General features: G+C 52.2%; 58 protein-coding genes and 2 tRNA genes (1 of these 60 running past the window's edge). 46 read left to right on the top strand and 14 right to left on the bottom strand.

The genetic code is table 11. The annotated features are described in order from the left end of the window. The 6 genes from mlaE to murA all read left to right on the top strand — a co-directional run. A protein-coding gene (mlaE, locus tag V1566_RS00300; protein WP_023333605.1) for a lipid asymmetry maintenance ABC transporter permease subunit MlaE crosses the window boundary here: on the top strand, positions 1–422 show its 3' portion. Its footprint begins 361 nt before the window's first position; 422 of the gene's 783 nt are visible here — the last part of the coding sequence; the start codon falls outside the window, past its left edge; the stop codon is at positions 420–422. A gap of 4 nt (positions 423–426) precedes the next feature. Then, positions 427–975 carry an outer membrane lipid asymmetry maintenance protein MlaD gene (mlaD, locus tag V1566_RS00295; protein ID WP_395304777.1) on the top strand — a complete coding sequence of 183 codons (549 nt, stop codon included), beginning with the start codon at positions 427–429 and terminating at the stop codon, positions 973–975. An 18-nt stretch (positions 976–993) separates the two neighbouring features. Next, entirely contained in the window at positions 994–1,629 is a 636-nt protein-coding gene (mlaC, locus tag V1566_RS00290) for a phospholipid-binding protein MlaC (protein WP_063143581.1), read from the top strand. Further along, positions 1,629–1,922, top strand: a complete 294-nt coding sequence (gene mlaB / locus V1566_RS00285) for a lipid asymmetry maintenance protein MlaB (protein ID WP_395304776.1) — start codon at positions 1,629–1,631, stop codon at positions 1,920–1,922. Before mlaC ends, mlaB begins: the two co-directional genes overlap by 1 nt. Positions 1,923–2,048: 126 nt before the next feature. Further along, positions 2,049–2,303 carry a BolA family iron metabolism protein IbaG gene (ibaG, locus tag V1566_RS00280; RefSeq protein ID WP_023333602.1) on the top strand — a complete coding sequence of 85 codons (255 nt, stop codon included), beginning with the start codon at positions 2,049–2,051 and terminating at the stop codon, positions 2,301–2,303. 50 nt (positions 2,304–2,353) lie between these two features. After that, entirely contained in the window at positions 2,354–3,613 is a 1,260-nt protein-coding gene (gene murA, locus V1566_RS00275; protein ID WP_395304775.1) for a UDP-N-acetylglucosamine 1-carboxyvinyltransferase, read from the top strand. Between the two features lie 60 nt (positions 3,614–3,673). On the opposite strand, the gene sfsB is transcribed toward murA, so the two are convergent. Both sfsB and ispB read right to left on the bottom strand, forming a co-directional pair. Continuing rightward, entirely contained in the window at positions 3,674–3,961 is a 288-nt protein-coding gene (sfsB, locus tag V1566_RS00270) for a DNA-binding transcriptional regulator SfsB (protein ID WP_023333600.1), read from the bottom strand. Between the two features lie 230 nt (positions 3,962–4,191). Beyond that, a complete protein-coding gene (gene ispB, locus V1566_RS00265; protein ID WP_395304774.1) occupies positions 4,192–5,163 on the bottom strand; it encodes an octaprenyl diphosphate synthase in 972 nt (323 codons plus the stop codon). Between the two features lie 257 nt (positions 5,164–5,420). On the opposite strand from ispB, the gene rplU reads away from it, so the two are divergent. The 4 genes from rplU (at position 5,421) to cgtA (ending at position 8,262) form a co-directional block, all read left to right on the top strand. Then, positions 5,421–5,732, top strand: coding sequence for a 50S ribosomal protein L21 (gene rplU / locus V1566_RS00260; protein WP_003025032.1), 312 nt, complete (start codon positions 5,421–5,423; stop codon positions 5,730–5,732). Positions 5,733–5,751: 19 nt separating this feature from the next. After that, the gene (gene rpmA, locus V1566_RS00255) at positions 5,752–6,009 is read left to right on the top strand and encodes a 50S ribosomal protein L27 (RefSeq protein ID WP_004385076.1); all 258 of its coding nucleotides are present in this window, start codon (positions 5,752–5,754) and stop codon (positions 6,007–6,009) included. Positions 6,010–6,105: 96 nt separating this feature from the next. Further along, positions 6,106–7,071: a DMT family transporter gene (locus tag V1566_RS00250; RefSeq protein ID WP_395304773.1), complete on the top strand. Its 966-nt coding sequence runs from the start codon at positions 6,106–6,108 to the stop codon at positions 7,069–7,071. Positions 7,072–7,086: 15 nt separating this feature from the next. Then, positions 7,087–8,262, top strand: coding sequence for an Obg family GTPase CgtA (cgtA, locus tag V1566_RS00245; RefSeq protein WP_010436018.1), 1,176 nt, complete (start codon positions 7,087–7,089; stop codon positions 8,260–8,262). 34 nt (positions 8,263–8,296) lie between these two features. Here cgtA and pmrB read toward each other — a convergent pair whose 3' ends face one another. After that, positions 8,297–9,340: a two-component system sensor histidine kinase PmrB gene (pmrB, locus tag V1566_RS00240; RefSeq protein ID WP_395304772.1), complete on the bottom strand. Its 1,044-nt coding sequence runs from the start codon at positions 9,338–9,340 to the stop codon at positions 8,297–8,299. Beyond that, positions 9,337–9,999 carry a two-component system response regulator PmrA gene (pmrA, locus tag V1566_RS00235; protein WP_024906362.1) on the bottom strand — a complete coding sequence of 221 codons (663 nt, stop codon included), beginning with the start codon at positions 9,997–9,999 and terminating at the stop codon, positions 9,337–9,339. Before pmrA ends, pmrB begins: the two co-directional genes overlap by 4 nt. A 206-nt stretch (positions 10,000–10,205) precedes the next feature. Between pmrA and opgB the strand changes: the two genes are divergently transcribed. Beyond that, positions 10,206–12,548 (top strand): phosphatidylglycerol--membrane-oligosaccharide glycerophosphotransferase, encoded by a 2,343-nt coding sequence (gene opgB / locus V1566_RS00230; protein WP_395304771.1) that lies wholly within the window; start codon positions 10,206–10,208, stop codon positions 12,546–12,548. A gap of 37 nt (positions 12,549–12,585) precedes the next feature. Here the strand turns inward: opgB and dacB are convergent, their stop codons facing one another. Further along, positions 12,586–14,019: a serine-type D-Ala-D-Ala carboxypeptidase gene (gene dacB / locus V1566_RS00225; protein ID WP_032659718.1), complete on the bottom strand. Its 1,434-nt coding sequence runs from the start codon at positions 14,017–14,019 to the stop codon at positions 12,586–12,588. A 228-nt stretch (positions 14,020–14,247) separates the two neighbouring features. On the opposite strand from dacB, the gene greA reads away from it, so the two are divergent. Further along, positions 14,248–14,724, top strand: coding sequence for a transcription elongation factor GreA (gene greA, locus V1566_RS00220; RefSeq protein WP_014171793.1), 477 nt, complete (start codon positions 14,248–14,250; stop codon positions 14,722–14,724). A 151-nt stretch (positions 14,725–14,875) separates the two neighbouring features. Here greA and yhbY read toward each other — a convergent pair whose 3' ends face one another. Further along, positions 14,876–15,169, bottom strand: a complete 294-nt coding sequence (yhbY, locus tag V1566_RS00215) for a ribosome assembly RNA-binding protein YhbY (RefSeq protein WP_003861814.1) — start codon at positions 15,167–15,169, stop codon at positions 14,876–14,878. 127 nt (positions 15,170–15,296) lie between these two features. Here yhbY and rlmE point away from each other — a divergent pair, with 127 nt between their 5' ends. The 17 genes from rlmE (at position 15,297) to V1566_RS00130 (ending at position 33,066) form a co-directional block, all read left to right on the top strand. Next, entirely contained in the window at positions 15,297–15,923 is a 627-nt protein-coding gene (gene rlmE / locus V1566_RS00210) for a 23S rRNA (uridine(2552)-2'-O)-methyltransferase RlmE (protein ID WP_010436004.1), read from the top strand. 102 nt (positions 15,924–16,025) lie between these two features. Next, positions 16,026–17,960 carry an ATP-dependent zinc metalloprotease FtsH gene (ftsH, locus tag V1566_RS00205; RefSeq protein WP_010436002.1) on the top strand — a complete coding sequence of 645 codons (1,935 nt, stop codon included), beginning with the start codon at positions 16,026–16,028 and terminating at the stop codon, positions 17,958–17,960. A gap of 98 nt (positions 17,961–18,058) precedes the next feature. Next, complete coding sequence (folP, locus tag V1566_RS00200) at positions 18,059–18,907, top strand: dihydropteroate synthase (protein WP_024906364.1); 849 nt, start codon at positions 18,059–18,061, stop codon at positions 18,905–18,907. Beyond that, the gene (gene glmM, locus V1566_RS00195) at positions 18,900–20,237 is read left to right on the top strand and encodes a phosphoglucosamine mutase (RefSeq protein WP_395304770.1); all 1,338 of its coding nucleotides are present in this window, start codon (positions 18,900–18,902) and stop codon (positions 20,235–20,237) included. Before folP ends, glmM begins: the two co-directional genes overlap by 8 nt. 395 nt (positions 20,238–20,632) lie before the next feature. Next, a complete protein-coding gene (locus V1566_RS00190) occupies positions 20,633–21,346 on the top strand; it encodes a type IV pilus major pilin (protein ID WP_395304769.1) in 714 nt (237 codons plus the stop codon). A gap of 83 nt (positions 21,347–21,429) precedes the next feature. Then, the gene (locus V1566_RS00185) at positions 21,430–23,442 is read left to right on the top strand and encodes a type II secretion system protein (RefSeq protein WP_395304768.1); all 2,013 of its coding nucleotides are present in this window, start codon (positions 21,430–21,432) and stop codon (positions 23,440–23,442) included. A gap of 27 nt (positions 23,443–23,469) precedes the next feature. Beyond that, positions 23,470–23,937 carry a TcpQ domain-containing protein gene (locus V1566_RS00180; RefSeq protein ID WP_395304767.1) on the top strand — a complete coding sequence of 156 codons (468 nt, stop codon included), beginning with the start codon at positions 23,470–23,472 and terminating at the stop codon, positions 23,935–23,937. A 13-nt stretch (positions 23,938–23,950) separates the two neighbouring features. Beyond that, positions 23,951–25,408, top strand: coding sequence for a type II and III secretion system protein (locus V1566_RS00175; protein ID WP_395304766.1), 1,458 nt, complete (start codon positions 23,951–23,953; stop codon positions 25,406–25,408). Between the two features lie 11 nt (positions 25,409–25,419). After that, positions 25,420–25,962, top strand: coding sequence for a pilus assembly protein (locus V1566_RS00170; RefSeq protein ID WP_395304765.1), 543 nt, complete (start codon positions 25,420–25,422; stop codon positions 25,960–25,962). A 3-nt stretch (positions 25,963–25,965) separates the two neighbouring features. Continuing rightward, positions 25,966–26,880: a hypothetical protein gene (locus V1566_RS00165; RefSeq protein WP_395304764.1), complete on the top strand. Its 915-nt coding sequence runs from the start codon at positions 25,966–25,968 to the stop codon at positions 26,878–26,880. Beyond that, the gene (locus V1566_RS00160; protein WP_395304763.1) at positions 26,868–27,614 is read left to right on the top strand and encodes a hypothetical protein; all 747 of its coding nucleotides are present in this window, start codon (positions 26,868–26,870) and stop codon (positions 27,612–27,614) included. Before V1566_RS00165 ends, V1566_RS00160 begins: the two co-directional genes overlap by 13 nt. Continuing rightward, positions 27,611–29,149 carry an ATPase, T2SS/T4P/T4SS family gene (locus V1566_RS00155; RefSeq protein WP_395304762.1) on the top strand — a complete coding sequence of 513 codons (1,539 nt, stop codon included), beginning with the start codon at positions 27,611–27,613 and terminating at the stop codon, positions 29,147–29,149. Before V1566_RS00160 ends, V1566_RS00155 begins: the two co-directional genes overlap by 4 nt. Then, positions 29,133–30,161, top strand: coding sequence for a type II secretion system F family protein (locus V1566_RS00150; RefSeq protein WP_395304761.1), 1,029 nt, complete (start codon positions 29,133–29,135; stop codon positions 30,159–30,161). The genes V1566_RS00155 and V1566_RS00150 overlap by 17 nt, the downstream gene beginning before the upstream one ends. 149 nt (positions 30,162–30,310) lie before the next feature. Further along, positions 30,311–31,147, top strand: coding sequence for a prepilin peptidase (locus V1566_RS00145; protein ID WP_395304760.1), 837 nt, complete (start codon positions 30,311–30,313; stop codon positions 31,145–31,147). Next, a complete protein-coding gene (locus V1566_RS00140) occupies positions 31,147–32,430 on the top strand; it encodes a M23 family metallopeptidase (RefSeq protein ID WP_395304759.1) in 1,284 nt (427 codons plus the stop codon). Before V1566_RS00145 ends, V1566_RS00140 begins: the two co-directional genes overlap by 1 nt. A 207-nt stretch (positions 32,431–32,637) precedes the next feature. Next, a complete protein-coding gene (gene secG / locus V1566_RS00135; RefSeq protein ID WP_023333590.1) occupies positions 32,638–32,970 on the top strand; it encodes a preprotein translocase subunit SecG in 333 nt (110 codons plus the stop codon). A 9-nt stretch (positions 32,971–32,979) separates the two neighbouring features. Next, positions 32,980–33,066, top strand: a tRNA-Leu gene (locus V1566_RS00130). Positions 33,067–33,218: 152 nt separating this feature from the next. Here V1566_RS00130 and argG read toward each other — a convergent pair. Continuing rightward, positions 33,219–34,565 carry an argininosuccinate synthase gene (gene argG, locus V1566_RS00125; protein ID WP_014833433.1) on the bottom strand — a complete coding sequence of 449 codons (1,347 nt, stop codon included), beginning with the start codon at positions 34,563–34,565 and terminating at the stop codon, positions 33,219–33,221. Positions 34,566–34,852: 287 nt separating this feature from the next. Here argG and V1566_RS00120 point away from each other — a divergent pair. The 12 genes from V1566_RS00120 (at position 34,853) to mtr (ending at position 48,555) form a co-directional block, all read left to right on the top strand. After that, a tRNA-Met gene (locus tag V1566_RS00120) sits at positions 34,853–34,929 on the top strand. A gap of 207 nt (positions 34,930–35,136) precedes the next feature. Continuing rightward, entirely contained in the window at positions 35,137–35,589 is a 453-nt protein-coding gene (gene rimP / locus V1566_RS00115; protein ID WP_032639709.1) for a ribosome maturation factor RimP, read from the top strand. Positions 35,590–35,617: 28 nt separating this feature from the next. After that, positions 35,618–37,120 carry a transcription termination factor NusA gene (gene nusA, locus V1566_RS00110; RefSeq protein ID WP_029739628.1) on the top strand — a complete coding sequence of 501 codons (1,503 nt, stop codon included), beginning with the start codon at positions 35,618–35,620 and terminating at the stop codon, positions 37,118–37,120. Between the two features lie 24 nt (positions 37,121–37,144). Continuing rightward, positions 37,145–39,832 (top strand): translation initiation factor IF-2, encoded by a 2,688-nt coding sequence (gene infB, locus V1566_RS00105; RefSeq protein ID WP_395304758.1) that lies wholly within the window; start codon positions 37,145–37,147, stop codon positions 39,830–39,832. 106 nt (positions 39,833–39,938) lie between these two features. After that, positions 39,939–40,343 (top strand): 30S ribosome-binding factor RbfA, encoded by a 405-nt coding sequence (gene rbfA / locus V1566_RS00100; protein WP_003024988.1) that lies wholly within the window; start codon positions 39,939–39,941, stop codon positions 40,341–40,343. Continuing rightward, entirely contained in the window at positions 40,343–41,293 is a 951-nt protein-coding gene (gene truB / locus V1566_RS00095) for a tRNA pseudouridine(55) synthase TruB (RefSeq protein ID WP_121424760.1), read from the top strand. Before rbfA ends, truB begins: the two co-directional genes overlap by 1 nt. A gap of 154 nt (positions 41,294–41,447) precedes the next feature. After that, positions 41,448–41,717: a 30S ribosomal protein S15 gene (gene rpsO, locus V1566_RS00090; RefSeq protein ID WP_003861789.1), complete on the top strand. Its 270-nt coding sequence runs from the start codon at positions 41,448–41,450 to the stop codon at positions 41,715–41,717. A gap of 242 nt (positions 41,718–41,959) precedes the next feature. After that, positions 41,960–44,098 (top strand): polyribonucleotide nucleotidyltransferase, encoded by a 2,139-nt coding sequence (gene pnp, locus V1566_RS00085; RefSeq protein WP_023309332.1) that lies wholly within the window; start codon positions 41,960–41,962, stop codon positions 44,096–44,098. A 108-nt stretch (positions 44,099–44,206) separates the two neighbouring features. Then, positions 44,207–45,091, top strand: a complete 885-nt coding sequence (gene nlpI / locus V1566_RS00080) for a lipoprotein NlpI (protein ID WP_023309331.1) — start codon at positions 44,207–44,209, stop codon at positions 45,089–45,091. 108 nt (positions 45,092–45,199) lie between these two features. Further along, a complete protein-coding gene (gene yrbN, locus V1566_RS00075; RefSeq protein ID WP_097397692.1) occupies positions 45,200–45,280 on the top strand; it encodes a protein YrbN in 81 nt (26 codons plus the stop codon). Next, entirely contained in the window at positions 45,273–47,168 is a 1,896-nt protein-coding gene (locus tag V1566_RS00070) for a DEAD/DEAH family ATP-dependent RNA helicase (protein WP_395304757.1), read from the top strand. Before yrbN ends, V1566_RS00070 begins: the two co-directional genes overlap by 8 nt. A gap of 142 nt (positions 47,169–47,310) precedes the next feature. Beyond that, the gene (mtr, locus tag V1566_RS00065) at positions 47,311–48,555 is read left to right on the top strand and encodes a tryptophan permease (RefSeq protein ID WP_395304756.1); all 1,245 of its coding nucleotides are present in this window, start codon (positions 47,311–47,313) and stop codon (positions 48,553–48,555) included. An 89-nt stretch (positions 48,556–48,644) separates the two neighbouring features. On the opposite strand, the gene V1566_RS00060 is transcribed toward mtr, so the two are convergent. The 3 genes from V1566_RS00060 to V1566_RS00050 form a co-directional block, all read right to left on the bottom strand. Beyond that, complete coding sequence (locus V1566_RS00060; RefSeq protein ID WP_193941448.1) at positions 48,645–49,652, bottom strand: luciferase-like monooxygenase; 1,008 nt, start codon at positions 49,650–49,652, stop codon at positions 48,645–48,647. 78 nt (positions 49,653–49,730) lie between these two features. Further along, positions 49,731–50,609, bottom strand: a complete 879-nt coding sequence (locus V1566_RS00055; protein WP_395304755.1) for a U32 family peptidase — start codon at positions 50,607–50,609, stop codon at positions 49,731–49,733. A 7-nt stretch (positions 50,610–50,616) separates the two neighbouring features. Beyond that, positions 50,617–51,612 (bottom strand): peptidase U32 family protein, encoded by a 996-nt coding sequence (locus tag V1566_RS00050; protein ID WP_023309326.1) that lies wholly within the window; start codon positions 51,610–51,612, stop codon positions 50,617–50,619. Between the two features lie 211 nt (positions 51,613–51,823). On the opposite strand from V1566_RS00050, the gene V1566_RS00045 reads away from it, so the two are divergent. Together V1566_RS00045 and V1566_RS00040 are read left to right on the top strand one after the other, a co-directional pair. Continuing rightward, complete coding sequence (locus tag V1566_RS00045; protein WP_023333580.1) at positions 51,824–52,348, top strand: SCP2 domain-containing protein; 525 nt, start codon at positions 51,824–51,826, stop codon at positions 52,346–52,348. Then, complete coding sequence (locus tag V1566_RS00040; protein WP_023309324.1) at positions 52,342–52,845, top strand: GNAT family N-acetyltransferase; 504 nt, start codon at positions 52,342–52,344, stop codon at positions 52,843–52,845. The genes V1566_RS00045 and V1566_RS00040 overlap by 7 nt, the downstream gene beginning before the upstream one ends. Here V1566_RS00040 and V1566_RS00035 read toward each other — a convergent pair. Further along, positions 52,832–53,161, bottom strand: coding sequence for a GIY-YIG nuclease family protein (locus tag V1566_RS00035; protein WP_045260079.1), 330 nt, complete (start codon positions 53,159–53,161; stop codon positions 52,832–52,834). The two genes, V1566_RS00040 and V1566_RS00035, sit on opposite strands and share 14 nt — an antisense overlap. A 14-nt stretch (positions 53,162–53,175) precedes the next feature. Between V1566_RS00035 and V1566_RS00030 the strand changes: the two genes are divergently transcribed. Then, entirely contained in the window at positions 53,176–53,610 is a 435-nt protein-coding gene (locus V1566_RS00030) for a YhbP family protein (protein WP_032659732.1), read from the top strand. On the opposite strand, the gene V1566_RS00025 is transcribed toward V1566_RS00030, so the two are convergent. After that, positions 53,590–54,108, bottom strand: coding sequence for a type 1 glutamine amidotransferase domain-containing protein (locus V1566_RS00025; protein WP_023333577.1), 519 nt, complete (start codon positions 54,106–54,108; stop codon positions 53,590–53,592). The genes V1566_RS00030 and V1566_RS00025 overlap by 21 nt on opposite strands. A gap of 128 nt (positions 54,109–54,236) precedes the next feature. Here V1566_RS00025 and V1566_RS00020 point away from each other — a divergent pair, with 128 nt between their 5' ends. Next, complete coding sequence (locus V1566_RS00020; RefSeq protein WP_395304754.1) at positions 54,237–54,881, top strand: NAD(P)H-binding protein; 645 nt, start codon at positions 54,237–54,239, stop codon at positions 54,879–54,881. A 40-nt stretch (positions 54,882–54,921) separates the two neighbouring features. Beyond that, positions 54,922–55,959 carry a permease gene (locus V1566_RS00015; protein ID WP_395304753.1) on the top strand — a complete coding sequence of 346 codons (1,038 nt, stop codon included), beginning with the start codon at positions 54,922–54,924 and terminating at the stop codon, positions 55,957–55,959. A 50-nt stretch (positions 55,960–56,009) separates the two neighbouring features. Here V1566_RS00015 and dolP read toward each other — a convergent pair whose 3' ends face one another. After that, positions 56,010–56,585, bottom strand: a complete 576-nt coding sequence (gene dolP, locus V1566_RS00010; protein ID WP_024906379.1) for a division/outer membrane stress-associated lipid-binding lipoprotein — start codon at positions 56,583–56,585, stop codon at positions 56,010–56,012. 9 nt (positions 56,586–56,594) lie between these two features. Continuing rightward, a complete protein-coding gene (diaA, locus tag V1566_RS00005; RefSeq protein ID WP_003861754.1) occupies positions 56,595–57,185 on the bottom strand; it encodes a DnaA initiator-associating protein DiaA in 591 nt (196 codons plus the stop codon).

Genomic DNA, 57,185 nt, shown 5'->3' with positions numbered 1-57,185 from the left:
GCCTGATGCGTGCGACCGAGCAGCTCTCCAGCATGGAGATGATGGCGGTCGATCCGCTGCGTCGCGTGATCTCACCGCGTTTCTGGGCTGGGGTGATCTCTTTACCGCTGCTGACGATTCTGTTTGTCGCCGTGGGTATCTGGGGCGGTTCGCTGGTCGGCGTGCACTGGAAAGGCATTGATGCCGGTTTCTTCTGGTCCGCGATGCAGGACGCCATTGACCTGCGAATGGATCTGGTTAACTGCCTGATTAAAAGCGTGGTATTTGCCATTACGGTCACCTGGATTGCATTGTTCAATGGTTACGATGCCATCCCGACGTCGGCGGGCATTAGCCGTGCAACTACACGTACAGTCGTACATTCGTCGCTGGCCGTACTGGGTCTGGATTTTGTGCTCACCGCACTGATGTTTGGGAATTGAGTTCATGCAAACGAGAAAAAATGAAATTTGGGTCGGTGTATTCCTGCTGCTGGCGCTGCTGGCCGCGCTGTTTATCTGCCTGAGAGCGGCGGATATCACGTCTGTGCGCACCGAGCCGACGTATCGCATCTATGCCACCTTCGATAACATCGGCGGGCTGAAGGCGCGTTCACCGGTCCGTATCGGCGGCGTGGTGATCGGACGCGTATCTGACATTACGCTTGATGAGAAAACCTATCTGCCGCGCGTCGCGATGGATATCGAAGAGCGTTACAACCATATCCCGGACACCAGTTCCCTTTCTATTCGCACTTCCGGCCTGCTGGGCGAACAATATCTGGCGCTTAACGTCGGCTTTGAAGACCCCGAGCTGGGAACGACTATCCTTAAAGACGGTAGCGTCATTCAGGATACGAAATCCGCGATGGTGCTGGAGGATATGATTGGTCAGTTCCTTTACAGCAGTAAAGGGGATGAGAAAAAATCCGACGCTGCCCCAGCGCAGAGCCAGGATCATACCGACGTCGCACCGACGCCAGGTGCTGCGAATTAATATCAGGAGAAGTCATTCATGTTTAAACGACTGTTAATGGTTGCCATGCTGGTCATCGCCCCTCTTACCGCCGCGCACGCTGCGGATCAGAGTAACCCGTACAAACTGATGGACGAAGCGGCGAAGAAGACCTTCGACCGTCTTAAAAACGAACAGCCTAAAATTCGTGCTAATCCTGATTATCTGCGTGACGTCGTTGACCAGGAACTGCTGCCGTATGTGCAGATTAAATATGCGGGTGCGCTGGTGCTGGGACGTTATTACAAAGACGCGACCCCTGCGCAGCGTGATGCCTACTTTGCCGCGTTCCGTGAATACCTGAAACAGGCTTATGGCCAGGCGCTGGCGATGTACCACGGCCAGACCTATCAGATTGCGCCTGAGCAGCCGCTGGGCGATGCGACCATCGTCCCTATCCGTGTAACAATCAACGATCCTAACGGTCGTCCGCCGGTTCGTCTGGATTTCCAGTGGCGTAAAAACAGCCAGACCGGTCACTGGCAGGCGTATGACATGATTGCCGAAGGGGTAAGCATGATCACTACTAAACAGAATGAATGGAGCGACCTGCTGCGCACCAAAGGCATCGATGGCCTGACCGCACAGCTGCAGTCTATCTCTCGTCAGAAAATTAGCCTGGATGAGAAGAAGTAATGTCACAGCAACTCAGCTGGTCGCGTGAAGGCGAAAGATTAAAGTTGTCCGGTGAGCTGGATCAGGATCTGCTGAACCCACTGTGGGACAAACGCCATGAAGCGATGCAGGGCGTGACGCTCATCGACTTAACCGACGTCACGCGGGTGGATACGGCGGGTGTTGCGCTGCTGGCCCATCTGGTTGCGGTAGGTAAAAAGCATGGGGCTAGCGTCACGCTTCACGGCGCGAGCGATAATGTCGTGACCCTTGCGCAGCTCTACAACCTCCCTCAGGACGTACTGCCTCGTTAATATTTTCAGTGCGTTACTTCCGAAAGCCCTGACAGTTTCATCGTCGGGGCTTTTTGCTTGTTTAAGACAACGCCACTTTGCTCTAAGATGTTGGGCTTGTTTTCACTATCAGATGATTAAGAGCCCATGGAAAATCATGAGATCCAGACAGTGCTGATGAATGCACTCTCCCTTCAGGAAGCCCACGTCTCTGGCGATGGCAGTCACTTCCAGGTTATTGCTGTGGGTGAGATGTTCGACGGTATGAGCCGTGTGAAGAAACAGCAGGCTGTGTACGCGCCGCTGATGGAATATATTGCGGATAACCGCATCCACGCCCTGTCGATTAAAGCGTTCACCCCGCAAGAGTGGGCACGCGATCGCAAACTAAACGGTTTTTGAGCTGAGGGCGACAGGCCCGCAGCACGGTTGAATTTATAAGAGAGCACACAATGGATAAATTTCGTGTACAGGGGCCAACGCGTCTCCAGGGCGAAGTCACAATTTCTGGCGCCAAAAACGCCGCGCTGCCAATCCTCTTTGCTGCGCTGCTCGCGGAAGAGCCGGTAGAAATTCAGAACGTACCGAAGCTGAAAGATATCGACACCACCATGAAGTTGCTCACCCAGTTGGGCACGAAAGTCGAGCGTAACGGTTCCGTCTGGATCGATGCCAGCAAGGTGAATAACTTCTCAGCCCCATACGATCTGGTGAAAACCATGCGTGCATCCATCTGGGCGCTTGGCCCGCTGGTGGCACGTTTTGGTCAGGGTCAGGTCTCCCTGCCGGGCGGTTGCGCCATCGGTGCGCGTCCTGTCGACCTGCACATCTTTGGTCTGGAGAAACTGGGCGCAGAGATCAAGCTGGAAGAAGGTTACGTTAAAGCCTCCGTCAATGGTCGTCTGAAAGGCGCGCACATTGTCATGGACAAAGTGAGCGTGGGCGCAACGGTCACCATTATGTCTGCGGCGACGCTAGCAGAAGGGACCACTATCATTGAAAACGCCGCGCGCGAACCGGAAATTGTGGATACCGCCAACTTCCTCGTGGCGCTGGGTGCGAAGATCTCCGGTCAGGGTACCGACCGTATCACCATCGAAGGCGTTGAGCGTCTGGGCGGTGGAGTCTATCGCGTACTGCCAGACCGTATCGAAACCGGTACCTTCCTGGTCGCTGCGGCGATCTCTGGCGGTAAGATTGTGTGCCGCAACGCGCAGCCTGATACCCTGGATGCGGTGCTGGCGAAACTGCGCGATGCGGGTGCGGATATCGAAATCGGTGAAGACTGGATCAGCCTTGATATGCACGGCCAGCGTCCAAAAGCGGTCAATGTGCGTACGGCGCCGCATCCGGCGTTCCCAACGGACATGCAGGCCCAGTTCACCCTGTTGAACCTGGTCGCCGAAGGTACTGGCTTCATCACAGAAACCATTTTCGAGAACCGCTTCATGCACGTACCGGAGCTGATCCGTATGGGTGCGCATGCTGAGATCGAAAGTAATACCGTGATTTGCCATGGCGTTGAGAAACTGTCTGGTGCTCAGGTGATGGCAACCGATCTGCGTGCGTCTGCAAGCCTGGTGCTGGCGGGTTGTATCGCGGAAGGCACAACGGTGGTGGATCGTATTTATCACATCGATCGTGGCTATGAGCGTATCGAAGATAAACTGCGCGCGCTGGGTGCCAATATCGAGCGTGTGAAGGGCGAGTAATCGTTCCGGCAGCCCCCTGCCAGCAATGACCGGGGGGTTGCTATTCCCGTCAAAAAAACGTTATTCCTTCGGTTCTTTCTTTGCCTTTCTCTGGCGAATCATGCGCGTTCTGTCGATAAACTCATGGGTAATAGGATCGTGATAGCGAGAAGGCCAAATCACCCAAGGATGCGTATCTAGCGCCGTCGCGATAATTAATTCTCCTTTGGGCCAGGGGCGGGTGAGGGCATTTGCCAGTGTTGAAGAGCTCAGTCCATGGCGGCGTGACTCTGCTGCCAGTGAAGTGCCTCTTTTGCGCAGCGCGGCAATAATATCAGCCGTGTGCCAGTCGATAAATTTCGTATCCATAACGCTGTCCTTAAGTTCGGATTCACCTACGCCGTTTCCTCTGAAACGACGAGGTTACTATACCCATTTCAAACTCTTGTTCTAAAAAGTTCGCGTTACTTGAAGGGATATTCAGAATAAGACACGCCTTTATTCATGCGGTCTCTAAACCGATGAATTTACATGAACGCGGAATTTACTGGCGTGTACTGGAGTCTCCCCGCTATGGTCGCGGGGAGAGACAAGGAGGATTAACGGTCGCGCTGAACGGCGATGTGGGCAAGACCAATCAGCGCCTCGCGCCACGGACTGTCGGGAATGACCTGGAGAGCTTCGATGGCTTTGTCGGCTTCTTCTTCTGCTCGCTGACGCGTCCATTCCAGCGATCCGCAGATAGCCATGGCTTCCAGCACTGGTTCCAGAAGATGACGGCCATTTCCCTGCTCAATCGCTTCACGGATCAGTTTCGCCTGGTCGGCCGTTCCGTTACGCATAGCATGGAGCAGCGGCAGGGTCGGTTTGCCTTCATTCAGGTCATCGCCAACGTTTTTGCCGAGCGTCTCGCCGTCCGCACTGTAGTCCAGCAAATCATCAATCAGCTGGAATGCCGTACCCAGATAGCGGCCATAGTCCTGCAGGCCTTTTTCCTGCGCTTCGGTACAGTCAGCCAGAATGCCGGAACACTGGGCAGCCGCTTCAAACAGGCGCGCCGTCTTGCTGTAGATCACGCGCATGTAGTTTTCTTCGGTGATGTCAGGGTCGTTGACGTTCATCAGCTGCAGCACCTCGCCTTCAGCAATGACGTTTACGGCTTCGGACATCACTTCCAGCACTTTCAGGGAGCCCAGACTGGTCATCATCTGGAAGGCGCGGGTATAGATAAAATCCCCCACCAGTACGCTGGCTGCGTTCCCGAAAGCGGCGTTTGCCGTGGCTTTGCCACGACGCATATCCGATTCATCCACCACATCGTCATGCAGAAGCGTCGCCGTGTGAATAAATTCGATGAGCGCTGCAATAGTGATGTGAGCATTTCCCTGATAACCAACGGCTCTGGCAGCCAGAATGGCGATCATCGGACGAATGCGTTTACCGCCGCCGCTGACGATGTAATAGCCCAGCTGATTGATCAGCTGAACGTCAGAGTTGAGTTGCTCCAGGATTGCTGCATTCACACCCGCCATATCTTGCGCGGTTAACTCGTTGATTTTTTCTAAATTCATCGCAAAAGCCGGGCTTTTTATCCTGTTGATCCCATCTTCAATGGGGTAACGAAGGGTTTCGGTTTATCAATAGTAGTGCTGATTGTACTGAAAAAACGGCACAGATAAACGTTACCGTACGTGTTGTGTTTTTTTTCTTCATGTATTGACGGTAGCACTTGTCAAAGGCTCGCGTTTTGCGTAATATTCGCGCCCTATTGTGAATATTTATAGCGCACTCTGAATCATACGAGGATGTGCGCGGAAGCGGAGTTTATATGTACGCGGTTTTCCAAAGTGGTGGTAAACAACACCGAGTAAGCGAAGGTCAGACCGTTCGCCTGGAAAAGCTGGACATCGCAACTGGCGAATCTGTTGAATTCGCAGAAGTTCTGATGATCGCAAACGGTGAAGAAGTCAAAATCGGCGTTCCTTTCGTTGATGGCGGCGTTATCAAAGCTGAAGTTGTTGCACACGGTCGTGGCGAGAAAGTTAAAATCGTTAAGTTTCGTCGTCGTAAGCACTACCGTAAGCAGCAGGGCCACCGTCAGTGGTTCACTGATGTGAAAATTACTGGCATCAGCGCCTAAGACCTGAGGAGAGATTTAAATGGCACATAAAAAGGCTGGCGGCTCCACACGTAACGGTCGCGATTCAGAAGCTAAACGCCTGGGCGTTAAGCGTTTCGGTGGCGAATCCGTTCTGGCGGGTAGCATCATCGTTCGTCAACGTGGTACCAAATTCCACGCTGGCAACAACGTAGGTTGCGGTCGTGACCACACTCTGTTTGCTAAAGCAGACGGTAAAGTGAAATTTGAAGTTAAAGGCCCGAACAACCGTAAATATATCAGCATCGTTGCTGAATAAGGTTTTCTCGGTCCGGTAACGGATTAAAGCCCCGCAACCTGTTGCGGGGCTTTTTACATTGGAAACCCGGTAATATTTTCTGTAGGGAAAACGGGCATGAAGCAGCAGGCCGGCATGGGTATTCTTTTGGCGCTCACCACCGCAATGTGCTGGGGTGCGTTGCCAATTGCAATGAAGCAGGTACTGGAAGTGATGGAGCCGCCTACGGTGGTCTTTTATCGCTTTCTGATGGCAAGCATCGGCCTCGGGGCCATTCTGGCTATCAAAGGTAAGCTTCCATCCCTGCGACTCTTCCGCAAACCGCGCTGGCTGGTGTTGCTGGCTATCGCGACGGGTGGTCTGTTCGGTAACTTCATTCTGTTCAGCTCTTCCCTGCAATATCTCAGCCCCACGGCGTCGCAGGTGATAGGTCAGCTTTCACCGGTGGGCATGATGGTCGCCAGCGTCTTTATCCTCAAGGAGAAGATGCGCGGTACGCAGATCATCGGGGCGAGCATGCTGTTGTGCGGTCTGGTGATGTTCTTCAACACCAGTCTGATAGAGATTTTTACCCGCCTGACGGATTACACATGGGGTGTAATTTTCGGTGTGGGGGCAGCAATGGTCTGGGTGAGCTATGGCGTCGCACAAAAGGTGTTATTGCGTCGACTTGCCTCACAGCAGATCCTCTTTTTGCTGTACACTTTGTGTACAATAGCATTGCTGCCATTAGCAAAGCCGGGCGTGATTACCCAGCTTAGCGACTGGCAACTGGCGTGCCTCATTTTTTGTGGGCTGAACACGCTGGTCGGTTATGGCGCGCTGGCCGAAGCGATGGCGCGCTGGCAGGCAGCGCAGGTGAGCGCGTTAATTACGCTTACTCCGCTGTTTACGCTGTTATTTTCAGATTTGTTATCAATGGCCTGGCCCGATGTCTTCGTCAGACCGATGCTCAACCTGTTGGGCTATCTCGGTGCGTTTGTCGTGGTTGCGGGCGCGATGTATTCCGCCATTGGTCATCGTCTTTGGGGACGTTGGCGCAAAAATGAAGCGGTTGTAGTAGTCCCCCGCTCAGGCGAATGAGTTACGGAGAGTAAAATGAAGTTTGTTGATGAAGCGACGATCCTGGTCGTGGCTGGTGATGGCGGCAATGGTTGCGTGAGCTTCCGCCGTGAAAAGTATATCCCACGTGGCGGTCCTGATGGCGGCGACGGTGGGGATGGTGGTGACGTGTGGCTGGAGGCGGATGAAAACCTCAACACGCTGATCGACTACCGTTTCGAAAAATCTTTCCGTGCCGAGCGCGGCCAGAACGGCCAGAGCCGTGATTGTACGGGTAAACGTGGTAAAGACGTCAACATCAAGGTTCCGGTCGGTACGCGTGTGATTGACCAGGGCACCGGTGAAACCATGGGTGATATGACCAAACACGGTCAGCGCCTGCTGGTTGCAAAAGGTGGCTGGCATGGCCTCGGTAACAGCCGTTTTAAATCATCGGTTAACCGTGCTCCGCGTCAGAAAACCATGGGGACGCCGGGCGATACGCGCGAGCTGCAGCTGGAACTGATGCTGCTGGCTGACGTCGGTATGCTGGGTATGCCTAACGCCGGTAAATCGACGTTTATCCGTGCTGTATCAGCCGCGAAGCCAAAAGTGGCGGATTATCCGTTTACGACGCTGGTGCCAAGCCTGGGCGTTGTTCGTATGGACCACGAAAAGAGCTTTGTTGTCGCTGATATCCCTGGTTTGATCGAGGGCGCAGCAGAAGGCGCAGGACTGGGTATTCGCTTCCTGAAACACCTTGAGCGCTGCCGCGTATTGCTGCACATCGTTGATATTAATCCAATCGATGAGTCCGATCCGGTCGAAAACGCCCGTATCATCATCGGTGAACTTGAAAAATACAGTGAAAAACTCGCAGGTAAGCCACGCTGGCTGGTCTTCAACAAGATTGACCTGATGGACAAAGCCGAAGCGGAAGCAAAAGCTAAAGCGATTGCCGAAGCGATGGGTTGGGAAGATAAATACTACCTGATCTCTGCGGCAAGCCAGGTTGGTGTGAAAGATCTGTGCTGGGATGTGATGACCTTCATCATCGAGAACCCAATCGTTCAGGCGGAAGAAGCGAAACAGCCTGAAAAAGTCGAATTCATGTGGGATGACTACCACCGCCAGCAGCTCGAAGAGCTGGAAGCTGAAGAGGATGATGAAGACTGGGACGATGACTGGGATGAAGACGACGAAGAAGGCGTCGAGTTCATCTACAAGCACTAATCTCTGTCCGAAGCCCCCATCATGGGGGCTTTTTTTATTCCATCGTTGAGGGCAGCCAGCAGCTGGCGATTAAGCCGCCTTCAGCGCCATTCTCTAGCATTAACCTGCCGTGGTGAAGCTGCACAATGCGCTGCACGATACTCAGACCCAGACCGCTGCCACCGTAGCGCTGGTCAAGACGGCGGAAAGGCTCGGTAATGGACTGTCGGTGCGCTTCATCAATCCCTGGACCCTGATCGATAACGCTGATCTGCGTTCCCCCATCGACCTCGGTTAATGTCACTGTAATCGTCGTCCCTGCCGGGCTGTAGCGCCCGGCGTTCTCCAGCAGATTGCGCAGCATCAGGCGCAGGAGCACGGCGTCTCCCTGAACCGTGAGCGCGCTTTTAGCGGGCCATATCACCGTATGGTTTTTGGCTTCATGCTCCAGGCCAAGCGGGGCGATGATGTTGTCCGTCCAGTTAACCGTTTCGTAGTGGCCGCTGGCCATTGCCTGCCCGGCACGGGCCAGCATCAGCAACTGCTCAACGGTATGCATGAGCTGATCGATACGGCTAATTAACGTCGCGGCCTGCGGCGCGCCTGACTGCGCCATGAGCTCCAGATGGAGCCGGATACCGGCAAGGGGCGTTCGAAGCTCGTGTGCGGCATCTGCGGTGAAGAGACGCTCCTGCTGAATGGTATTGTCCAGCCGGGCGAGCAGCTGGTTCAGGGAGGTTGTCACCGCGCCGATTTCTTCCATGTCGGAATACATTGGAAGTGGAGTTAAGTTATCCGCTGAACGGTTAGCCAGGCTGGCACGCAGTTTATTCAGCGGTCGGGTAATCCAGGTAACTGCCCAGAATGAAAACAGCAGCGTGAAACCGACCATCACCAGAGAAGGGACCAGAAGAGAAGCAATCGCCTCGCGGATCTCTTTCTCGACATGGTTATTACGGGCTTTCGCCGACAGCGTTTCATTAACGAGAAAACCAATCTGCTCACGGCTTTCATGCCACAGCCAGATGACGCTTATCAGCTGGAAAAATAACAGAATGACTGCCAGCAGCACCATCAAACGCCGACGCATGCTGTTCATTTCTGGCTCTCCAGGCGATAGCCAACGCCACGGACGGTTTTGATTCTGTCCTTGCCGAGCTTGCGACGCAGGTTGTGAATGTGAACTTCAAGGGTGTTTGACCCCGGATCGTCTTGCCAGGAGTAGATATCCTGCTGGAGAGTTTCTCTGTGTACCGTTTGCCCGCTGCGCATGATTAGACGCGTAAGCAAGGCGAACTCTTTTGGCGTCACCTCTACCGCCTGATCCTGGCGCAGTACCTGCTGGGTTTGCAGATTCAGCGTAATATCGCCGTCGGTCAGTAAGTTATCACTATGGCCCTGATAGCGGCGAATCAACGCTCGCACCCGTGCCTGCAGCTCCGCAAGCGCAAAAGGCTTCACCAGGTAATCATCTGCGCCTGCATCGAGGCCGGTGATACGATCCTCAATGGCATCGCGTGCCGTCAGGATCAATACCGGGTTGGCGATGCCGCGGCGTCGCCACTGGCTGAGCAGCGTGGCGCCGTCTTTATCAGGCAAGCCCAAATCGAGGATCACCAGACTGTATTCGCCGCTCTGAATCAAGGCATCCGCCTCTGCCGCAGTGCCGGCACAGTCGAGGGCATAGCCTTCATTAGCCAGCCCCAGAGCGAGCCCTTCTTGCAATAACAGATCATCTTCAACGATAAGAAGTTTCATCTCTGTTTTTTGGTCCTGTATCCTTATGATGTCAGGATTATGGCAGAAAGTGGTGCACAAGTGCACACACGTTTTAGCATCATTAATCTTAATAAAATCCTAATTAAATTTAATTGAATAGTGGGTGCATAAGCCTCCAGATATAATACCAGACTTTTTCTGGCACGGTTGTTGTCGTTGACGTACTGAGATAAACGGGTAAAAGAATGGAATCTCTTTATTTATTAATGCTTTCAATGATTTTAATTATTGTTGCAATACTTATTTATCGGTATAAAAGCCAACAAAATGCTTACATTTCAGTACTCATTTTTGTATCGATTGTTGGGGCTGTTTTTCTTGATGGCTTTTGGACTGTTTGCCAGTATTTTACCGGTGATGGGGTAAATGAGTCGGTTCTTTACACGCTAACGACAACGATGGAAGGCGGAGAAATAAATGATTACATATGGACATCAGTATTAGCAATCTTACTCTGTGCGACGATCGTTATTATTATTCATAGGGTTTTATTCAGTGGGGGAGCATTTAAGAAGCAAAGTTGGATTTATGCAATTTTGTCCAGCTTTTGTGGTGTCCTGGCGTTGCTTGTTTCTCCTGCTTTTTCGCAACTTAGCGGAACTATGATGTTATCAGAAAAAGTGGATGGTTCAGATTTTAATGAATATTATATTAATCAACCGAGTAAAATTGAACAGCCTAAGTTAAACTTGGTATATATATATGCTGAAAGTCTTGAGCGCACCTATTTCGATGAGGCTGTTTTCCCAGGGTTGTTACCGGATTTAAATAAATTAAGAGAAAGAAGCGTCGATTTTTCTAATACTTTCCAAATGCCAGCAACTGATTTCACCATCGCGGGTATTGTTGCTTCACAGTGTGGGTTACCATTATTCAAACCCACAACGTTTGATGGTGAAAATACCGTAGGTACATTCTACCCCGGGAGTCACTGTCTGGGGGATATACTGAGTGCCTCAGGCTACGACACCTATTTTTATCAAGGTGCAAACCTTCATTTTGCCGATAAAGATGCTTTTTTAAAAGTGCATGGCATAAAGCATACATGGGGGTTAACGGAATCTGGTCTACAGGAAAATTTTGATCTACAAAATAACTGGGGACTCTATGATAATGTGGTATTGGACAAAGCTTGGGAGAAATTTACTGAGCTTTCCGCTTCCGGAAAACGTTTTGCCCTGTTTACACTGACGGTCGATACACATCCACCGAAGGGGTATATCTCACCCGGTTGTCGTCAGAAAAATTACACCATTGATGGTCGTTCTGTTGAAGCATTAAGCGCTGTGCTTTGCAGTCAGGAAGATATCTCGCGGTTTGTACAAAAGATTCTGTCATCCCCCTGGGCCGCAAATACACTCGTTGTTCTCTCATCGGATCACCTGGCCATGCCCAGTACAGCGGTTGCTGTTGATTATCTCAATAAACTGGAACGTCGGGATCTGTTTTTCATCCTCGGGCCGCAGGTGAAGTCTGGCCTGAAATCGCAGCCAAGAAGTACTCTTGATAATGGTGCAACCGTTCTGGATCTGCTGGGTGGCGTAACGAAAATAGGTCTGGGGCGGAGTTCAGTCAGCGAAAAATCGCTCTCGGAAAGTATACCTGATTTTAAAAACAAACTTTATGCATGGGCTGAAAGCATACGTGGAATTTGGGGAATGCCAGACCACATCGACGATTTCACGATCAATACACAAAAAAAAGAGATTTCGTTTAGCGGCCATACTTTTAGCTTGCCAATCCTGGTCGACATTAAATCTGATCAAGTTCTTCCCGTCATTGATGATGGCAGCAAAAAAATCTCGTTAAAGCAATCACTGGCATTTTTACCCGAAGGTGAGCATTTTGTCTGGGTCGATAAATGTTATCGACCGGCAACTATCTGGCGAAACGAGTTTGTGCTCTCTGAAGCCTGGTGCATCACACAGGGTAAGGCCGGAGGAAAGATTACGGTCAATAAAGTGGACAGTGATGTCTATGAAGGCAAGGTAAACATTGATGATGGCCCAACAGTTACTGCGCGCTATCAACGTGATCAGGGGCAATTGAAAATGAGTCCAGATGACGTTCGTTATGTCTCGGATACATTCAAATTTGCCTTAGACGGGATACCCATGTTTATCGAAAACATGATGGGGGTCGGTCGCCAGGAATCCTGGGGGCGTTGGTCAGATGCGATGACCTCCCCTTCAGTCATGTTGCTGTATAAGTCACCGTTCCCTCGCGAATTTAATGTTGAGATTGAAGCGAAAGCCTATGGCAAAAATATTAATGCACCCGTTGCCATAACAATAGGTGAACAGACGCAGTATGCGCGTTTTGGTGAGAAGGCAACCAGGGTTACTCTTCATTACACAGGGGATCTCTATTCGCGCTTGCTGATCATTACCCCACCTGAACCCACGCTGAGCCGAGAGGGCAGCATATTAGGGCAAAACTATACTTCACCTGTGAGAAAGATAGGTATCGGGCTGAGTGAAGTGAAGATTATACCAGTGGTTCAAGCCACTGACAGGAAGTCAATATAAGGGGCGGCCTGCAATCCAATGCAGGCCATCACGAACATTAGTTATTCTGGTAGATGTCCTTATAAAGCCTGCTTTCGAAGCGAACAAGCGGAATACGACGATTGCGCTGGTCGGTCGGTTCGACGGCATAGCCGGAAAGATACTGCACGAATGCCATGCGTTGTCCGCTGGCGGTAGTGATGAAGCCTGCAAGGTTGTAAACCCCCTGCAGTGAGCCTGTTTTCGCGGATACTTTGCCATCCACACCGGCAGCGTGAAGCCCGGCGCGGTACTGCAGTGAACCGTCATGCCCGGCCAGCGGCAGCATTGAAATAAAGTTTAGCTCAGTGTCGTGCTGTGCAATGTACTGAAGCACCTGCATCATCGTGGCCGGGGAAATCAAGTTATGACGCGATAATCCGGAGCCATCAACCGCGATAGTATTACCCAGCTCGATCCCGGCCTGCTGGCGCAGGATCTGACGAACGGCGTCTGAACCCGCACGCCAGGTGCCCGGCACGCCGAAACGCGCGTGACCAATCATGCGAAATACGGTGTCGGCAATCATGTTGTCAGACTTTTTCAACATGATTCTCAGTAAATCGTGCAACGGCGGAGACTGTTTGCTGGCAATAACCGTGCCGGGCTGGTTGACCTGCGTCTGACGAAGCAGCGTGCCGGTGTAGGTTATTCCCGCTTGTTTCAGTTCATCTTTCAGAATAGCGCCCGCATAGCTTGCACCATCCTGTATCGCAAAGGCCAGCGGCAGCGGATCGGCGCGCTGCGTCAGGCAGCCGGTAAGCGTGAAGCGGTTAAGATCGCCTGGCACGACGTCCAGCTCACAATATTGCGCATCCGGGGAGCCTTTCGCCAGCGTGCGGACCTGGCTAAACATCGTGACCGGGTAGTAGGACGCGATGCGGATAAACGCTAAATCATCTGGCTTCGGCGCGCTGTAAAGCGAAACCGAGAAGCAGTTACGGTCGACAATCGCAGCGGCGGGCGGGGCGCTAAAGCACTGGGTCATGTCGTTCCACGGCCAGCCAGGGGCTTTATCGTGGCTGGCAAAGATGGAGGTATCGATCAGCACATTGCCATCAATTTTCTGCACGCCAGATTTTTTCAGTACCGCGACCATATTGCGGATATCCTGACGCTTGAAGGTCGGATCGCCGCCAAAACGGGCGATAAGATCGCCTTTCAGTTCACCGCCTTCGACATTACCCTTGGTTTCAAGGGTGGTCGTAAAACGGAAGTCAGGCCCGAGCTGGAGCAGGGCGGCGAGGGCAGTGATCACCTTTTGGGTACTGGCAGGCAGGGCCATCTGTTGACTGTGATAGTCAATCTCAGGAGCCTGTGCGCCAACCTTCTGCACCATCAGGGCAAGGTTCGCGCCTGCGGGGAGCTGATTAATGTACTCATCAACATTCGCGGCCTGGGCGGTGAACGTTATACTGGTAGTCAATCCGATGATAAATCTGGAAAATCGCATAATCTCGCGCTAACAACCCGAAAACAAACCGTCATACTACGGTGCATGGCACTGCAAAGTAAACGATGACCCATAGTGAACTTCGCGGTAAAATGCATATCAAATTGAAAAATTGCTGCTGACCTGGGGCATTGCTCCCGGGTCGGTTTTCTTTTTGCTTCTTGCCCGCTTAGGGGGGCAGGAGCAGGGAACACTGCTCCCAACAGGAATGTTTAAGAGGTATAACAAATGCAAGCTATTCCGATGACCTTACGTGGTGCCGAAAAACTGCGCGAAGAGCTGGATTTTCTGAAATCTGTGCGTCGCCCTGAAATCATCGCCGCTATCGCGGATGCGCGCGAGCATGGCGACCTGAAAGAGAACGCTGAATACCACGCCGCGCGTGAGCAGCAGGGCTTCTGTGAAGGGCGTATTAAAGATATCGAAGCAAAACTGTCCAATGCACAGGTTATCGATATCACCAAAATGCCTAACAATGGGCGTGTGATCTTTGGTTCTACCGTGACCGTGTTGAACCTGGATAACGACGAAGAGCAGACCTATCGCATCGTGGGTGATGATGAAGCAGACTTCAAACAGAACCTGATTTCAGTGAACTCCCCGATTGCTCGCGGCCTGATTGGTAAAGAGCAGGACGATGTTGTCACCATCCGCACCCCTGGCGGTGAAGTGGAATACGAAATTATTAAGGTTGAATACCTGTAATTCGCTTCTCTACTAAGATGTTGATACATTGTAAAGAAAAGAAAAAGGCCGCATAGCGGCCTTTTATCAACTCAAGGAGCATGGCATTTTGCTCGCCTGCTGACAGAAATCCCTCGTTTCACACAGAAAATGTGTTTGATTCAGGATATCCTTAGCGTGGCAGCGAGATTTTGCGCTCTTTAGATGGGCGGTAGAGCACCAGCGTTTTACCGATGACCTGTACATTACAGGCGCCGGTTTCGCGCACGATGGCTTCCACGATCAGGTTTTTAGTGTCTCTGTCTTCAGAGGCGATTTTCACCTTGATCAGCTCGTGGTGTTCCAGCGCTTGTTCAATCTCGGCAAGCACCCCTTCGGTCAAACCATTGTTGCCAAGCATGACTACAGGCTTGAGCGGATGTGCCAGACCTTTAAGGTGCTGTTTTTGTTTAGTACTCAGATTCATCGTATATTTTTGCTTACGTTGGGATTGAAAACGGTTCATTCTACCGCCATCTCCCTAATATCGCCAAATAGCAGCGTAGAAATTTACGCCAAAGGTAAGCAACGATGAACCCGGACGGAAATGTTAAATGACAGGTAAAAAGCGTTCTGCCAGTTCCAGCCGCTGGCTTCAGGAACACTTTAGCGATAAATATGTTCTGCAGGCGCAGAAAAAGGGGTTACGTTCCCGCGCCTGGTTTAAACTTGATGAAATACAGCAAAGTGACAAACTTTTTAAGCCGGGGATGACGGTTGTCGACCTCGGCGCTGCCCCTGGCGGATGGTCCCAGTATGCGGTCACGCAGATCGGCGGAGCGGGTCGAATCATCGCATGCGATCTTTTACCAATGGATCCCATCGTCGGTGTCGACTTCCTTCAGGGCGATTTTCGTGATGAATTAGTGCTGAAAGCGTTACTTGAACGTGTGGGTGACAGTAAGGTTCAGGTTGTCATGTCTGATATGGCACCAAATATGTGTGGAACACCGGCGGTGGATATCCCCCGCGGCATGTATCTGGTGGAGCTAGCGTTAGAAATGTGTCGTGATGTTCTGGCGCCTGGTGGTAGTTTTGTTGTGAAGGTGTTTCAGGGCGAAGGTTTCGAGGAGTATCTTAAGGAAATTCGCTCCCTGTTTGCGAAGGTTAAAGTTCGTAAGCCGGACTCTTCCCGGGCGCGTTCCCGAGAAGTGTATATTGTAGCGACCGGGCGAAAATGATAACCGGTAGATTTCAGGCGAAAGTTTGAATGAAACTGGATATAGAGTATCCTGACGCTGTTTTTAACACAGTTGTAATGTGAGGTTAATCCCTTGAGTGACATGGCGAAAAACCTAATTCTCTGGCTGGTCATTGCCGTCGTGCTGATGTCAGTATTCCAGAGCTTTGGGCCCAGCGAGTCGAATGGCCGCAAGGTGGATTATTCTACCTTCCTGCAGGAGGTCAATCAGGACCAGGTTCGCGAAGCGCGTATCAACGGACGTGAGATCAACGTTACCAAGAAAGATAGTAACCGTTACACGACTTACATCCCGGTGAACGATCCTAAGCTGCTTGATAACCTTCTGACCAAAAACGTCAAGGTAGTAGGCGAGCCGCCAGAAGAACCAAGCCTGCTGGCTTCTATCTTCATTTCCTGGTTCCCGATGCTGCTTCTTATCGGCGTCTGGATCTTCTTTATGCGTCAGATGCAGGGCGGCGGTGGCAAAGGTGCCATGTCGTTCGGTAAGAGCAAGGCGCGTATGCTGACGGAAGACCAGATCAAGACCACGTTCGCTGATGTCGCCGGTTGTGACGAAGCGAAAGAAGAGGTAGGTGAACTGGTTGAGTACCTGCGTGAACCGAGCCGTTTCCAGAAGCTGGGCGGTAAGATCCCGAAAGGCGTGCTGATGGTTGGCCCTCCGGGTACCGGTAAAACCCTGCTGGCGAAAGCCATCGCGGGTGAAGCGAAGGTGCCGTTCTTTACTATTTCAGGTTCTGATTTCGTTGAAATGTTCGTGGGTGTCGGTGCATCTCGTGTGCGTGACATGTTTGAGCAGGCCAAGAAAGCAGCACCGTGCATTATCTTCATCGATGAAATCGACGCCGTAGGCCGCCAGCGTGGCGCAGGTCTGGGCGGTGGTCACGATGAACGTGAACAGACGCTGAACCAGATGCTGGTTGAGATGGATGGCTTCGAAGGTAACGAAGGTATCATCGTTATCGCGGCGACTAACCGTCCGGACGTACTTGACCCTGCGCTGCTGCGTCCAGGCCGTTTCGACCGTCAGGTTGTGGTCGGTCTGCCAGACGTTCGTGGTCGTGAACAGATTCTGAAAGTTCACATGCGTCGCGTACCGCTGGCGCCGGATATTGATGCGGCAATCATTGCGCGCGGTACCCCGGGCTTCTCCGGTGCGGACCTGGCCAACCTGGTCAACGAAGCCGCTCTGTTTGCCGCTCGCGGTAACAAGCGCGTCGTATCGATGGTGGAGTTCGAGAAAGCGAAAGACAAAATCATGATGGGTGCGGAACGTCGCTCCATGGTGATGACGGAAGCGCAGAAAGAGTCCACGGCATACCACGAAGCGGGTCACGCGATTATTGGTCGCCTCGTGCCGGAACATGATCCGGTGCATAAAGTGACTATTATTCCGCGCGGTCGTGCGCTGGGTGTGACCTTCTTCCTGCCTGAGGGCGACGCGATCAGCGCCAGCCGTCAGAAACTGGAAAGCCAGATTTCTACCCTGTACGGTGGTCGCCTGGCAGAAGAGATTATCTACGGTGTGGAACATGTTTCTACCGGTGCGTCCAACGACATCAAAGTCGCGACAAACCTGGCGCGTAACATGGTGACGCAGTGGGGCTTCTCCGACAAACTCGGTCCGCTGCTGTATGCAGAGGAAGAGGGTGAAGTATTCCTGGGCCGTTCTGTGGCCAAAGCGAAACATATGTCCGATGAGACGGCTCGTATCATCGACCAGGAAGTAAAATCTCTGGTAGAGCGTAACTATGCGCGTGCTCGCCAGATCCTGAACGACAATATGGACATCCTGCATTCGATGAAAGATGCGCTCATGAAATATGAGACCATCGATGCACCGCAGATTGACGACCTGATGGCGCGCCGTGAAGTGCGTCCGCCAGCAGGCTGGGAAGACCCAGGCGCTTCCAATAATTCTGACAACAATGGCACCCCGCGTGCGCCGCGTCCGGTTGATGAACCGCGTACGCCAAACCCGGGCAACACCATGTCAGAACAGTTGGGCGATAAGTAAGTCACTGCTGTTGACGCGTTTGTCTGTACCTCAAACCCTGGAGCTTGCTCCGGGGTTTTTCATTTCTGTTTAACGATATAGATATCAGGGATTTCGCCATGAAATTATTCGCTCAGGACTCGCATCTCGATCTTTCACATCCCCATGTGATGGGGATCCTGAATGTTACCCCTGACTCCTTCTCTGACGGCGGCACGCATAACACGCTTATCGAGGCGGTTAAGCACGCCAATTTAATGATTAATGCGGGTGCCACCATCATTGACGTTGGCGGCGAATCGACGCGCCCTGGTGCGGCGGACGTGTCTGTGGAAGAAGAGCTGGCGCGCGTGGTGCCGGTGGTTGAAGCGATTGCCCAGCGGTTTGAAGTGTGGATCTCCGTTGATACCTCCAAACCGGAAGTGATTCGTGAAGTGGCGAGAGTGGGCGCTCACATTATTAATGATATTCGCTCACTCACAGAGCCTGGCGCACTTGAAGCCGCGGCAGAGACGGGGTTACCGGTATGCCTGATGCATATGCAGGGTCAGCCGAAAACCATGCAGGAAGCACCGAAGTACGACGATGTCTTTGCCGACGTGAATCGCTTCTTTATTGAGCATATCGCGCGCTGTGAACGTGCAGGTATCCCAAAAGAGAAATTGCTGCTCGACCCGGGGTTCGGTTTCGGTAAAAATCTCTCACACAATTATGCGTTGCTTGCGCGCCTGTCGGAATTCCATCACTTTGGTCTGCCGCTGCTGGTGGGTATGTCGAGAAAGTCGATGATTGGGCAGTTGCTGAACGTGGGGCCGAGCGAACGCCTGAGCGGCAGCCTGGCCTGCGCGGTGATTGCGGCGATGCAGGGCGCGCACATCATTCGTGTCCATGACGTCAAAGAAACAGTAGAAGCCATGCGTGTGGTGGAAGCCACACTGGCAGCGAAGGAAAACAAACGCTATGAGTAATCGTAAATATTTTGGTACCGATGGTATCCGTGGGCGTGTCGGCGATGCTCCCATCACCCCTGATTTTGTCCTGAAGCTCGGCTGGGCTGCTGGCAAAGTACTGGCGCGTCATGGTTCCCGTAAGATCATTATCGGTAAAGACACCCGCATTTCGGGCTATATGCTGGAATCAGCGCTGGAAGCGGGTCTGGCGGCGGCAGGACTTTCTGCCTCCTTTACGGGCCCAATGCCAACGCCTGCAGTCGCGTATCTGACGCGCACCTTCCGTGCGGAAGCGGGGATTGTCATCTCGGCTTCTCACAATCCGTTCTACGACAACGGCATAAAATTCTTCTCCATTGACGGCACCAAGCTCCCGGATGAGGTGGAAGAAGCCATTGAAGCGGAAATGGAAAAAGAGATCACCTGTGTAGATTCCGCAGAGCTGGGTAAAGCGAACCGTATCGTTGATGCGGCGGGTCGTTATATCGAATTCTGTAAAGGCACCTTTCCGAATGAGCTGAGCCTCGCTCACCTCAAAATTGTGGTGGACTGTGCAAACGGCGCGACCTATCACATCGCCCCAAATGTCTTCCGCGAGCTGGGTGCGAAAGTGATCACCATTGGCTGCGAGCCGGATGGTCTGAACATTAACGAGCAGGTGGGTGCAACTGACGTTCGTGCCCTGCAGGCGCGTGTTCTGGCGGAGAAAGCCGATCTCGGTATTGCGCTGGACGGCGACGGTGACCGCGTGATCATGGTTGACCACGAAGGTAACAAGGTAGATGGCGATCAGATCCTCTACATCATTGCACGTGAAGGTCTGCGTCAGGGCCAGCTGCGCGGTGGTGCGGTGGGTACGCTGATGAGTAACATGGGTCTGGAACTGGCGCTGAAACAGCTCGGTATTCCGTTTGTCCGCGCGAAAGTGGGTGACCGCTATGTGCTGGAAAAACTGCAGGAGAAGGGCTGGCGCATCGGTGCAGAAAACTCGGGTCACGTGATCCTGCTCGACAAAACCACCACCGGTGACGGTATCGTGGCCGCGCTGCAGGTGGTTGCCGCCATGGCGCGCAACCATATGAGCCTGCACGATCTGTGCAGCGGGATGAAAATGTTCCCACAGATCCTGGTAAACGTACGCTTCACTGCCGGTAAAGGCGATCCACTGGAAAATGAGAACGTCAAAGCGGTGATGGCTGACGTTGAAGCGGCTCTGGGCAATCGTGGACGCGTGCTACTGCGTAAGTCCGGTACCGAACCGCTGATCCGCGTGATGGTGGAAGGTGAAGACGAAGCGCAGGTAATCGAATTCGCACACCGTATTGCGGATGCTGTAAAAGTGGCATAAGTATACCACTCTGCTTTATATTTCAGGGCGATGAATATCGCCTTTTTATTGTTATGGTGAATGTAAATATTCATATTGCGTCGTTTCAGCTCTTAGCATATAAATATTGAAAAATTTATAAAATAGTGTAACCAAAAAAAATCATACATATTCAATGATATATATGTGGATTTTACCCCCCCCTTTTTTCTTATTTTAATCTCTCTTAAAGCAATATTAAGAGGATTTTATTTGACTATTATTAATAAATAATGCTTCCATTTGCACTAAATATAGAGATCTAAATTTATTCCTATAGTGGCTGTGTGGGGCTATAAAGTTATGATGCTCATTCTTATAATCCGCTGCGTTCTCAGGAACGGTCTTGGGAATTTTAATATTTTAAGGGAAATAGAATGAATACCATGGTTTGGAAACTCAAAGGAAAAATGAATCGCAAGGCAGCGAAATTACAGGAGATGCGTAAACAGCGCGGTGTAACCCTGCTGGAAATCATCATTGTACTGGGCATTATCGGTGTTATCGCGGCTGGCGTTGTTATTCTGGCCCAGCGTGCATTTACTACACAAGATCTGTCTGATATTCAGAACAATGCGAACAGCATCCGTACCTCTATGACTGAAGCGTTTAAAGATGAAGGCAGCTACCCAGCTGATAACGGTGGTATTGTTGGCCTGACTAAATCTAATATTTCTGCGTCTACACTGGATACGCCAATTGTTACTCTGGTAAAACTGGGTAAAATTTCTCCTGACGAATCCTTCAACGGCATTTCCAACGATGCATTCCAGATCAGTAATGCACGACTGGATAACACCAGTTCTCAGAACAAAGCATTCGTGTTTGTTGTAAACGGCCTGGAAACTGAAGAGTGTCGTAACTTGATCTCTGAAATGGGTAACCAGTGGGATTACGTCGAAGCTCTGAACACAGGTGCAAATGCTGGTTCTACCGTTGCGAGCATTGACGGTCGTAACCTGAGCGTTGCTAAATCTGGCGCAATTCTGAAGACTCTGACTTCTGGCGAAATTGCTGCTACAGACATCACTGCTTCTGGCGTTTGTGATGGCGAAGGTGCGGCTAACGGCGTGATCTTCGGTAGCAAATAATTAAGTACTGATTACTTTGTTGTCTAAGTGAGCCCCCCTGCTGATAGGGGGGCTTTGTTAATTGCCTAAACAGGACTGGAATAATGCGCGTCAGAAAGGATTCAGGCTTCAGTTTGCTGGAAATCATTATTGTTCTGGCTATTGCTGGCGGCGTTATGGTGATGTACACGCACTATGCGCGCAAAAAAGCCGAAAACATTGCTCAGCAGAACGTCGCCGATGCCCTCGCTGAGGAAATGAAGGGGGTGCTGGAATTTATTGACGATGACACCATCGCGCTGGTTGGCCAGAAAAACGAAACTGACAGTCCTCTCTATAGTAATGAAAAGGATGAGTATAATGTATATCATACGCGCATCACGAATGAAATTGATACCACCGATACGGGCAACAAGGATAACTATTACCTGTGGGGTGATAGCAATAATAAATCCAGGCAGCAGCGCTATCTGTTCTTAAGCAGCAACTGTAAATCATCACTGAAATCTGATTTTGCTTTTGAAAAAGAGTATCTGTCATGCTTTATGCGCAACGTGGCAACCAACTCTACTGCAGTAATCGATCGCGTCGGCTTTGCCAGCGGTGATAAAGATTCTGACCGTCAATATGATATCAATCGCATCGATACGATTGTCCGGTTCAAAAAAGAAGAAGCAAACACCGATTATCATTTTGCTGATTTCGCTCCCCATTTTACGGAAGCATTTTCAAAAGCAGGTTTTACGGTTTCGCATTCGATGATTGTACACCGCACTAACAGTACATCGAACTGGCAATTGGTTCTGAATAAGAAAGACAATAAAACACCGATTGAACTGAGCAGCATGGCCAGCAACCTTGATGCACTGGACCAGTATAAGAAAGACGAATTTGGCGTGCGTTTTACGATTGAAACAAACGATAACTCCGGCAACAGCAGCAATGTTGGCGGCAAGGTATGTTGGGCCCGAGGTGATAGCGGCGTAAAACTTTGCTACGACGATAATGTGGGTACAGGTAAACGTGGTGAAGATACCGTTCTTTCTCTGAATATGACCGACCCGAACAATACGCGCGGCGAAAAAACTATGACGGGAACGCTAAAAGCTAACGTCGTTATGGAAAATACGGCCACTCGCGTGAATCTCTTTCAGCGTTCAGCTGGAAGTTTGAAGTTTGATGACGAGGGAAATCCGCAACCTCTTCACCGTAAGGATGCCGATGGAAATCTTTTTACAGTAGAGCTTACCGGGAATGATTCAAATGCCATGTATAATGTAGAAGATGGTGCAGATGGCGGATTTGAGTTAGATGCCCCTGATTATCCTGATGCAACGTTTGATGCTTATGAACTGGTCACCCCTTCAGTGACGTTTTATAGTGAGAAGGGGTTCAATACAAATGATAATACAGGATTAAACCTCGACAGCAGGAAAGATGACGCACAAACATTTAATAATGATGAGAATGATGAAGGCGATCTCGATATTAATATTAATTCCTATTCTGATGACGGTGGTAATGATGACAGGACTCATTCAACAGATCCTGAGGTATTATCGACCACTTCTCAGGGATATTACGATATTAATGGTGGTGGCTATCGTTATGCGGTTCAAACCTGTCCACAAGTTGAACAGGAGATCACTCTTCGTGATCGAAACGGAAAGCCTCTTTTGGATGATGAAGGTAATGTGAGGAGGTATAAATATACAAGACGTTTGTATCCACGTATGACTGCTTCCATCTCATCCGTGGCTGCGTTTAGGCCAAGTTCTACTGCGAAATTATCATTTCAACATTCGGATCAAACCAGGAATACCTTAACAGATAATGAGACGGTGGGATCTTTGGCAGGGCTTGCTGTACAGGTTGAAATTGCTGAGCAAGCTAACAATTATAACTCTTTTATGAACAGTGCTGGCCATCATCTTTATGATAAAACGAAATATATATGGGTAGTCTCCGCGATTATGGGGATGTACGACGGGGCGACAGGTGAAGGGTATAACGTACTTAACCCAGGTACGGTTTCTTACGTTTTCCATACGTGGTGTAGCACCATCCCACAGGACGGTACGCCAGCGGATATATTAGACACTCAGCAGTATCAGTAAGTATTAAAATAATGGAATATAAATAATATGAATATTATTAAACATAATAAATGGACAATCGCAGGTATTTTGCTGTGTAGCGTGGGCTACACTCACGCGTCAATGAATACGTCGCCTGTGGTGGAATTAGCTGCAAACACGACAGTAACTTCAACGCCACGGAATCCTTTTGCGGAAGAGAATACGGTTTCACCAGCCTATTCTTCCTCTACTCCCGGAATGACGTCTTCTGCACCAGGGCTTACGGTGCCGTCACTCGTCATGCAGGAGAATGAATTACTAAGCCAGGCGATCAAACAGTGGGCCGCGAGTAACCATTACAAACTGTTCTGGAACAGTAAAAAAGATTATTTGATCTACAACACGATTACCCTGAGCGGCAAAACCGATGACGATATTCTGCAGTCGTTGGGAGAGCTCTTCTTCTCAGAAAATTATGGTTTAGTCGTCAAGAAGTACGCCAAAAACCACGTTATTGTCGTCGATGAAATGTAAGTGGATGGAACCCATGAAATTAAAAACAGGTGTATTGTTACTGGCCTTTCTTGCGCAAGGATGCGTAAGTGATTTTGAAAAAAAATACGACATTCCGAAAAAAATTGGTGAACAAACTGCGGAAACGACCACGACAGACGAGGCGAAGACTAAGCCCTATGTGAAGTACGATTCCGCGTACCTGGGTAAGAAAGTGCAATACAGTGTGGAACAGCAAAAAGTGATGGGTAAACATGTGAAAATTACGTCATATGAACCCACCACGCTATCGGCTCTGATGGAGGTCGTTTCTGCGCAAACGGGGATCAGTTTCCGTATTAACGCGTCAGCAATGGGTGATAAAAAACCGAATACGGATGACTCATGGGATACGCCTCGCTCCGTACGGTTTGACGGTAACTTCGAAGATTTTATGAAGTATATTGGCTCGCTCTATGACGTTAGCACTCAGCTGGATGCAAGTAACGTGCTTAAAATCAACGTGTTCGAAACCTATGTTATGCGCCTCGACTTCTATGGCGAAAATAATAAAACGGAAACGACCCTTGATCTGTCAGGTAACGAAGCGACATCTGGCGGCGGCTTGACGGGTAAATCCGAAACTAAATTTGAGTCCTCTTTCTGGGACGACGTAGAAGATATGGCGAAAAACTACGTCACGTCAGGTAACTACACCCTGTTTAAGGATTCTTCGATTCTGATGGTGAATTCGCGTCCATCTGAACATGAGGCATTGAGCAAAGCGCTGGATAAATATAAAGCGGATAACAGCCGTCAATTTATTGTGACGTATCGCATTTATTTACTCGATAAAACAAAAGAGAAAAATCTGGGTGGTGGTTTAAATCTCGATTTTGCGGATGCGCATAACACCATCAACATCAGCAGCAGTATCCTGAATAACCTGGGAGGGGGTATCACCGCGGGCTGGAAAAACAGCCATGTTGATATCAGTACGGGCCTGGATGCGTTGTATAAATTAACGGGTAGCGAATCACTGCAGAGTGGTTCATTCATCACGCGTAATAATATGGCGATTCCTGTCAACATGACGCAGTCCCAGTACTATGTATCCGGAAGAACACGTACAACGGATGATACCGGTGAAGTTAACGTAGAAGTTGATACTGATGAAATTGTCACCGGGACCAGCTTTATCATCACCCCTCGCGTGTTGTCGGATGGCCGCATCGAAGTGGTCAGCGGCTTCACGAAGCGTTTCCTCAACTCCATTGACGAGTATGACGACGTACAGCTGCCAAACGTCAGCACTACCGAGTCGTTTAACTCTTCAATCATCAAGCCGGGAGACCTGCTGGTTGTAGGAAAATATGAAGTGAAGAGTTCTAAAAATGGGCTTCAGTATGAAGTGTTGGGTGCTAATGACACCAACTCGGACGGTGTTGCAACGGTCCTGATGGTGATCGGGGTCGATTATTATCGCCAGCCGATCACTTCACGCGATGAATAAGTAGCCTCGCTATGAATGATATTTTATTCAAGAATAACATTTTAACCGGCCTCTACTGGGAGCCTGAAAGCCTGGAAAATTTGCAACCCGCGGAACAGGCTTCCTTCCGCGGGATGATGAAAGCCTATCGTAGGTTGGTATACAAGGATGCGGCTGGCGTAATGGCGATCGGTTATAGCACGAAGATTTCAACGCTATATGAACCTTTTGCCCTCTATATAAAAGAACTTTATGGTGATGGGATTTACTTCTCGCATGAAGATAATCAGACAACCTATTTTCTGATTATTAATGGGGGTCGGATCGTCAGCGGTACGGACTGTTTTATTAGCAAAGAACTCTTTGATGAGTTAATGAAACACACGGATGCCTATAGTCATCTGGAAGTAACGCCTCTGGAAGAGATTCAAATAGACGCTGTTGCGGAGCGCTGCTGCGCCCGACAGGCGCGACTGAAGCGCCGCCGGCGTATTATTATCGGTTCAATCTTCTCGAGTGGTATTGCGCTTCTGGCCGTTTTGGCAGTGTTGCTTCATTTTTTTGTGACGGGATAACGTATGCTGGAAGGAATGTATTTCTGGAAAGATAAAAGCGGTACAGTTTCAAAGCTGAAGCTGATTTTGGGGATTTTGCTCATTCTCATTCTGGTCATCGGCTGCGGCGCAGGAGCATGGTATTACTTTGTTATGCTTCCCGAAGCGAAGGCGAAAGAAGAGGTGATTGCGCGTCAGCAGCAGGCAGCCCAGAAACTGCGGGATGATATCGAAAAGGTCAAGGGTTTCTATGCAACCTCCCTGGCCGGAGGCGGTATCGATGAAACGGTATTGTTACTAGATGAAATAAAGAAAAGTGATAAGACGCTCGATATTATTCCGTGGGATAAATATACATTTAACTGTGATACCAAAGCATGCCAATTCAGTTATGCCTTTACAAAAGGCGCCTTATGGGTACTGCCGCAAAAATCGTTCTGGGGGAAATGGTATAAACCCACCGTTATCGCAAAAGATAAAGGGAAATCATCTGCAAAAAATAAAATGGATTTCCAGTTTGATAAGGTTGAGTCACGTCTGAATAAAAATAATTACCTGCAGGCCTATAACCACAAGAAACCGCTTGAGCTAAACGCCTGTAGCGATGTGGTCTCTTATATTATGACCCTCAACTCGCTGGTAAAATCCCAGAGTAAAAATGGTAAAGATCTTGGCCAGATTGTGATTAAAAAAATGCCGGATTCCAGCATTGGTGATATTGAGTCTACACTTTCTGGAAAAGTGAAAGCTTATGGATTGCAGGTTGGTAAATGGGAACTGGAAATTAAAAAAGGTGAAAGTGCTTTATCGTCAGATGATATGACGAACATGCAGTTGTTACTTTATAAGCAGGCGTATCGCGATGCTTTTATTGTTAATAAATTAGAGACGAAAGACAAAGGACTGAAAGTTTCAGGAGGACTGGTATGCAAAAAGTAAAATCATTGGTAGTGGCCGGTGCGTTAACGTTGTTGGTCGGAGGGGCAGAAGCAGCGCCGACAACGGAGTTACCGCAGGTTCCAGCAAAAAAAACGCAGCCTGTTCTTGTGAATAACATCACTGAAGCAGTTAAAAAAGATCTTCACGAGACAAAAGCGAAGCTAGTGTCAGCCCCTGCAGTGCCCGAACAGCAAAAGACGGCGGCTAAATCCGCCCCTGCTGCTGCTAAACTGGCTACGGTGCCGTTATCTGGGGAAAATAAGGAAAAGAGAAAGGCTGAAACAGCTGAAGCGCAAGCAGAAGAGGCTAAGCAGGAGGAGGCAGCCAAACGGGAAACTGCAGCCAATACGGAGTTTGTTCAGGACCGGCTAGCATCGATCGCTGAAGATGATTACGCCTTTGAACAGCAGCGCAGGAAACTGGCTAACGAGGTTGAGCTTGAAAAGCTTCGCAGCCAAATTCGTAAACTCCGCGGCGAAGACAAGATGAAATCTGCGCCGATGATGGCTGCGCAAGCGCCGGCCGCTAAACCGCAGGTGCCACCCGCTGCACCGATTGTTATGCCGCGTGTAGTGTTGGAAGCTGACATCGGTGGCACGAATCGCGTCGCGGTGCTGAGTGGTGAAACCCTTCGCTACGTTCGTGCGGGCGAAACCTTCGATGTGGGAGGCAAAAAGTTTAAGCTCGCGAAAGACAGAAAATCCGTCGTTATGGCAGAGGAAGCGGTGCAGTGAAACTGGATTTGACGCGTATATCAGCCGACGAATTGCTCGCTGGAAAATGGATTTATCAGGAATTCGAAGGGATTGGTTTCACGGCCACGGCCGAGGAGAACGATTACCTGGTGGTGAGTACGCTCAGTATCGACAGTTTATTTGAATATCAAATACAGATGGCGAGACTGACTTCCCAGCACAAGCGTCAGGTCGCGGGCCTGGCGCTTGTTACAGAGGAAGACTATTACCGCATCGTTGAGCACGTGTCCTTAAAGCTGCTTAGTGATGCGAACAAAAACATTGATATTACCGATACCCAGAAGCGGCTGGCTGCGCTCCTTCAGCGTGTGGTCAGCATGGGCGCAAGCGATTTGCACATCACACGTAACGATGTGCTGGCACTCTTTGAAGCATGCGTAAACGGCGTTCTGATGCCGTTTATGCAGCTCAAGTCACAGCTTTGCGATGAGCTGGTTTTCGTTCTCTATAACGTAGAAGCGACGACCCGCGATACCACGTGGAACCGCGCCATTCCGCAAAACGCCAACATCCTTTACAACCTGTCGGGGAAACCGTATCGCTTCCGCTATGCGCACTTCCCGATTTTTGGTGAAACGGCGGATTGCTACCATGCGGTATTACGTATCATCCCGTCAGGTTTGCAGAAGGGGAACATTGGTTCGCTGGATAAAATTGGTATCTCCAATGAGGAAGTTGCGGATCTCAAAAAAATCCTTAGTAACCCTTACGGTGCTTATGTGATCGCCGGTACGACAGGTTCGGGTAAATCCACCACCCTGAAAAATCTGATGGAGTGGCTGCAAATCAACCGCTATGAAGATCGCGGTTGTTTCCTGACGGTAGAAGATCCGGTGGAGTATCAAATTTACGGCGCGAAGCAGAGTTCTGTGGTGGATGTTTCTGGCGGCGGTTTCCATGCCGCAATTAAATCGGCCCTGCGTCGCGACCCTGATGTACTGATGGTGGGGGAAATTCGAGACAACATTTCCGCCAACGCGCTGGCGGGCGCGGTAGAGAGTGGTCACTACTGCTTTACTACCGTGCACGCCGGTAACATCGTTTCTCTACTGCAACGTATGTCGGCCTTAGGCATCGGTAGCGACAAACTTTCTACGCCGGGATTCGTCGCGGGGCTGCAGTGTCAGAAACTGGTTCCTGTGCTGTGTGAAAACTGCAAAACCGTTATGGAAACCAAAACCATTTCCGGTCGGGAGTTCACCCTTTATACCGCCGGTGAAGGGGGGTGTGAGCAGTGTCGTCAGAGCGGTATTAAAGGACGCCAGTTATCTATGGAATACTTCCTGCCAACCTATGAAGAAATGGCTGCAATTTCAAAACAGGAATGGCTGAACGTTTATACGCTGTGGCGTAAAAAACGTTCTACAGCGCCAGGCTTAACGGAAGGTTTCGAAATCCGCGAAAAAGTCATGGCTCATGTGCTTAAAGGCCGCATAGACGCCGCATGGTATGCCATGGAATTTGGCGAAGTCGCTATAGAAGATCTGGAGATGATCGTTGAAAAAATTCGGTAAAAAACAGCGTTTGTACCTTTACCAATTTTGTGCCGATATGATTAGCGCAGGGTTACCGCTATTCGATTCGTTGCAAAAGTTACAAACAGAGGGACGTGCGCTTCTTGGCAAGGGATTCAGTAATAAACTGGGCGAGGTTATCCTGCAAATGAAGCAGGAGGTTTCAGTATCTGCTGTATTTTCAGCCGTTGTCCCTGACTCTGAACTCAGCGTAATTACGGCGGCAGAGAAGAGCGGCAGCCTCGCCGAGGGCTTTTTGACCCTGGTATCAGTTATTAAATACAATGACGAACTGCGCAAAAAAATTGTGGGGGCGTTGATTTTCCCGCTCATCATGATAAGCCTGTCACTGATCGTTATTGCCGGTTATTCGCAAAAGGTATTCCCGGCTTTCGCCTCGGTGGTCCCCGTTAATAAATGGCCTGGCGTAACCCAGAATTTATATAATTTTGGTACAGCTCTCTATCAAGGGCTATGGCTAAAGATTCTGATGGGCTTTATAGCATTCGTTTTCGTCTCTAAATTCGCTATGGCAAATTTGAGCGGTAACATTCGTAATAAATTTTTTGATAAAGTTCTGCCGTTTTCGACTTACAGGCAGCTTGCGTCATCTGTATTTCTGAATAACCTCGCGCTGATGCTAAGTAACAGCATTCCGCTCACTGATTCTTTACACATTGTTCGGCTTAACGCCAACCGTTGGTTGCGTTGGCACGTGGATGTCATGAATGACAAGATGGCACAAGGTATCCACTATAGTAAGGCGTTATCGACGGGCTTACTCGGCAAAGAGGAGCTACTGAACATCAGTCTGTATGCTGAACTACCCTCCTTTAATGAGGTATTACGCTCGGTATCCGATCGCTCTCGCGATCATATTCAGGAATACATTAAAAAACTGGCTGGCTTATTAAAAAACCTGGCGACTGTCATTCTGGGGGGCTGTGTAGTATGGGTCTTCATCGCATTGTTCGCACTGATGGATACGCTCTCTAAAACTGCAGGTGGTTAATTTTTCAATGTCAAATGGTTTTACGGTGAAAAGTAGCCATTTGACATTGTTGATCTCATTGGTGTGCATCGCAGAAAATATGTTCTGCGACACATGCTGTGGCTGCCGTCGTAGTGTTACATTATTTGTAATAAATAAGGATGTTTAAAATGCGCCTGGAAGCGTTTTTCGCCCCTTACTACCCATGGTTGGCGTTGGTATTAGGGCTATTGATTGGCAGTTTTCTTAACGTAGTCATTTACCGTCTGCCGATCATGCTTTTCCGGGAAGCGTCTGACGATGAGACGTTGAAAACATTGCCTGATGTCAATCTGTGGTGGCCTCCATCGCACTGTCCGGTGTGCCAGACGCCCATTAAGCCGTGGGATAATATTCCCGTGTTAAGCTGGCTGCTCTTGTGCGGTAAATGTCGCTGCTGTAAAAGCACGATTCCTTTTCAATATCCCTTGAGTGAAGCGTTAATAGGGGCATGCTATTTCTTACTGGTTATCTGCTATTACCCTCAGCATAGTCTGATCCAAATCGTGTTTGTGTCATTATTTTTAAGCCTGCTTTACACCCTGGCAATGATCGATCTTAGGACCTTTCTCCTGCCAGATAGCCTCGTATATTTGCTGCTCTGGGCTGGGTTGATCGCGTCTGTCAGAAACATTATCCCTGTTTCTCCTCGTGATAGCGTTGTCGGTGCTGCTTTTATTTGGGCTTTTAGCTGGGTAATGGCAAAAGGATTTTCATGGATAACCCAACGGGAAGGATTTGGTAATGGTGACGTTAAACTCTTCGCGGCCTGTGCCGCGTGGATTGGCAGCGACAATATCGGACATTTAATGCTGGGATCGGCGTCGCTGGGGGCCGTGTTCTTTATCATGCGCTGGATTTTTAGCGCACTTTCACAAAATAAAGAGAGCTCAGGAGGGTATATCCCGTTTGGCCCTGCAATTGCTATTACTGCTGTCATCATTATGCACATGGAGGTGCTAAAGTAATGTCTTATTTGCTCTTATCCGGGATACTGTTAACCTCACAGCCTGCTTCAACTATTGGGGCTGAATGTTATTACGAGGTTTCTCAGTATTTGTCGCAGTTACTTAGCTTGAAAACGTATTCTCCTGATTTTCGAACGCTTGAACCGCCAGTGAGGACGACGTGTGATGACGAGCCTGAACGTATTCGCTATCTGACCGTATCTGATACCGTCGCCTGGTTGGCGCCGTATCTACCGCCAGCAAAACATATATTTCACCGTTATCCCAAACACGACGGCCCTGGATACTGTTTTTCGCAATTTTATATCCGCTATCTACTGGGGCGGTGGAATCATGCGACAGAGCTAAATTATTTTGGCTATATCTCATGTGAAAACAGTATTACCCCTGCGCCAAAAGAGCCAGAAGACGAACTCATTGTCGTGCCATTCGATCCTGCTTCGCTGATAGTGAAAGCTGATGAGCAAGTAGCGCCTGATGAATCCTCTGAAGAGGATTTTTTTCCTGTGGACGGGGGAGCGGCAATGAGCAGCGTGTTTTCGGTAATGAACTCCACGATCCCGACCAGTAGCGCACCTGCGCCAGTCTGGAAGCCGTTACTAAGCCAAAAGGCGAGGGGGCAGCAATTTGTCTTCCCGTTACGCTCGGAACCAGTGGTAACCTCTCCGTTTGGTATGCGCTATCATCCCATTGTTCATACTTTTATGCGTCATGAGGGCGTCGATCTCCGTGCGGCGTTGAACAGTGAAGTTCTTTCCATTGCTGACGGTATGGTAGTGGAAACGGGTTATGGACCTGTCACTGGTCTGTACATGACGGTTCGTCATCCCGACGGCTGGAGTAGCAAATACTTGCACCTTAATAAGTTGCTGATGATCAAGAATCAGTATGTGCAGAAAGGAGACGTTATTGCATTGTCGGGCAATACAGGCCGCACAGATGGCCCCCACCTGCATCTTGAGATCATTCATGATGGTAAATTGCTTGATCCGATGACGCTGCTTTTTGAACCCGCTAGTGAAAGACGTGAGCGGACGATGGGGCAGACAGATGCGATACATGAGCCAGTGCCATTATCAGAACCTATTGATATGACGCCAACAATTGCGGTGATTGCGGGAGAAGGTGATTCTTTACAAATTGGTGTGAGAACCGGGCGAAAAATGACCATGTATTCTCCCCGGGAGATCATTGAAACAGATGAAGGTGACTGGCGAATCGTGAAAAAATTTGGAAAGTACAAGCTACAAAAGATGGAGCAAGTCCTTTCCAAAGTAAAATAATAGAATTTTCCTTTTTAGCTCGTTGTTTTATGGTTGTTTTAAAATCACTTTGATGGTTTTTTCCTCACTTGATAAAATGGAACGAAAATGCCCTTGCGAAGGCCATTCGCTTTGGTTAGTATTCACACCCGCTTCAGTGGGAAATAAAAATCCTGCTAATTGGTCGAAGCATTGGTATGCGGCAAATCCGCAAGGAACAGGTTGATTATGTACGAAGCTCTTTTAGTTATTTTCCTTATTGTAGCCATCGCTCTAGTAGCGCTGATTATGCTGCAGCAAGGTAAAGGCGCTGATATGGGAGCCTCCTTCGGAGCAGGCGCTTCCGGTACGCTGTTTGGTTCAAGTGGTTCTGCGAACTTCATGACCCGCACAACGGCGATTCTGGCTACGCTGTTCTTCATCATCAGTCTGGTGCTTGGCAATATCAACAGCAACAAGACCAGCAAAGGAAGCGAGTGGGAAAACCTGAGCGCGCCAGCGAAAACTGAGCAGACTCAGCCAGCTGCACCGGCTAAGCCAACCAGCGATATCCCGCACTAAGTATTCTGTACCGAGGTGGTGGAATTGGTAGACACGCTACCTTGAGGTGGTAGTGCCCTAACGGGCTTGTGGGTTCGAGTCCCATCCTCGGTACCAATATTCCAGAAGAAAGACGTCGAAAGACGTCTTTTTTTTCGTCTGTATATTGTGTGGCGGGCAAAATGGCGGGTGGCGCTGCGCTTACCCGCCCTACAAACACCAAACAAAAAAGGCGCCGGTTGGGCGCCTTTTGTATGACTTGCTGTCGATTACTTCTTATCGCTGTGTTCCAGGTTCTCAACCTGCGGCAGGCCGTTACCGGAACTGGCGGAGAGCAGGCCATTTTCGACATAGTTGAACAGCTTCTCACGGGTATCGGTGATGTCCAGGTTACGCATGGTCAACTGACCAATACGATCGTCCGGCGAGAACACGGATTCACCTTTTTCCATGGTCAGACGCTCTGCTTTATAGGTCAGGTTGTCAGACACGGTGTTCAGGATGGAGTAGTCGTTACCGCGGCGCAGTTCCAGGGTCACTTCACCAGTGATCGCGCTTGCCACCCAACGCTGCAGCGCATCACGCAGCATCAGCGCCTGTGGATCGAACCAGCGGCCCTGATACAGCAGTTTACCCAGCTGACGGCCATGAGAGTGATACTGCTCAATGGTGTCTTCGTTGTGAATGCCGGTCAGCAGACGCTCGTAAGCGATGTGCAGCAGGGCCATTCCCGGGGCTTCATAGATGCCACGGCTTTTCGCTTCGATGATGCGGTTTTCAATCTGATCGCTCATGCCCAGACCGTGGCGACCGCCAATACGGTTAGCTTCCAGCATCAGCTCAACATCATCAGAGAAGGTTTTACCGTTCAGCGCAACCGGATGGCCGCGTTCGAAACGCACGGTCACTTCTTCTGCCGGGATCTTCACGTTCTCGTCCCAGAACTTCACGCCCATAATCGGGTTAACGATCTTCACGCTGGAGTTCAGGAATTCCAGGTCCTTCGCTTCGTGCGTCGCACCCAGCATGTTGGAGTCGGTGGAATAGGCTTTCTCGACTGACATCTTATAGTCAAAACCGCAGGCGATCATAAACTCGGACATCTCATGGCGGCCACCTAACTCGTCGATGAAGTCGGTGTCCAGCCACGGCTTGTAGATCTGCAGTTCGGCGTTGGTCAGCAGGCCATAACGATAGAAACGTTCAATATCGTTACCTTTATAGGTGCTACCGTCACCCCAGATGTTGACGCCGTCTTCTTTCATTGCCGCAACCAGCATGGTACCGGTGACCGCACGGCCCAGCGGGGTGGTGTTGAAATAGGTCAGGCCGCCGGTGGTGTTATGGAACGCACCACACTGAATAGCCGCGATACCTTCAGCGACCAGTTGCTTACGGCAGTCAATCAGGCGCGCGTTCTCTGCACCATACTCTTTAGCGCGACGAGGAATGGCATCATAGTCGTCCTCATCCGGCTGACCCAGGTTCGCAGTATAGGCATACGGAACCGCTCCCTTCTGGCGCATCCACAGCAGTGCAGCGCTGGTATCCAGGCCACCTGAGAAAGCGATGCCAATACGTTGTCCAACTGGAAGATGCTTGAGAATCGTCGTCATAGAATAAAACCCTGCTTGATTGACTGATTAGAGACCGCTTTCGCTCTATTGTGCATTTTTATGCAAAATAAGTGAGTATTCATTTAATCATCTTTTGGCGAAGACCGGAAGAGAGTCGTGCGTTTTTTGTAAAAATTTTGGTCTGATCGATCTGGCGGAAGTCGCCTTGACAGGTGGGGTCAACTATCAATATACTAAACGCCGATTTTACGTCCCGTCTTCGGTACCAAATCCCAGCATTATTTGCAAATTCTGTCCAAAACGCGTAGAATTTGCCACGTTTCAGGCGCGGGGTGGAGCAGCCTGGTAGCTCGTCGGGCTCATAACCCGAAGGTCGTCGGTTCAAATCCGGCCCCCGCAACCACTTTCCCATAAAGTTCTTTTTCAAATATACTGTGAAGACTTAGAGCCTTCGTAGCTGGATTTGAAAAAATTCTTTCGGAAAGTGCTCCAGGCCACAGTTGTGGCTATAGGGTTCAGTTATCTAAAGCCCCGATTTATCGGGGTTTTTTGTTATCTGACTACAGAATAACTGGGCTTTACGCCCTTTTTTTATGTCTTGGGGGTGGGCTTGTCCACATTAGAGCAAAAATTAACAGAGATGATTACTGCACCGGTCGAAGCACTGGGCTACGAACTGGTCGGCATCGAATTCGTTCGCGGCCGTACATCGACGCTGCGCATCTATATTGATAGTGAAGATGGCATCAATGTTGATGATTGTGCTGATGTCAGCCACCAGGTGAGTGCGGTTCTTGATGTTGAAGACCCGATTACCGTTGCGTACAACCTGGAAGTTTCCTCACCTGGCCTCGATCGCCCGATGTTCACGGCCGAGCACTACGTGCGCTTTACCGGTGAAGAAGTGGCTCTCGTTCTGCGTATGGCCGTACAGAACCGCCGTAAATGGCAGGGAATTATCAAAGCCGTTGATGGTGAAATGATCACGGTGACAGTCGACGGCAAAGATGAAGTGTTCGCGCTGAGTAATATCCAGAAGGCGAACCTGGTTCCCCACTTTTAACAGTCTGGATTGAGGTGAAAAGCCCGCGATGAACAAAGAAATTTTGGCTGTTGTTGAAGCCGTCTCCAACGAGAAATCACTGCCGCGTGAGAAGATTTTCGAAGCGCTGGAAAGTGCACTGGCTACAGCAACCAAGAAAAAATACGAACAAGAGATCGATGTTCGCGTAGAAATCGATCGTAAAAGCGGTGACTTCGATACATTCCGTCGTTGGGTAATCGTTGAAGAAGTGACCCAGCCGACCAAAGAGATCACGCTGGAAGCCGCCCGTTTTGAAGACGAAAGTCTGAACGTGGGCGAGTACGTTGAAGATCAGATTGAATCTGTCACCTTCGACCGTATCACGACCCAGACCGCTAAACAGGTTATCGTGCAGAAAGTTCGCGAAGCCGAGCGCGCGCTGGTTGTCGATCAGTTCCGCGATCAGGAAGGCGAAATCATCACCGGCGTGGTGAAGAAAGTGAACCGCGACAACATCTCCCTGGAGATCAAATCCGAAGGGTTGCCGGGTAACGCTGAAGCCGTGATCCTGCGTGAAGATATGCTGCCGCGTGAAAACTTCCGTCCAGGCGACCGTATCCGCGGCGTTCTGTACGCCGTTCGCCCTGAAGCGCGTGGTGCACAGTTGTTCGTGACCCGTTCTAAACCAGAAATGCTGGTAGAACTGTTCCGTATCGAAGTACCGGAAATCGGTGAAGAAGTAATCGAGATTAAAGCGGCGGCTCGCGATCCGGGCTCCCGTGCGAAAATTGCGGTGAAAACCAACGACAAGCGTATCGACCCGGTCGGTGCTTGCGTCGGTATGCGCGGTGCGCGTGTCCAGGCAGTTTCTACTGAGCTGGGCGGCGAACGTATTGATATCGTTCTGTGGGATGACAACCCGGCGCAGTTCGTGATCAACGCAATGGCTCCAGCTGATGTGGCGTCTATCGTTGTTGACGAAGACAAACACACCATGGATATCGCTGTTGAAGCGGGCAACCTGGCGCAGGCAATCGGCCGTAACGGTCAGAACGTACGCCTGGCGTCACAGCTGAGCGGCTGGGAACTCAACGTAATGACCGTTGATGACCTGCAGGCTAAGCATCAGGCTGAAGCCCATGCGGCGATCGATACCTTCACTAAATACCTGGATATTGACGAAGACTTCGCCACTGTTCTGGTTGAAGAAGGTTTCTCTACGCTGGAAGAACTGGCCTATGTGCCAATGAAAGAGCTGCTGGAAATTGACGGTCTGGATGAACCAACCGTTGAAGCCCTGCGTGAACGCGCTAAAAACGCACTGACCACCCTGGCGCTGGCTCAGGAAGAAAGCCTTGGCGATAAGAAGCCGGCTGATGACCTGCTGAATCTGGAAGGTCTTGATCGTGCGATTGCGTTCAAGCTGGCTGCCCGTGGTGTTTGTACGCTGGAAGATCTCGCTGAGCAAGGCGTTGATGACCTGGCTGATATCGAAGGTTTAACCGACGAGAAAGCCGGCGAGCTCATCATGGCCGCACGTAATATTTGCTGGTTCGGCGACGAAGCGTAATAAACTGTAGCAGGAAGGAACAGCATGACTGATGTAACTGTAAAATCGCTGGCTGCTGAGATTCAGACCTCCGTGGACCGCCTGGTACAGCAATTTGCTGATGCAGGGATCCCGAAGTCCGCTGATGACTCGGTGACCGCGCAAGAAAAACAAACCTTGTTAACGCACCTGAACCGTGAACACGGTTCAACGCCTGACAAGTTAACGCTGCAGCGCAAAACGCGTAGCACGTTAAACATCCCTGGTACCGGTGGCAAAAGCAAATCGGTACAAATTGAAGTCCGCAAGACGCGCACCTTTGTAAAACGTGATCCGCAAGAGGCAGAACGCCTTGCCGCGGAAGAGCAGGCACAGCGTGAAGCGGAAGAACAAGCTCAGCGTGAGGCGGAAGCAACCGCCAAACGTGAAGCAGAATTAAAAGCTGAACGTGAGGCCGCAGAAAAAGCGAAACGCGACGCAAGTGATAAAGTGAAGCGTGACGCTGCGGAAAAAGACAAAGTGAGCAATCAACAGACCGACGAAATGACAAAAACCGCCCAGGCTGAAAAAGCCCGCCGTGAAAATGAAGCTGCCGAGCTGAAGCGTAAAGCGGAAGAAGAAGCCCGCCGTAAGCTGGAAGAAGAAGCTCGCCGTGTGGCTGAAGAAGCGCGCCGTATGGCAGAAGAAAACGAGAAGAACGGTGTGAATACCGCTGAACCGACTGAAGACACCAGCGATTATCACGTGACCACTTCTCAGCACGCACGCCAGGCTGAAGACGACAACGACCGTGAAGTTGAAGGTGGTCGCGGTCGTACTCGCAGTACTAAAGCTGCGCGTCCGGCGAAAAAAGGCAACAAGCACGCTGAATCCAAAGCGGACCGTGAAGAAGCACGCGCTGCCGTTCGCGGTGGTAAAGGCGGTAAGCGTAAAGGTTCCGCTCTGCAGCAGAGCTTCCAGAAGCCTGCTCAGGCCGTAAACCGTGACGTCGTGATTGGTGAAACCATCACCGTTGGCGATCTGGCGAACAAGATGGCGGTTAAAGGCTCTCAGGTCATCAAAGCGATGATGAAACTGGGCGCCATGGCGACCATCAACCAGGTGATCGATCAGGAAACCGCACAGCTGGTTGCTGAAGAGATGGGCCACAAAGTTATCCTGCGTCGTGAAAACGAGCTGGAAGAAGCAGTAATGAGCGACCGTGATACTGGCGCTGCGGCTGAACCGCGTGCACCGGTTGTGACTATCATGGGTCACGTTGACCACGGTAAAACCTCTCTGCTTGACTACATTCGTTCTACTAAGGTTGCCTCTGGTGAAGCGGGTGGTATTACCCAGCACATCGGTGCTTACCACGTAGAAACCGAAAACGGCATGATCACCTTCCTGGATACCCCAGGCCACGCAGCGTTTACCTCAATGCGTGCTCGTGGTGCTCAGGCAACGGATATCGTTGTCCTGGTTGTTGCCGCAGACGACGGCGTGATGCCACAGACCATCGAAGCTATCCAGCACGCGAAAGCGGCGCAGGTGCCTCTGGTTGTTGCAGTCAACAAAATCGATAAGCCAGAAGCCGATCTGGACCGCGTGAAGAACGAACTGTCTCAGTACGGCGTTATGCCGGAAGAGTGGGGCGGTGAAGCGCAGTTCATCCCAGTATCTGCTAAAGCGGGTACCGGTATTGACGACCTGCTGAACGCGATCCTGCTGCAGGCTGAAGTTCTGGAGCTGAAAGCGATCCGTAATGGTATGGCGAGCGGCGCGGTGATCGAATCCTTCCTGGATAAAGGTCGTGGTCCGGTTGCAACCGTTCTGGTTCGTGAAGGTACGTTGAACAAGGGCGACATCGTTCTGTGTGGCTTCGAATACGGTCGCGTTCGTGCGATGCGTAACGAACTGGGTCAGGAAGTCCTGGAAGCGGGTCCGTCCATTCCAGTGGAAATCCTGGGTCTGTCCGGTGTTCCGGCTGCCGGTGACGAAGTGACCGTTGTGCGTGACGAGAAGAAAGCGCGTGAAGTGGCACTGTACCGTCAGGGCAAATTCCGTGAAGTTAAACTGGCTCGTCAGCAGAAATCTAAACTCGAGAACATGTTTGCCAACATGACCGAGGGCGAAGTTCACGAAGTGAACATCGTTCTGAAAGCTGACGTTCAGGGTTCTGTGGAAGCGATCTCCGACTCCTTGCTGAAACTGTCTACTGACGAAGTGAAAGTGAAGATCATCGGTTCTGGCGTGGGTGGTATCACCGAAACCGACGCTACCCTGGCTGCTGCCTCCAACGCTATCCTGGTTGGCTTCAACGTTCGTGCGGATGCATCTGCGCGTAAAGTGATTGAAGCCGAAAGCCTGGATCTGCGCTACTACTCCGTCATCTATAACCTGATCGACGAAGTGAAAGCAGCGATGAGCGGCATGCTGTCTCCTGAGCTGAAACAGCAGATCATCGGTCTGGCTGAAGTACGTGACGTGTTCAAATCACCGAAATTCGGTGCGATCGCGGGCTGTATGGTTACCGAAGGTAACATTAAGCGCCACAACCCAATCCGCGTACTGCGTGACAACGTGGTTATCTACGAAGGCGAGCTGGAATCCCTGCGCCGCTTCAAAGATGACGTTAACGAAGTCCGTAACGGCATGGAATGTGGTATCGGCGTGAAGAACTACAACGACGTTCGCGTTGGCGATATGATCGAAGTATTCGAGATCATCGAAATTCAGCGTACCATCGCTTAATCTTCGTCGACTGAAGATTGGCTGACGTAGGCCGGGTAAGCGAAGCGCCACCCGGCAATAATTTAAAAAAGGGGCTTTAGCCCCTTTTTTGTCTGGAGAATTTATTATGGCGAAAGAATTTGGTCGCCCTCAGCGCGTAGCGCAGGAAATGCAGAAAGAGATCGCACTCATTCTGCAACGTGAAATTAAAGACCCGCGCGTCGGCATGATGACCACCGTTTCCGGTGTCGAAATGTCCCGCGATCTGGCGTATGCAAAAGTGTTCGTCACCTTCCTGAACGATCAGGACGAAGCAGCAGTGAAAAACGGCATTAAAGCGCTGCAGGAAGCCTCTGGTTTCATCCGCTCCCTGCTTGGCAAAGCGATGCGCCTGCGTATCGTGCCTGAACTGACCTTCTTCTACGACAACTCGCTGGTTGAAGGTATGCGTATGTCCAACCTGGTGACCAGCGTGGTTAAACATGACGACGAGCGTCGTGTTAACCCGGCGGACGACAGCAAGGAGGACTAATGAGTCGTCCTCGTCGTCGCGGTCGCGACGTGCATGGTGTGCTGCTTCTGGATAAACCCCAGGGCGCTTCCAGCAACGACGTGCTGCAAAAAGTTAAGCGTATTTATAACGCCAACCGTGCGGGCCACACCGGCGCGCTCGATCCGCTGGCAACCGGCATGTTGCCGGTCTGCCTGGGAGAGGCGACAAAGTTTTCCCAGTACCTGCTCGACTCCGATAAGCGTTACCGCGTTATCGCTAAACTGGGCCAGCGCACGGATACCTCCGACGCGGATGGCCAGGTGGTGGAAGAGCGCCCGGTGACCTTCAGCGCAGAGCAGCTTGATGCGGCGCTGGAGAGCTTCCGTGGGGACACGATGCAGGTGCCATCGATGTATTCGGCGCTGAAATATCAGGGCAAGAAGCTCTACGAATATGCGCGCCAGGGCATTGACGTCCCGCGTGAAGCTCGTCCGATAACCGTGTATGAGCTGCTGTTTATTCGCCACGAGGGTGATGAACTGGAGCTGGAAGTGCACTGTTCGAAAGGGACCTATATTCGCACTATCATCGACGACCTCGGTGAAAAGCTGGGCTGCGGCGCGCATGTGATTTACCTGCGTCGTCTGGCGGTGAGCAAGTACCCGGTGGAGCGGATGGTGACCCTGGAACATCTGCGCGAGCTGGTAGAACAGGCGGAAGCGCAGGGGATCGCGCCGGCAGATTTGCTGGATCCACTGCTGATGCCGATGGACAGTCCGGCAGCGGACTTCCCGGTTGTTAATCTTCCTTTAACATCGTCCGTTTACTTTAAGAACGGCAACCCGGTTCGTACGGCACAAGCGCCGCTGGAAGGACTGGTACGCGTGACTGAAGGTGACGAAGGGAAATTCATCGGTATGGGCGAAATGGACGGTGAAGGGCGCGTTGCGCCGCGTCGTCTGGTCGTCGAATATCCGGTCGACGCGTGACGGTGATAACGGCTCACCTTGCGATAAGCAGGGGAGACGAGTAGAATATCGCCGCTTAACGCCTGGTAAATTGTTTAACAATCTGCGGGGCGTACATTGGATTGCTGAATTAGAGATCGGCATCCTTACATTCTTTATACTTTGGAGTTTGAAAATGTCTCTAAGCGTTGAAGCTAAAGCTAAAATCGTTTCTGAGTTTGGTCGTGGTACTAACGACAGCGGTTCTACCGAAGTTCAGGTTGCACTGCTGACTGCACAGATTAACCACCTGCAGGGTCACTTTGCAGAGCACAAAAAAGATCACCACAGCCGTCGTGGTCTGCTGCGTATGGTTTCTCAGCGTCGTAAACTGCTCGACTACCTGAAACGTAAAGATGTTGCACGCTACACCGCGCTGATCGAGCGTCTGGGTCTGCGTCGCTAAGTCTTGCGAGTTTCAGAAAAGGGGGCCTGATGGCCCCTTTTTTCAACCAGACGGCAGCAATTCACTGGAAACTATTGTATTGTTGCTATAAATGATCTTCATTGCAGAGGTTCGCGCGGCTAATGAGAGGCTTCACCCATGGGGGTGTTGGTTGTCATTAGTCGCGAGGATGCGAAGAAGGTCGGGTCAAATCGACAGCACACCGGTGGTGTGCTGTCAAACATTTAAGAAAGGACAGAACTTTGCTGAATCCGATCGTTCGTAAATTCCAGTACGGTCAACATACCGTCACGCTGGAAACCGGCATGATGGCACGTCAGGCTACTGCTGCCGTTATGGTAAGCATGGATGACACTGCGGTATTCGTTACCGTTGTTGGCCAGAAAAAAGCTAAACCAGGTCAGGACTTCTTCCCGCTGACCGTTAACTACCAGGAGCGTACCTACGCTGCCGGTAAAATCCCGGGTGGTTTCTTCCGTCGTGAAGGCCGTCCAAGCGAAGGCGAAACCCTGATTGCGCGTCTGATTGACCGCCCGGTTCGTCCGCTGTTCCCGGAAGGCTTCGTTAACGAAGTACAGGTTATCGCGACCGTTGTTTCCGTTAACCCACAGGTTAACCCGGACATCGTTGCCATGATCGGCGCATCCGCTGCCCTGTCGCTGTCTGGTATTCCATTCAATGGTCCAATCGGTGCCGCGCGCGTTGGCTACATCAACGACCAGTACGTGCTGAACCCAACTCAGGAAGAGCTGAAAGAAAGTAAGCTGGACCTGGTTGTTGCGGGTACTGAAGCCGCTGTGCTGATGGTTGAATCCGAAGCTGAACTGCTGAGCGAAGACCAGATGCTGGGCGCTGTGGTATTTGGCCACGACCAGCAGCAGATCGTTATCCAGAACATCAACGATCTGGTGAAAGAAGCCGGTAAACCACGTTGGGACTGGCAGCCAGAAGCGGCAAACGACGCGCTGAACGCACGCGTTGCAGCCCTGGCAGAATCTCGTCTGAGCGATGCATACCGCATCACTGACAAACAGGAGCGTTACGCTCAGGTTGACGTGATCAAGTCTGAAACTATCGCGACCCTGGTTGCTGAAGACGAAGCGCTGGATGCTAACGAACTGAGCGACATCCTGCACGCTATTGAGAAAAACGTTGTTCGTAGCCGCGTACTGGCAGGCGAGCCGCGTATCGATGGCCGCGAAAAAGACATGATCCGTGGTCTGGATGTGCGTACTGGCGTTCTGCCACGTACTCACGGTTCCGCGCTGTTCACCCGTGGCGAAACGCAGGCGCTGGTTACCGCGACCCTGGGTACTGCACGTGACGCACAGATCATCGACGAACTGATGGGCGAGCGCACTGACAGCTTCCTGTTCCACTACAACTTCCCTCCGTACTCCGTAGGCGAAACCGGTATGGTTGGTTCGCCGAAGCGTCGTGAAATTGGTCACGGTCGTCTGGCGAAGCGCGGCGTACTGGCAGTCATGCCAGAAGCAGACAAATTCCCGTACACCGTACGTGTAGTGTCTGAAATCACCGAATCCAACGGTTCCTCTTCCATGGCTTCCGTGTGTGGTGCCTCTCTGGCGCTGATGGATGCAGGCGTGCCAATCAAAGCCGCCGTTGCGGGTATCGCAATGGGTCTGGTGAAAGAAGGTGACAACTTCGTTGTTCTGTCTGACATTCTGGGTGACGAAGACCACCTGGGTGATATGGACTTCAAAGTAGCGGGTTCCCGCGAAGGTATCTCTGCGCTGCAGATGGATATCAAAATTGAAGGTATCACCAAAGAGATCATGCAGGTTGCTCTGAACCAGGCTAAAGGTGCGCGTCTGCACATCCTGGGCGTGATGGAACAGGCGATTAACGCGCCGCGTGGCGACATTTCTCAGTTCGCTCCACGTATCCACACCATCAAGATCAATCCAGACAAGATCAAAGATGTTATCGGTAAGGGCGGTTCCGTAATCCGTGCGCTGACCGAAGAGACTGGCACCACGATCGAAATCGAAGATGACGGTACTGTGAAGATCGCAGCAACCGACGGCGAGAAAGCGAAATTCGCTATCCGTCGCATCGAAGAAATCACTGCAGAGATCGAAGTGGGCCGTGTCTACGCCGGTAAAGTGACCCGTATCGTTGACTTTGGCGCGTTCGTTGCCATCGGTGGCGGTAAAGAAGGTCTGGTTCACATCTCTCAGATCGCTGACAAGCGCGTTGAGAAAGTGACCGATTACCTGCAGATGGGTCAGGAAGTACCGGTGAAAGTTCTGGAAGTTGATCGCCAGGGCCGTATCCGTCTGAGCATTAAAGAAGCAACCGAGCAGTCTCAGCCAGCTGCTGCGCCAGAAGCACAGGCAGCAGAACAGCAAGGCGAGTAAGTTGCCATTTGCCCTCCGCTTTGCGGAGGGCCTATTATCAGGCAGGACGCCTTGTTAAGCCGCCGGGGGACAGGACGTTCATCCAATAGTTGTCTTCGGGAGTGGGAAATGAAGCCTTTTTTGCGCTGGTGTTTCGTTGCGACAGCTTTAACGCTGGCAGGATGCAGCAACTCTGCCTGGCGTAAGAGCGAAGTCCTCGCAGTGCCATTGCAACCGACTTTGCAGCAGGAAGTGATTCTGGCACGCATGGAACAAATTCTTGCCAGTCGGGCTTTAACCGATGAAGAACGCGCACAGCTTTTATATGAGCGCGGAGTGTTGTATGATAGTCTCGGTCTGAGGGCATTGGCGCGAAATGATTTTTCACAAGCGCTGGCTATCCGACCTGATATGCCTGAAGTATTCAATTACTTAGGCATTTATTTAACGCAGGCAGGCAATTTTGATGCTGCCTATGAAGCGTTTGATTCTGTACTTGAGCTTGATCCAACTTACAACTACGCGCACTTGAATCGCGGTATCGCATTGTATTACGGCGGTCGTGATAAGTTAGCGCAAGATGATCTGCTGGCGTTTTATCAAGACGATCCTAATGATCCTTTCCGTAGCCTGTGGCTTTACATCGTTGAGCGGAAGCTCGATGAGAAGCAGGCAAAAGAGGCACTGAAACAGCGCTTCGATAAATCGGACAAGGAACAGTGGGGATGGAACATTGTCGAGTTCTACCTGGGCAACATTAGCGAAGCAACGCTGATGGAACGCCTCAAGGCGGACGCAACGGATAACACCTCGCTCGCTGAGCATCTCAGTGAAACCAACTTCTATTTAGGTAAGTACTACCTAAGTCTGGGGGATATGGACAGCGCTACGGCACTGTTCAAATTAGCGGTTGCTAACAACGTACACAACTTCGTTGAGCACCGTTATGCATTGTTGGAATTATCGCTCTTGGGCCAGGAGCATGACGACCTGGCAGAATCGGACCAGCAATAGCTGACGACATAAACATCAGCCCGTAATCTTTTTGATTGCCATCACCTTAACTGGTGAGGGCGTTGTTGTTCGTCAATACACCTACTTTGAGCCGGTTCACACTTTTCAATGAAAATTGCTAATCATTTTCACGATGAGCTAAGTAGACTGGCCGCCATTAATATCGAGGCACTTGTACTACATGGCTGAATTCGAAACCACTTTTGCAGATCTGGGCCTGAAGGCTCCTATCCTTGAAGCCCTTAACGATCTGGGTTACGAAAAACCATCTCCGATCCAGGCTGAGTGTATCCCACACCTGCTTTCTGGTCGTGACGTGCTGGGCATGGCCCAGACTGGTAGCGGTAAAACTGCAGCATTCTCGCTGCCGCTGCTGAACAACATTGATCCGGACCTGCGTGCACCGCAGATCCTCGTCCTGGCTCCAACCCGTGAACTGGCTGTTCAGGTTGCAGAAGCCATGACGGAATTCTCTAAACATATGCGCGGCGTAAACGTGGTGGCCCTGTACGGCGGCCAGCGTTATGACGTGCAGTTACGCGCCCTGCGCCAGGGCCCACAGATTGTTGTCGGTACGCCGGGCCGTCTGCTGGATCACCTGAAGCGCGGTACTCTGGACCTCTCTAAACTGAGCGGCCTGGTACTGGATGAAGCAGATGAAATGCTGCGTATGGGCTTCATCGAAGACGTCGAAACCATCATGGCGCAGATCCCGGACGGTCATCAGACCGCGCTGTTCTCTGCCACCATGCCAGAAGCGATTCGTCGTATCACCAAGCGCTTCATGAAAGATCCTCAGGAAGTGCGTATTCAGTCCAGCGTAACCACTCGTCCGGACATCAGCCAGAGCTACTGGTCTGTGTACGGCATGCGCAAAAACGAAGCGCTGGTACGTTTCCTGGAAGCGGAAGATTTTGATGCGGCGATTATCTTCGTGCGTACCAAAAATGCGACCCTCGAAGTGGCTGAAGCCCTGGAGCGTAGCGGCTACAACAGCGCAGCGCTGAACGGCGACATGAACCAGGCCCTGCGTGAGCAGACTCTGGAGCGTCTGAAAGACGGTCGTCTGGATATCCTGATTGCAACCGACGTGGCAGCACGTGGTCTGGACGTTGAGCGTATCAGCCTGGTTGTGAACTACGACATCCCGATGGATTCCGAGTCTTACGTTCACCGTATCGGCCGTACCGGTCGTGCGGGTCGTGCTGGCCGCGCGCTGCTGTTCGTTGAAAACCGCGAGCGTCGTCTGCTGCGTAACATTGAACGCACCATGAAGCTGACCATTCCAGAAGCGGACCTGCCAAACGCTGATCTGCTGGGCAAACGCCGTCTGGAAAAATTCGCCGCGAAAGTACAGCAGCAGCTGGAAAGCAGCGATCTGGATCAGTACCGTGCGCTGCTGTCGCAGATTCAGCCTACCGCTGAAGGCGAAGAGCTGGACATGGAAACCCTGGCTGCAGCACTGCTGAAAATGGCTCAGGGCGAACGTAGCCTGATCGTGCCACCAGATGCGCCGATGCGTCCTAAGCGTGAATTCCGTGACCGTGACGATCGCTTCGAACGTCGTGGCGACCGTAATGACCGCAATGACCGTGGCCCACGTGGTGAGCGTCCAGAGCGTGGTGGTGAAGACCGTCCACGTCGTGAACGCCGTGACGCGGGTGATATGGAACTGTATCGCATTGAAGTGGGCCGTGATGATGGCGTTGAAGTTCGTCACATCGTTGGCGCGATCGCTAACGAAGGCGACATCAGCAGCCGTTACATCGGTAACATCAAGCTGTTCGCATCCCACTCTACCATCGAGCTGCCAAAAGGCATGCCGGGCGAAGTGCTGCAGCACTTTACGCGTACCCGCATCCTGAACAAGCCGATGAACATGCAGCTGATGGGCGATGCACAGCCACGTCCAGACCGCGGTGGTGAACGTCGTGGCGGTGGTCGCAGCTTCGGCGGCGAGCGTCGTGAAGGCGGCCGCAGCGAAGGTCGCGGTGAACCACGTCGTTTCTCCGGCGAGCGTCGCGAAAATCGCGGCCCACGTCGTGACGAAGGCACCAGCCGTCGCCGTGACGCGTAAGCCTTACGCAACTGACGTAAAGTAAAATATACAGCCCCGATACGCGCTATCGGGGCTTTTTTTATTCCTTTTGTACTCTTGTACTGGTACAGTGCGTCACATTAAAATGCAGAACCGCATGATTGACTGGAGAAAAGGCTGTATGGCGACACTAACCACCACCCAAACGTCACCTTCGCTGCTTGGCGGCGTGGTGATCATCGGCGGAACCATCATTGGTGCCGGGATGTTTTCCCTGCCTGTGGTCATGTCCGGTGCGTGGTTCTTCTGGTCGCTGGCCGCGCTGGTCTTCACCTGGTTCTGCATGCTCCATTCCGGGCTGATGATCCTCGAAGCAAACCTGAACTACCGCATTGGCTCCAGCTTCGACACCATTACCAAAGATCTGCTGGGCAAAGGCTGGAACCTGGTGAACGGGCTGTCCATCGCGTTTGTGCTCTATATCCTGACCTATGCGTATATTTCGGCGAGCGGCTCGATTCTGCATCACACCTTCTCGGAGATGTCGCTGAACGTTCCGGCGCGTCTGGCGGGGCTGTGTTTTGCGCTGGCAGTGGCGTTTATCGTCTGGATGAGTACCAAAGCGGTGAGCCGCATGACGGCGATTGTATTAGGCGCTAAGGTCATCACCTTCTTCCTGACCTTCGGCAGCCTGCTGGGGCACGTGACGCCCGCCACGCTGTTTAATGTCGCCGAGGTGAACACCTCCTATACGCCGTACCTGCTGATGACGCTGCCGTTCTGTCTGGCGTCGTTCGGGTACCACGGCAACGTGCCGAGCCTCATGAAGTACTACGGCAAAGATCCGCGCACCATTGTGAAGTGTCTGGTCTACGGCACGCTGCTGGCGCTGGGGCTGTATGTGATTTGGCTGCTGGGGACGATGGGCAACATCCCGCGTCCGGAATTTATCGGCATTGCCCAGAAGGGCGGTAACATCGACGTGCTGGTGCAGGCGCTGAGCGGCGTGCTGAACAGCCGCAGTCTGGATCTGCTGCTGGTGGTCTTCTCTAACTTTGCGGTGGCGAGCTCTTTCCTCGGCGTAACCCTGGGCCTGTTTGACTACCTGGCGGATCTGTTTGGCTTTGATGATTCTGCGATGGGGCGTTTTAAAACCGCGCTGCTGACCTTCCTGCCACCGATTGTGGGCGGTCTGCTGTGGCCGAACGGCTTCCTGTACGCCATCGGCTATGCAGGGCTGGCGGCAACTATCTGGGCGGCGATTGTGCCAGCGCTGCTGGCACGTAAATCACGTAAACGCTTCGGCAGCCCGAAATTCCGCGTCTGGGGCGGTAAGCCGATGATTGCGCTGATCCTGGTGTTTGGTGCTGGCAATGCCCTGGTACACGTGCTGTCGAGTTTTAATCTGCTGCCTGTGTATCAGTGAGTCTTTTGTGCCGGATGGCGGCTACGCCTTATCCGGCCTACGCGATCCCGTAGGCCCGGTAAGCGTAGCGCCACCGGGCGAAACAATGGCTACCCCACCAACTCTTCTTTCACCTGCATGGCCAAATCAAACGAATGCAAACGCGCCTGGTGATCGAAAATCTGGCCGTTAACCATAATTTCATCCGCCTGCGTTTCGCGCAGCACCGCGTCCAGCCCGTGACGCACTTTCGCTTTATCGCCTACCAGCGACATACTCAGCGCCTGCTGAACGCCATATTGCTCCGAGGCTGACCACAACTGATGCATATTCTCCACCGGCGGCGGCAACTGACCCGTCTCACCGCGGCGCAGCTTCACAAACGCCTGCTGCATGGAGGTAAACAGGAATTCCGCGTCGCGATTGCTGTCGGCGGCAATGATGTTGATACACACCATCGCGTACGGTTTCTCCAGACGCTCGGACGGTTTAAAGTTCGTGCGGTAAAGATGCAGCGCCTGATGCAGCATATCCGGTGCGAAGTGCGAGGCGAAGGCAAACGGCAGCCCCAGCTGTGCGGCGAGCTGTGCGCTGTAGAGGCTTGAGCCTAACAGCCACACCGGGATCTTCTCACCGTAGCCCGGTACCGGGCGCACGTGCGGGTTCGGATCGCGCGCGTCGAACCAGTCCACCAGCTCGGCCACGTCGCGCGGGAAGTTATCGATATCGCCGCTCATATGGCGGCGCAGGGCGCGCATGGTCGGCTGGTCGCTGCCGGGCGCACGACCAAGACCCAAATCAATACGCCCCGGATAGAGGGTATTCAGGGTGCCAAACTGCTCGGCAATCACCAGCGGAGCGTGGTTAGGCAGCATCACGCCGCCGGAGCCCAGGTGCAGGGTAGTCGTATTTGCTGCCAGATAGCCAATCAGTACCGAGGTGGCGGCGCTGGCAATGCCCACCATGTTGTGGTGTTCGGCCAGCCAGTAGCGGTGATAGCCACGCTTTTCGGCCAGTTGAGCCAGATCCAGAGAGTGCGAAAAGGCTTCTCTTGCCGAGGAGCCTTGTGGGATCGGCGCCAGATCCAGCACCGAAAACGGAATGGTTTTGTCAGTCATAACAGCTCACTTTGTCGACGGTGAATCTTTAATACTGCATTAAAAAATGATAACCGTTGTTAACAAAGTGAGCCTTTTTTACGCCTGCAATTCCAGTCCGGCCAGACGCTTCCAGTAGCCGTTGCAGTCGCTGTTTGCCGTCAGCGGCAGCGGAGCGGCACCGTTTTCGTTGGCGCGGAAGGCGTCAAGCATCGCGAACACGTCGGTATCCAGCGGCGACAGCCGAACTATATCCACCAGACCGTCCATCGACGCCAGCTCGTTGCCGAGGTTATAGACATAGCCGCTCATGGTTTGAATGCCGTTCAGGACAAACACCTGCTGATTCTCCTGCGAAAGCATGCTACGTCCGTTCGGGTACTTGATGCAGCAGGTTTCGCATTCGTCTTTCGGGCGGTCTTCCGAGCGCGCGGTAAAGCAGCGGGCGGAATAGGCCAGCGGCAGATGCCCATAGCTCAGCACTTCCACTTCAAACTGATTTCGAATGCCCAGCTCGTCGCACTGGTTAAGCAGGTTAGCCAGCCAGTCGCGAGAGAGTTCTACCGGCATGCACCAGCGCGTCATCCCCTGTTTGAGCAGCAGACGCAGGGTAACGGCGTTGTAGCAGTTCAGGGCATGACCCGCGACAAACGGCAGCTTGCGTTCAGCGCACATGTTCACCACGCCGAGATCGCTCGCTTCCAGCAGGAACTCGCCGTTTTCGACGTAGCGCTTCAGCTCACCCAGTTCGGAAGACGCCTGCACCAGCGCGAGCGTTGAAAGCACCACCTGCTTGCCGCTGTCGGCCAGGCTTTTCGCCATATCCAGCCAGTCGCCCACTTTGGTGGCGCGGCGCTTGCTGCACACCGCTTCGCCGAGGTAAATCACATCGGTGCTGCTGGTGGCGGCCTGTTGGTAAAAATCTTCCAGCGTCTCTTTTGGCCAGTAGTAGAGTACCGGTCCTAATGAATATTTCATGATTATCTCACTGCCATTTACGGTGATACGCGCCTAGCGTGGTTTGCGTGCCTTCGGACATCGATCCGAGCGTCTCCATCCAGGCCTGCTGCGGAGCGTAGTTCTGCGGATCCGCCATGCAGCGGTCGATGGCCTGACGCCACACTTTCGCCACCTGGCTCACATAGGCCGGGCTGCGCTGACGACCTTCGATTTTCACCGAGGCAATATTAGCCGCCAGTAGTTCCGGCAGCAGCTCCAGCGTGTTAAGGCTGGTAGGCTCCTCCAGCGCGTGGTAGCGCTCGCCGTCGACCAGATAGCGGCCTTTACACAGGGTTGGATAACCGGCGTTTTCACCGTCCTGATAGCGGTCAATCAGCACCTCATTCAGGCGCGACTCCAGCCCCTGCGGGGTTTGCTGCCAGCGAACAAAGCGGGCAGGGGAGCAGGCTCCGACGGTATTCGGCGATTCACCGGTTAAATAAGAGGAAAGATAGCAACGGCCTTCGGCCATGATGCACAGGCTGCCAAAGGCAAAAACCTCCAGCGGTACTGGCGTGACGCGCGCGAGTTGCTTAACCTGATGAATAGAGAGCACGCGCGGCAGCACCACGCGGGCCACGTCGAAGTGTTGATGGTAAAAACGTACGGCCTCTTCGTTGGTGGCAGATGCCTGAACAGAGACGTGGCGCTCAATATGGGGATAGCGTTCTGCCGCATACTCAAGCATGGCGAGGTCGGCCAGGATCAGTGCATCGGCACCCAGCTGTGCCGCCATATCCACTGCGCGCTGCCAGCGGGCGTAGCCGTCAGGATGAGCAAAGGTATTGATGGCGATATGCAGCTTGCGGCGGTGCTGATGAACGAAGTTAACGGCTTCCTGAAGCTTTTTCTCCGTAAAGTTGAGGCCAGCAAAATGGCGGGCGTTGGTGTCATCTTTCAGCCCGATATAGACCGCATCGGCCCCATTTTCGATGGCCGCCTTAAGCGCCGGAAGATTTCCGGCAGGGCAGAGCAGCTCCATAATTTATCCTGATGTAGTCGATCGCAAAATTGTTAACGAGCTGGGATTTTAATTAACCCATACGCGACAATTTTTGATTTAAGGCAGCTAATGGCGTATTGATGGCACCAATAATGAGGTACGACTGAAGACGGTTTGTTGATTTACGCCGCTATGTTGCGCTTCGGATATGGCAAAATAGCAGGACTATAGATATCAGGGAGTAAAGCTCGTGCTGGATAAACTGCGTTCACGTCTCGTACAATTTGGTCCATCAATGCTGAGCGTGCCGGTCAAGCTGGCGCCGTTCGCGCTTAAACGCCAGGTGCTGGAGCAGGTCCTGAGCTGGCAGTTCCGCCAGGCGCTGCAGGATGGCGAGCTGGAATTCCTGGAAGGCCGCTGGTTAAGCATTGAAGTGCGTGACATCGGGCTGCGCTGGTTTACCTCCGTTGAGAATGACCAGCTGATCGTACGTGAATCCGCCGAGGCGGATGTGAGTTTTAGCGCCAACGCCAGCGATCTGCTGATGATCGCCGCGCGTAAGCAGGATCCGGATACGCTCTTCTTCCAGCGCCGTCTGGTAATTGAAGGCGACACGGAGCTGGGCCTGTACGTTAAGAATTTAATGGATGCCATTGAGCTGGAGCAGATGCCGAAAGCGCTGCGCGTGATGTTAATGCAAATGGCAGATTTCGTTGAGGCCGGGCTGAAAACCCCGCCGGACGGTAAACACACTTCAGTAGGTGAGCCATGCTGATTCGAGTCGAAATTGGGATTGATGCGCCGGGGATCGATGCGTTGTTACGCCGCGCCTTTGCGAGCGATGCCGAAGCCCAACTGGTCCACGACCTTCGCGAAGACGGCCTGATTACGCTGGGGCTGGTTGCCACCGATGACGAAGGTCAGGTGGTGGGCTATGTTGCCTTCAGTCCGGTCATCGTTCAGGGCGAAGAGCTGCAGTGGGTAGGCATGGCACCGCTGGCGGTAGATGAAAGCTATCGCGGGCAGGGGCTGGCACGCCAGCTGGTCTATGAAGGGCTGGATTCGCTCAATGAGTTCGGTTATGCGGCCGTTGTCACGCTGGGCGATCCGGCGTTCTATGGCCGTTTAGGCTTTGAGCAGGCCGCGCATTACGATCTGCGCTGCCGCTGGCCGGGTACGGAATCCGCTTTCCAGGTCCATCGCCTGGCGGACGATGCGCTCAACGGCGTCAATGGCCTGGTCGAGTACCACGACCATTTCAATCGCTTTTAATCAGGCTCTCTCGTAGCGCCTCAAAGGAGCCGTCTCCAGTCACGAGGCGCTCTTTCTGGCGCTTCGTCAGCTGCTTGATGCGGTATTCCAGCCTGAGCGCCAGCGATCGGTCGCCGACGGCCGCTGAGAAGGCGAGCTGTAATTCCCCTTTCCCCCGCAGCGCCTTTGCCCCTTTTCCCGTTTGATGTTGTAAAAAACGCCGCGCCACATCGGTGGTGATCCCGGTGTAGAGGGCGTTATCAGCGGTTCGGACAAGATAGAGAAACCAGCACACGGTAAACAGATTCAGTATGTTAAGGTGAACGCACCATAGCATGAGAGAGAACGAAAATGGAAACACTGGCCGCCATTAACCGCTGGCTGGCGAAGCAGCATGTTGTCACCTGGTGCGTCTGTGACGAGGGTGAGATGTGGTGCGCAAATGCGTTTTACTACTACGATCCTGAGCGCGTGGCTTTTTACGTCATGAGCGAAGACAAAACGCGTCATGCGCAGATGACCGGCCAGCAGGCAAAGGTCGCGGGGACGGTAAATGGCCAGCCGAAAACGGTCGCGCTGATCCGCGGCGTGCAGTTCAAAGGTGAGATCCGTCGTCTGGACGGCGAAGAGAGCGACGCGCGCCGTAAGCTCTACACGCGCCGCTTTCCCGTTGCCGCTGCGCTAAAAGCCCCGGTGTGGGAAATCCGCCTTGATGAGCTGAAATTTACCGACAACACCCTGGGCTTTGGCAAGAAGCTGCACTGGCTACGCGCCGAGCAGGCGTAGCGCTTCGCGGTTAAACGCCGGGAGATCGTCCGGGGTACGACTGGTGATCAGCTGGTCTTTGTCGTTGACCACCTCCTGATCGTAAAACTCGGCCCCCGCATTTTTCAGATCGATAACGATCGGTTTCACGGCGGTAAGCTTACGCCCGCGGACCACTTCTGCGCTGATGAGCAGTTGCGGGCCGTGACAGATGGCAAAGACCGGTTTGCCGGTGGAGACAAAGTCCCGGGTGAAGGTCACGAAGCGCTCGTCTCCGCGCAGGGAGTCCGGGGAATGGCCGCCGGGTAACAGCAGGGCGTCAAAATCTGAGGGGCTCACGTTATCGATGGTCTCATCGATGGTTACGGTCGCCTCGCCCTTATGGCCTGTCACCGTTTTACCCGCTTCTTTCTCAATGGTGATGACCTCATGTCCCGCCTTGCGGAACGCCTCTGCTGGAGAGGTGAATTCTGAATCTTCAAACTCGTCGGTAATCAAGACTGCGATTTTCTTGCCCATGCTTCCTCCGTTGTTTTGGCTTCAGACTGATTTTTCTCCGCTTGTGGTAAATACTTACCTGTAACAGACTTCTAAGTGTGGTCGACGACGCTGAGTTCGCAAACGGACAATTCTGTAAAGGGGATAAGATGAGTCAGGTATTGATTACGGGTGCCACCGGGTTAGTGGGCGATCATCTGCTGCGGCTGCTGATTCAGGATCGCCGCGTAAACTATATCGCCGCCCCGACGCGTCGACCGCTGGCAGATTTATCTGGCGTCTTTAATCCGCACGATCCTCAGCTGACGGACGCGCTGGCGCAGGTCCAGGATCCTATTGATATCGCCTTTTGCTGTCTGGGCACCACGCGGCGGGAGGCGGGCAGCAAAGAGGCATTTATCCACGCCGACTATACGCTGGTGGTGGATACCGCACTCACGGCGAAAAAGCTGGGGGCCAAACATTTTCTGGTGGTTAGCGCGCTGGGGGCCAATGCCGGATCGCCTTTCTTCTACAACAAGGTGAAGGGCAAGATGGAGGATGCACTAATTACGCAGAAATGGGAGCAACTGACGATTGTGCGCCCCTCGATGCTGATCGGCCACCGGGACGAACGCCGATTTAACGAGTCGATACTGGCCCCGCTGTTTCGCATCCTTCCCGGCAACTGGAAATCCATTGAGGCGCGGGACGTCGCCCGCGCGATGTTAAAAGAGGGACTGGCCCCGTCGAAAGCGGGCGTAAACATTATCCCTTCGGCAAAACTGCGTGAAATCGCGCAGGGCGAGGCGTAAACTCCCCCGGCTAATAACCTAATACTCTCCGGGGAATGCTATGACTGGTCAGTCTTCATCTCAGGCGGCAACACCTGTTCAATGGTGGAAGCCCGCACTCTTCTTTCTCGTGGTCATTGTTGGCCTCTGGTACGTGAAATGGCAGCCGTACTACGGTAAAGCCTTCACCGCCGCCGAAACGCACAGCATCGGTAAATCTATTCTCGCACAGGCTGAATCCAGCCCGCTGCAGGCGGCGTGGGATTACGCCATGGTCTACTTCCTTGCCGTCTGGAAAGCCGCCGTCTTAGGCGTGATCCTGGGCTCGCTGATTCAGGTGTTGATCCCCCGTAACTGGCTGGTGAAAACCCTTGGGCAGCCGCGCTTTCAGGGCACGCTGCTGGGAACGATTTTCTCCCTGCCGGGCATGATGTGCTCCTGCTGTGCCGCGCCCGTGGCTGCGGGGATGCGTCGTCAGCGCGTGTCGATGGGCGGCGCACTGGCGTTCTGGATGGGGAACCCGCTGCTCAACCCGGCAACGCTGGTGTTTATGGGCTTTGTGCTGGGCTGGCATTTCGCGTTCATCCGTCTGGTCGCCGGGCTGCTGACCGTGCTGGTGGTGGCGACGCTGGTGCAAAAACTGGTGAAGGATACTGCCGCAGAATCCGCAGCCGTTGAGCTGGACGTCAGCGAACCGCAAGGGGGCTTCTTTGCGCGCTGGGGCAGGGCGCTCTGGCAACTTTTCTGGAGCACCATCCCGGTCTATATCCTGGCAGTGCTGGTTCTGGGGGCGGCGCGCGTCTGGCTCTTCCCGCATGCGGATGGCGCTATCGACAACACGCTGATGTGGGTCATTGCGATGGCCGTTGCAGGCTGCCTCTTCGTGATCCCAACGGCGGCGGAAATCCCGATTGTTCAGACCATGATGCTGGCTGGCATGGGGGCCGCCCCGGCGCTGGCGCTGCTGATTACGCTGCCGGCGATCAGCCTGCCGTCGCTTATCATGCTGCGTAAGTCGTTCCCGGCGAAAGCACTGTGGCTGACCGCGGGACTGGTAGCGTTGAGCGGGGTGATGGTGGGGAGTATTGCGTTGCTGTAAAAAAAAGCCCGGTGGCGCTAGCGCTTACCGGGCCTACAGTAAGATGTGGCTTACTTGATGTAAGTAAACGCGGTGGTGACGTGCTTCACGCCGCTCACCCGGCTGGCGATATCCGCCGCCGCTTTCCCTTCACGGTCGGTCACCAGACCCAGCAGGAACACTTCGCCGTTTTCAGTCGTCACTTTCACGTTGGAGGATTTCACCTGGTCCGAGCCCAGCAGCTGGGAGCGCACTTTGGTGGTGATCCAGGTATCGGAAGAGGCGTCACCCAGGCCAATTGGCTTGCCCTGACGCACTTCGTTAAACACCTCTGTGGTCCCTTCAACGCCCATCGCAATCTGTTTCGCGCGAGAGGCGAGCTCCATATTCGGCGCCTGGCCTGCCAGCAGCACTTTGCCCTGATAAGCCGTCACGTTGATACGCGCTTCTTTCTTGATTTGTTCGTCTTTCGACAGCGCACTGTTGACGCGCAGCTCCAGCGTACCGTCATCCACCTGCGTCCCCACAGAGCGTGGATCGGTTGCCGCTTTGGTGCCTACGGCAGCGGTACCCACAACGGCCGCAGCGATACATCCCTGAAGCAGTAATGCAGACATAAGGACTGCGAGGGTCGATAAAGCCTTCATAAGAACTCCTTAATCATCCTGGTGAGGGAAAAGCGTGTTATCGATCAAATCACATAAGCAGTTCACCGTGAGCATATGCATCTCCTGAATACGCGCGCTCCGGTGAGAAGGAATGCGGATTTCCACATCCTGCGGCCCAAGCAGACCCGCCAGCTCACCCCCGTCATAGCCGGTTAAGGCCACGATTGTCATGTCGCGGGTGACTGCAGCTTCAACGGCTTTGACAATATCCCGGCTATTGCCGCGCGTGGAGATGGCCAGCAGCACATCTCCGGCGTGACCCAGGGCTCGCACCTGCTTTGCGTAAATTTCGTCATGCAGACGATCGTTAGCAATCGCCGTTAAGACCACATTATCGGTATTAAGTGCAATGGCGGGTAAACTCGGGCGTTCTGTTTCAAAGCGATTGATCATGCTGGCAGCAAAATGCTGTGCGTTGGCGGCTGACGTGCCGTTGCCACAACAGAGGATTTTGTTGCCATTAAGCAGGGATTGCACCAGCGTCATTGCGGCACGCGAGATAGCATCCGGAAGGGCTTCCGCCGCGGCAATCTGAGTCTGGATGCTTTCTGTGAAGCACACTTTAATTCTTTCGAGCAC

This window comes from Enterobacter sp. ECC-019, assembly GCF_043974075.1.
Lineage (GTDB): Bacteria > Pseudomonadota > Gammaproteobacteria > Enterobacterales > Enterobacteriaceae > Enterobacter > Enterobacter asburiae_D.
The sequence above is the reverse complement of the archived record's forward strand: the minus strand, read 5'-3'. Positions and strand labels throughout refer to the sequence as shown.

Coding starts and splice junctions, on each gene's coding strand:
- glmM (WP_395304770.1), top strand. CDS start 18,900: ATGAGTAATCGTAAATATTTTGGTACCGATGGTATCCGTGGGCGTGTC.
- sfsB (WP_023333600.1), bottom strand. CDS start 3,961: ATGGATACGAAATTTATCGACTGGCACACGGCTGATATTATTGCCGCG.
- nlpI (WP_023309331.1), top strand. CDS start 44,207: ATGAAGCCTTTTTTGCGCTGGTGTTTCGTTGCGACAGCTTTAACGCTG.
- murA (WP_395304775.1), top strand. CDS start 2,354: ATGGATAAATTTCGTGTACAGGGGCCAACGCGTCTCCAGGGCGAAGTC.
- rlmE (WP_010436004.1), top strand. CDS start 15,297: ATGACAGGTAAAAAGCGTTCTGCCAGTTCCAGCCGCTGGCTTCAGGAA.
- V1566_RS00060 (WP_193941448.1), bottom strand. CDS start 49,652: ATGACTGACAAAACCATTCCGTTTTCGGTGCTGGATCTGGCGCCGATC.
- V1566_RS00140 (WP_395304759.1), top strand. CDS start 31,147: ATGTCTTATTTGCTCTTATCCGGGATACTGTTAACCTCACAGCCTGCT.
- V1566_RS00020 (WP_395304754.1), top strand. CDS start 54,237: ATGAGTCAGGTATTGATTACGGGTGCCACCGGGTTAGTGGGCGATCAT.
- rbfA (WP_003024988.1), top strand. CDS start 39,939: ATGGCGAAAGAATTTGGTCGCCCTCAGCGCGTAGCGCAGGAAATGCAG.
- V1566_RS00050 (WP_023309326.1), bottom strand. CDS start 51,612: ATGGAGCTGCTCTGCCCTGCCGGAAATCTTCCGGCGCTTAAGGCGGCC.
- mlaB (WP_395304776.1), top strand. CDS start 1,629: ATGTCACAGCAACTCAGCTGGTCGCGTGAAGGCGAAAGATTAAAGTTG.
- opgB (WP_395304771.1), top strand. CDS start 10,206: ATGGAATCTCTTTATTTATTAATGCTTTCAATGATTTTAATTATTGTT.
- V1566_RS00015 (WP_395304753.1), top strand. CDS start 54,922: ATGACTGGTCAGTCTTCATCTCAGGCGGCAACACCTGTTCAATGGTGG.
- nusA (WP_029739628.1), top strand. CDS start 35,618: ATGAACAAAGAAATTTTGGCTGTTGTTGAAGCCGTCTCCAACGAGAAA.
- pmrA (WP_024906362.1), bottom strand. CDS start 9,999: ATGAAACTTCTTATCGTTGAAGATGATCTGTTATTGCAAGAAGGGCTC.
- secG (WP_023333590.1), top strand. CDS start 32,638: ATGTACGAAGCTCTTTTAGTTATTTTCCTTATTGTAGCCATCGCTCTA.
- dacB (WP_032659718.1), bottom strand. CDS start 14,019: ATGCGATTTTCCAGATTTATCATCGGATTGACTACCAGTATAACGTTC.
- mtr (WP_395304756.1), top strand. CDS start 47,311: ATGGCGACACTAACCACCACCCAAACGTCACCTTCGCTGCTTGGCGGC.
- greA (WP_014171793.1), top strand. CDS start 14,248: ATGCAAGCTATTCCGATGACCTTACGTGGTGCCGAAAAACTGCGCGAA.
- V1566_RS00170 (WP_395304765.1), top strand. CDS start 25,420: ATGAATGATATTTTATTCAAGAATAACATTTTAACCGGCCTCTACTGG.
- V1566_RS00030 (WP_032659732.1), top strand. CDS start 53,176: ATGGAAACACTGGCCGCCATTAACCGCTGGCTGGCGAAGCAGCATGTT.
- rpsO (WP_003861789.1), top strand. CDS start 41,448: ATGTCTCTAAGCGTTGAAGCTAAAGCTAAAATCGTTTCTGAGTTTGGT.
- V1566_RS00145 (WP_395304760.1), top strand. CDS start 30,311: ATGCGCCTGGAAGCGTTTTTCGCCCCTTACTACCCATGGTTGGCGTTG.
- V1566_RS00175 (WP_395304766.1), top strand. CDS start 23,951: ATGAAATTAAAAACAGGTGTATTGTTACTGGCCTTTCTTGCGCAAGGA.
- V1566_RS00070 (WP_395304757.1), top strand. CDS start 45,273: ATGGCTGAATTCGAAACCACTTTTGCAGATCTGGGCCTGAAGGCTCCT.
- V1566_RS00180 (WP_395304767.1), top strand. CDS start 23,470: ATGAATATTATTAAACATAATAAATGGACAATCGCAGGTATTTTGCTG.
- pmrB (WP_395304772.1), bottom strand. CDS start 9,340: ATGAACAGCATGCGTCGGCGTTTGATGGTGCTGCTGGCAGTCATTCTG.
- V1566_RS00160 (WP_395304763.1), top strand. CDS start 26,868: ATGCAAAAAGTAAAATCATTGGTAGTGGCCGGTGCGTTAACGTTGTTG.
- V1566_RS00165 (WP_395304764.1), top strand. CDS start 25,966: ATGCTGGAAGGAATGTATTTCTGGAAAGATAAAAGCGGTACAGTTTCA.
- rpmA (WP_004385076.1), top strand. CDS start 5,752: ATGGCACATAAAAAGGCTGGCGGCTCCACACGTAACGGTCGCGATTCA.
- V1566_RS00055 (WP_395304755.1), bottom strand. CDS start 50,609: ATGAAATATTCATTAGGACCGGTACTCTACTACTGGCCAAAAGAGACG.
- V1566_RS00025 (WP_023333577.1), bottom strand. CDS start 54,108: ATGGGCAAGAAAATCGCAGTCTTGATTACCGACGAGTTTGAAGATTCA.
- mlaC (WP_063143581.1), top strand. CDS start 994: ATGTTTAAACGACTGTTAATGGTTGCCATGCTGGTCATCGCCCCTCTT.
- folP (WP_024906364.1), top strand. CDS start 18,059: ATGAAATTATTCGCTCAGGACTCGCATCTCGATCTTTCACATCCCCAT.
- argG (WP_014833433.1), bottom strand. CDS start 34,565: ATGACGACGATTCTCAAGCATCTTCCAGTTGGACAACGTATTGGCATC.
- V1566_RS00040 (WP_023309324.1), top strand. CDS start 52,342: ATGCTGATTCGAGTCGAAATTGGGATTGATGCGCCGGGGATCGATGCG.
- infB (WP_395304758.1), top strand. CDS start 37,145: ATGACTGATGTAACTGTAAAATCGCTGGCTGCTGAGATTCAGACCTCC.
- yrbN (WP_097397692.1), top strand. CDS start 45,200: ATGAAAATTGCTAATCATTTTCACGATGAGCTAAGTAGACTGGCCGCC.
- rplU (WP_003025032.1), top strand. CDS start 5,421: ATGTACGCGGTTTTCCAAAGTGGTGGTAAACAACACCGAGTAAGCGAA.
- dolP (WP_024906379.1), bottom strand. CDS start 56,585: ATGAAGGCTTTATCGACCCTCGCAGTCCTTATGTCTGCATTACTGCTT.
- cgtA (WP_010436018.1), top strand. CDS start 7,087: ATGAAGTTTGTTGATGAAGCGACGATCCTGGTCGTGGCTGGTGATGGC.
- ispB (WP_395304774.1), bottom strand. CDS start 5,163: ATGAATTTAGAAAAAATCAACGAGTTAACCGCGCAAGATATGGCGGGT.
- truB (WP_121424760.1), top strand. CDS start 40,343: ATGAGTCGTCCTCGTCGTCGCGGTCGCGACGTGCATGGTGTGCTGCTT.
- mlaD (WP_395304777.1), top strand. CDS start 427: ATGCAAACGAGAAAAAATGAAATTTGGGTCGGTGTATTCCTGCTGCTG.
- V1566_RS00250 (WP_395304773.1), top strand. CDS start 6,106: ATGAAGCAGCAGGCCGGCATGGGTATTCTTTTGGCGCTCACCACCGCA.
- V1566_RS00035 (WP_045260079.1), bottom strand. CDS start 53,161: ATGCTATGGTGCGTTCACCTTAACATACTGAATCTGTTTACCGTGTGC.
- yhbY (WP_003861814.1), bottom strand. CDS start 15,169: ATGAATCTGAGTACTAAACAAAAACAGCACCTTAAAGGTCTGGCACAT.
- ftsH (WP_010436002.1), top strand. CDS start 16,026: ATGGCGAAAAACCTAATTCTCTGGCTGGTCATTGCCGTCGTGCTGATG.
- V1566_RS00190 (WP_395304769.1), top strand. CDS start 20,633: ATGAATACCATGGTTTGGAAACTCAAAGGAAAAATGAATCGCAAGGCA.
- V1566_RS00185 (WP_395304768.1), top strand. CDS start 21,430: ATGCGCGTCAGAAAGGATTCAGGCTTCAGTTTGCTGGAAATCATTATT.
- ibaG (WP_023333602.1), top strand. CDS start 2,049: ATGGAAAATCATGAGATCCAGACAGTGCTGATGAATGCACTCTCCCTT.